The 56118-nt window shown below is 64.2% G+C and carries 50 protein-coding genes and 1 pseudogene (1 of these 51 only partly in view); 26 read left to right on the top strand and 25 right to left on the bottom strand.

The genetic code is table 11. The features are described 5' to 3' along the window. Positions 1–3: 3 nt before the first annotated feature. On the bottom strand, positions 4–444 hold the full coding sequence (locus FMM79_RS14805) for a hypothetical protein (RefSeq protein WP_162528521.1): 441 nt from the start codon (positions 442–444) through the stop codon (positions 4–6). Between the two features lie 55 nt (positions 445–499). Here FMM79_RS14805 and FMM79_RS14810 point away from each other — a divergent pair, with 55 nt between their 5' ends. Then, complete coding sequence (locus tag FMM79_RS14810) at positions 500–601, top strand: PEP-CTERM sorting domain-containing protein (protein WP_148628235.1); 102 nt, start codon at positions 500–502, stop codon at positions 599–601. Positions 602–953: 352 nt separating this feature from the next. On the opposite strand, the gene acnA is transcribed toward FMM79_RS14810, so the two are convergent. Beyond that, a complete protein-coding gene (gene acnA / locus FMM79_RS14815) occupies positions 954–3629 on the bottom strand; it encodes an aconitate hydratase AcnA (protein ID WP_148628236.1) in 2676 nt (891 codons plus the stop codon). A gap of 155 nt (positions 3630–3784) precedes the next feature. Beyond that, positions 3785–4738, bottom strand: coding sequence for a DMT family transporter (locus FMM79_RS14820; RefSeq protein WP_148628237.1), 954 nt, complete (start codon positions 4736–4738; stop codon positions 3785–3787). 172 nt (positions 4739–4910) lie between these two features. On the opposite strand from FMM79_RS14820, the gene FMM79_RS14825 reads away from it, so the two are divergent. Beyond that, on the top strand, positions 4911–6374 hold the full coding sequence (locus FMM79_RS14825; protein WP_148628238.1) for a L,D-transpeptidase family protein: 1464 nt from the start codon (positions 4911–4913) through the stop codon (positions 6372–6374). Positions 6375–6463: 89 nt separating this feature from the next. Next, positions 6464–7120 carry a DUF2726 domain-containing protein gene (locus FMM79_RS14830; protein WP_148628239.1) on the top strand — a complete coding sequence of 219 codons (657 nt, stop codon included), beginning with the start codon at positions 6464–6466 and terminating at the stop codon, positions 7118–7120. A gap of 18 nt (positions 7121–7138) precedes the next feature. On the opposite strand, the gene recQ is transcribed toward FMM79_RS14830, so the two are convergent. Further along, a complete protein-coding gene (gene recQ, locus FMM79_RS14835) occupies positions 7139–9016 on the bottom strand; it encodes a DNA helicase RecQ (protein WP_148628240.1) in 1878 nt (625 codons plus the stop codon). A gap of 194 nt (positions 9017–9210) precedes the next feature. Between recQ and FMM79_RS21490 the strand changes: the two genes are divergently transcribed. Together FMM79_RS21490 and FMM79_RS14840 are read left to right on the top strand one after the other, a co-directional pair. Beyond that, positions 9211–9366: a hypothetical protein gene (locus tag FMM79_RS21490; RefSeq protein WP_162853554.1), complete on the top strand. Its 156-nt coding sequence runs from the start codon at positions 9211–9213 to the stop codon at positions 9364–9366. Positions 9367–9694: 328 nt separating this feature from the next. Beyond that, positions 9695–9973: a hypothetical protein gene (locus FMM79_RS14840; protein WP_148628241.1), complete on the top strand. Its 279-nt coding sequence runs from the start codon at positions 9695–9697 to the stop codon at positions 9971–9973. Positions 9974–10102: 129 nt separating this feature from the next. Here the strand turns inward: FMM79_RS14840 and metH are convergent, their stop codons facing one another. The 5 genes from metH to FMM79_RS14865 all read right to left on the bottom strand — a co-directional run bounded on the left by metH (position 10103) and on the right by FMM79_RS14865 (position 16401). Next, positions 10103–12751: a methionine synthase gene (gene metH, locus FMM79_RS14845; protein ID WP_148628242.1), complete on the bottom strand. Its 2649-nt coding sequence runs from the start codon at positions 12749–12751 to the stop codon at positions 10103–10105. Between the two features lie 20 nt (positions 12752–12771). Next, on the bottom strand, positions 12772–13314 hold the full coding sequence (locus FMM79_RS14850; protein WP_148628243.1) for a GNAT family N-acetyltransferase: 543 nt from the start codon (positions 13312–13314) through the stop codon (positions 12772–12774). Between the two features lie 16 nt (positions 13315–13330). Continuing rightward, positions 13331–14377 carry a homocysteine S-methyltransferase family protein gene (locus FMM79_RS14855; protein ID WP_148628244.1) on the bottom strand — a complete coding sequence of 349 codons (1047 nt, stop codon included), beginning with the start codon at positions 14375–14377 and terminating at the stop codon, positions 13331–13333. After that, on the bottom strand, positions 14377–15306 hold the full coding sequence (gene metF / locus FMM79_RS14860) for a methylenetetrahydrofolate reductase [NAD(P)H] (RefSeq protein ID WP_148628245.1): 930 nt from the start codon (positions 15304–15306) through the stop codon (positions 14377–14379). The genes FMM79_RS14855 and metF overlap by 1 nt, the downstream gene beginning before the upstream one ends. Before the next feature lie 87 nt (positions 15307–15393). Further along, positions 15394–16401, bottom strand: a complete 1008-nt coding sequence (locus FMM79_RS14865; protein ID WP_148628246.1) for a metalloregulator ArsR/SmtB family transcription factor — start codon at positions 16399–16401, stop codon at positions 15394–15396. Between the two features lie 167 nt (positions 16402–16568). On the opposite strand from FMM79_RS14865, the gene FMM79_RS21495 reads away from it, so the two are divergent. The 5 genes from FMM79_RS21495 to FMM79_RS14885 all read left to right on the top strand — a co-directional run bounded on the left by FMM79_RS21495 (position 16569) and on the right by FMM79_RS14885 (position 21303). Continuing rightward, on the top strand, positions 16569–16730 hold the full coding sequence (locus FMM79_RS21495) for a hypothetical protein (RefSeq protein ID WP_162853555.1): 162 nt from the start codon (positions 16569–16571) through the stop codon (positions 16728–16730). Between the two features lie 222 nt (positions 16731–16952). After that, complete coding sequence (locus FMM79_RS14870; protein ID WP_148628247.1) at positions 16953–18578, top strand: NAD+ synthase; 1626 nt, start codon at positions 16953–16955, stop codon at positions 18576–18578. 56 nt (positions 18579–18634) lie between these two features. Then, complete coding sequence (locus tag FMM79_RS14875) at positions 18635–19627, top strand: glutathione S-transferase family protein (protein ID WP_148628248.1); 993 nt, start codon at positions 18635–18637, stop codon at positions 19625–19627. Between the two features lie 72 nt (positions 19628–19699). Next, positions 19700–21028, top strand: coding sequence for a glutamate--tRNA ligase (gltX, locus tag FMM79_RS14880; RefSeq protein ID WP_148628249.1), 1329 nt, complete (start codon positions 19700–19702; stop codon positions 21026–21028). A gap of 71 nt (positions 21029–21099) precedes the next feature. Then, a complete protein-coding gene (locus FMM79_RS14885) occupies positions 21100–21303 on the top strand; it encodes a hypothetical protein (protein WP_148628250.1) in 204 nt (67 codons plus the stop codon). A 62-nt stretch (positions 21304–21365) separates the two neighbouring features. On the opposite strand, the gene FMM79_RS14890 is transcribed toward FMM79_RS14885, so the two are convergent. The 3 genes from FMM79_RS14890 to FMM79_RS14900 form a co-directional block, all read right to left on the bottom strand. Continuing rightward, positions 21366–22148: a 3-hydroxybutyrate dehydrogenase gene (locus tag FMM79_RS14890; protein WP_148628251.1), complete on the bottom strand. Its 783-nt coding sequence runs from the start codon at positions 22146–22148 to the stop codon at positions 21366–21368. An 84-nt stretch (positions 22149–22232) separates the two neighbouring features. Beyond that, complete coding sequence (locus FMM79_RS14895) at positions 22233–23405, bottom strand: patatin-like phospholipase family protein (RefSeq protein ID WP_148628252.1); 1173 nt, start codon at positions 23403–23405, stop codon at positions 22233–22235. Positions 23406–23536: 131 nt separating this feature from the next. Then, the gene (locus FMM79_RS14900; RefSeq protein ID WP_148628253.1) at positions 23537–26287 is read right to left on the bottom strand and encodes a [protein-PII] uridylyltransferase; all 2751 of its coding nucleotides are present in this window, start codon (positions 26285–26287) and stop codon (positions 23537–23539) included. 231 nt (positions 26288–26518) lie between these two features. Here FMM79_RS14900 and lgt point away from each other — a divergent pair, with 231 nt between their 5' ends. Genes lgt through FMM79_RS14915 form a run of 3 tightly spaced genes read left to right on the top strand, consistent with a single transcriptional unit; the run spans position 26519 to position 28984 of the window. Then, on the top strand, positions 26519–27421 hold the full coding sequence (gene lgt, locus FMM79_RS14905; RefSeq protein ID WP_148628254.1) for a prolipoprotein diacylglyceryl transferase: 903 nt from the start codon (positions 26519–26521) through the stop codon (positions 27419–27421). Beyond that, positions 27418–28482, top strand: coding sequence for a class I SAM-dependent methyltransferase (locus FMM79_RS14910; protein ID WP_148628255.1), 1065 nt, complete (start codon positions 27418–27420; stop codon positions 28480–28482). The genes lgt and FMM79_RS14910 overlap by 4 nt, the downstream gene beginning before the upstream one ends. Further along, positions 28466–28984, top strand: a complete 519-nt coding sequence (locus FMM79_RS14915; RefSeq protein ID WP_148628256.1) for a DUF2306 domain-containing protein — start codon at positions 28466–28468, stop codon at positions 28982–28984. Before FMM79_RS14910 ends, FMM79_RS14915 begins: the two co-directional genes overlap by 17 nt. A gap of 15 nt (positions 28985–28999) precedes the next feature. Here FMM79_RS14915 and FMM79_RS14920 read toward each other — a convergent pair whose 3' ends face one another. From FMM79_RS14920 to gyrB, 4 genes are all read right to left on the bottom strand, one after another. After that, positions 29000–30787 carry a bifunctional UDP-sugar hydrolase/5'-nucleotidase gene (locus FMM79_RS14920; RefSeq protein WP_148628257.1) on the bottom strand — a complete coding sequence of 596 codons (1788 nt, stop codon included), beginning with the start codon at positions 30785–30787 and terminating at the stop codon, positions 29000–29002. Between the two features lie 45 nt (positions 30788–30832). Then, on the bottom strand, positions 30833–31234 hold the full coding sequence (locus tag FMM79_RS14925) for a metallopeptidase family protein (RefSeq protein ID WP_148628258.1): 402 nt from the start codon (positions 31232–31234) through the stop codon (positions 30833–30835). A 25-nt stretch (positions 31235–31259) separates the two neighbouring features. Further along, positions 31260–33170, bottom strand: coding sequence for a M1 family metallopeptidase (locus FMM79_RS14930; protein ID WP_148628259.1), 1911 nt, complete (start codon positions 33168–33170; stop codon positions 31260–31262). A 151-nt stretch (positions 33171–33321) separates the two neighbouring features. Then, entirely contained in the window at positions 33322–35835 is a 2514-nt protein-coding gene (gene gyrB, locus FMM79_RS14935) for a DNA topoisomerase (ATP-hydrolyzing) subunit B (protein WP_148628260.1), read from the bottom strand. A 549-nt stretch (positions 35836–36384) separates the two neighbouring features. Between gyrB and guaA the strand changes: the two genes are divergently transcribed. The 4 genes and pseudogenes from guaA to FMM79_RS14950 form a co-directional block, all read left to right on the top strand. Beyond that, entirely contained in the window at positions 36385–37944 is a 1560-nt protein-coding gene (gene guaA / locus FMM79_RS14940) for a glutamine-hydrolyzing GMP synthase (RefSeq protein ID WP_148628261.1), read from the top strand. Positions 37945–38325: 381 nt separating this feature from the next. After that, the gene (locus FMM79_RS14945) at positions 38326–38691 is read left to right on the top strand and encodes an Arm DNA-binding domain-containing protein (RefSeq protein ID WP_371710925.1); all 366 of its coding nucleotides are present in this window, start codon (positions 38326–38328) and stop codon (positions 38689–38691) included. After that, positions 38577–38888, top strand: coding sequence for a hypothetical protein (locus tag FMM79_RS22315; protein ID WP_371710936.1), 312 nt, complete (start codon positions 38577–38579; stop codon positions 38886–38888). Before FMM79_RS14945 ends, FMM79_RS22315 begins: the two co-directional genes overlap by 115 nt. A 63-nt stretch (positions 38889–38951) precedes the next feature. After that, a pseudogene (locus FMM79_RS14950) lies at positions 38952–39435 on the top strand (IS3 family transposase); the annotation flags it as partial. A gap of 593 nt (positions 39436–40028) precedes the next feature. On the opposite strand, the gene FMM79_RS14955 reads toward FMM79_RS14950, so the two are convergent. From FMM79_RS14955 to FMM79_RS14970, 4 genes are all read right to left on the bottom strand, one after another. After that, a complete protein-coding gene (locus FMM79_RS14955; RefSeq protein WP_148628263.1) occupies positions 40029–40460 on the bottom strand; it encodes a hypothetical protein in 432 nt (143 codons plus the stop codon). 206 nt (positions 40461–40666) lie between these two features. After that, the gene (locus FMM79_RS14960; RefSeq protein ID WP_148628264.1) at positions 40667–41074 is read right to left on the bottom strand and encodes a hypothetical protein; all 408 of its coding nucleotides are present in this window, start codon (positions 41072–41074) and stop codon (positions 40667–40669) included. A gap of 107 nt (positions 41075–41181) precedes the next feature. Next, a complete protein-coding gene (gene tldD / locus FMM79_RS14965) occupies positions 41182–42603 on the bottom strand; it encodes a metalloprotease TldD (protein ID WP_148628265.1) in 1422 nt (473 codons plus the stop codon). Between the two features lie 252 nt (positions 42604–42855). Continuing rightward, positions 42856–43053, bottom strand: a complete 198-nt coding sequence (locus tag FMM79_RS14970) for a zinc-finger domain-containing protein (RefSeq protein WP_039388953.1) — start codon at positions 43051–43053, stop codon at positions 42856–42858. Positions 43054–43231: 178 nt separating this feature from the next. Here FMM79_RS14970 and FMM79_RS14975 point away from each other — a divergent pair, with 178 nt between their 5' ends. Further along, positions 43232–44173, top strand: coding sequence for an ABC transporter ATP-binding protein (locus tag FMM79_RS14975; protein ID WP_148628266.1), 942 nt, complete (start codon positions 43232–43234; stop codon positions 44171–44173). A 613-nt stretch (positions 44174–44786) separates the two neighbouring features. Beyond that, positions 44787–46385, top strand: coding sequence for an L-aspartate oxidase (nadB, locus tag FMM79_RS14980; RefSeq protein ID WP_148628267.1), 1599 nt, complete (start codon positions 44787–44789; stop codon positions 46383–46385). A 43-nt stretch (positions 46386–46428) separates the two neighbouring features. Here nadB and FMM79_RS14985 read toward each other — a convergent pair whose 3' ends face one another. Then, positions 46429–46674, bottom strand: coding sequence for a GlsB/YeaQ/YmgE family stress response membrane protein (locus FMM79_RS14985; RefSeq protein WP_148628268.1), 246 nt, complete (start codon positions 46672–46674; stop codon positions 46429–46431). A gap of 842 nt (positions 46675–47516) precedes the next feature. Between FMM79_RS14985 and FMM79_RS14990 the strand changes: the two genes are divergently transcribed. Continuing rightward, positions 47517–49436 (top strand): ribonucleoside-diphosphate reductase subunit alpha, encoded by a 1920-nt coding sequence (locus FMM79_RS14990; protein WP_148628366.1) that lies wholly within the window; start codon positions 47517–47519, stop codon positions 49434–49436. Between the two features lie 99 nt (positions 49437–49535). Here the strand turns inward: FMM79_RS14990 and FMM79_RS14995 are convergent, their stop codons facing one another. After that, entirely contained in the window at positions 49536–49763 is a 228-nt protein-coding gene (locus FMM79_RS14995; RefSeq protein ID WP_148628269.1) for a DUF2171 domain-containing protein, read from the bottom strand. Between the two features lie 261 nt (positions 49764–50024). On the opposite strand from FMM79_RS14995, the gene FMM79_RS15000 reads away from it, so the two are divergent. Together FMM79_RS15000 and FMM79_RS15005 are read left to right on the top strand one after the other, a co-directional pair. After that, complete coding sequence (locus FMM79_RS15000; protein WP_148628270.1) at positions 50025–50213, top strand: hypothetical protein; 189 nt, start codon at positions 50025–50027, stop codon at positions 50211–50213. 260 nt (positions 50214–50473) lie between these two features. Then, positions 50474–50863: a PepSY domain-containing protein gene (locus tag FMM79_RS15005; protein WP_148628271.1), complete on the top strand. Its 390-nt coding sequence runs from the start codon at positions 50474–50476 to the stop codon at positions 50861–50863. A gap of 88 nt (positions 50864–50951) precedes the next feature. Here FMM79_RS15005 and FMM79_RS15010 read toward each other — a convergent pair whose 3' ends face one another. Beyond that, complete coding sequence (locus FMM79_RS15010; protein WP_148628272.1) at positions 50952–51218, bottom strand: DUF2171 domain-containing protein; 267 nt, start codon at positions 51216–51218, stop codon at positions 50952–50954. 405 nt (positions 51219–51623) lie between these two features. On the opposite strand from FMM79_RS15010, the gene FMM79_RS15015 reads away from it, so the two are divergent. Both FMM79_RS15015 and FMM79_RS15020 read left to right on the top strand, forming a co-directional pair. Then, positions 51624–52676, top strand: coding sequence for a ribonucleotide-diphosphate reductase subunit beta (locus FMM79_RS15015; RefSeq protein ID WP_148628273.1), 1053 nt, complete (start codon positions 51624–51626; stop codon positions 52674–52676). Between the two features lie 144 nt (positions 52677–52820). Then, on the top strand, positions 52821–53240 hold the full coding sequence (locus FMM79_RS15020; protein ID WP_148628274.1) for a hypothetical protein: 420 nt from the start codon (positions 52821–52823) through the stop codon (positions 53238–53240). 21 nt (positions 53241–53261) lie between these two features. On the opposite strand, the gene FMM79_RS15025 is transcribed toward FMM79_RS15020, so the two are convergent. Together FMM79_RS15025 and FMM79_RS15030 are read right to left on the bottom strand one after the other, a co-directional pair. Further along, positions 53262–53630, bottom strand: coding sequence for a hypothetical protein (locus FMM79_RS15025; RefSeq protein WP_148628275.1), 369 nt, complete (start codon positions 53628–53630; stop codon positions 53262–53264). 101 nt (positions 53631–53731) lie between these two features. Continuing rightward, positions 53732–55057 carry a NupC/NupG family nucleoside CNT transporter gene (locus FMM79_RS15030; RefSeq protein ID WP_148628276.1) on the bottom strand — a complete coding sequence of 442 codons (1326 nt, stop codon included), beginning with the start codon at positions 55055–55057 and terminating at the stop codon, positions 53732–53734. A gap of 107 nt (positions 55058–55164) precedes the next feature. Between FMM79_RS15030 and FMM79_RS15035 the strand changes: the two genes are divergently transcribed. Then, positions 55165–55851, top strand: coding sequence for a queuosine precursor transporter (locus FMM79_RS15035; RefSeq protein ID WP_148628277.1), 687 nt, complete (start codon positions 55165–55167; stop codon positions 55849–55851). 93 nt (positions 55852–55944) lie between these two features. After that, positions 55945–56118: the 5' end (the start) of an acetylglutamate kinase gene (gene argB / locus FMM79_RS15040; protein WP_148628278.1), read on the top strand. 738 nt of this gene lie beyond the right edge of the window; 174 of the gene's 912 nt are visible here — the first part of the coding sequence; its start codon is at positions 55945–55947; the stop codon falls past the right edge of the window.

Raw genomic sequence — 56118 nt, forward strand, 5'->3', positions numbered from 1 at the left:
GCCCTACATTCCGCCAGCCCCCACGCCGATGCCCGCAGGCGGCAGCGGCGGTACGCCTGTGGTTATCGGCGGTGGTCCTATCGGGGGCTTCGGGGGAGGCTTTTTCGGCGGGTTCTTCGGAGGCGGCGGGTCGAGCGGCGGCAACGTCGTCATCACTTCGACCACGACCGGCGGCTCGACGTCGAGCAGCTCGTCCTCGTCCAGTTCCAGTTCCTCTTCATCGTCCTCCTCATCTTCGTCGAGCTCTTCGGGCGGCGAGGGTTCGACGACGACCACCACCAGTACCTCGACCAGTTCGGGGGGCGACGATGGCTCGACCACCACGAGTACATCGACAAGCTCGGGCGGCAACACGAGCACGAGCTCGAGCACGTCGAGTTCAACGAGCAGTTCGACCAGCACGTCCACATCGACTTCGACAGGCGGTGATACCACTACGACCACCGGGGGATCCACGACGGGCGGCTACACGCCCCCCGCTCCTCCTCCGCCAATTGACGTGCCCGAACCGCCGATGCTGATCCTCTTCGGTGCCGCTGCCGCTGCGCTCTTCGCGCGCAGCCGCCTGGCGCGTCGGGACAAGGACACCGTCCAAGCCTGACGCAGGTTCGCGGGATTTCCAGCCCGCTCAAAAGGTACGGACATCCACAAGCCAGGCAAGGGCAGAGAGTGAACCGAGAGCCATCGCCCTCGGGTTCCCCATAATGTCTACGTCAGCTTGTGAGAGCCGCCTTGGCGAGGCGATTGCTTGTCGCCCCGTCCTGTATCGCGGCGAGATTGGGCGAGTGCCTCATGCCCGGAATTTCCGGGTTACCGAGGGCGCTGGCTCGCGGAAATCATGACCAGCTTCTCCCGTTCCGTCCATGACCGGGCCTCAAACGCGGAAAACCCCGCCCGGCGCCTGCCGGACGGGGTTTTCGAAAGGTCCATGAGGGCCTCGGCTGAGCGCCGGATCAGTCGGCTGCGAGCTTGCGCAGGACGTACTGAAGGATGCCCCCGTTCATGTAGTATTCCAGCTCATTGGCCGTGTCGATGCGGCACAGAGCGGTGAACGTGAAGGTCGAACCGTCCGCACGGGTCACTTCGACTTCGACGTCCTGGCGCGGCTTGAGGTTGGCAACGCCCTTGATGGTGAAGGCATCGTCGCCGGTCAGGCCGAGCGTCTCGCGGGTGTCGCCGTCCTTGAACTGGAGCGGAAGCACACCCATGCCGACCAGGTTCGAGCGGTGGATGCGCTCGAAGCTCTCGACGATGACGGTGCGCACGCCCAGCAGGTTGGTGCCCTTCGCCGCCCAGTCACGCGACGAGCCGGTGCCGTATTCCTTGCCGGCCACGACCACGAGCTGCGTGCCATCGGCCGCGTGCTTCATCGCGGCGTCGTAGACCGCCATGGTTTCACCCTTGTACGACGAGTAGCCGCCTTCGGTGCCCGGGACCATCTCGTTGCGGATGCGGATGTTGGCGAAGGTGCCGCGCATCATCACTTCGTGGTGGCCACGGCGCGAGCCGTAGGAGTTGAAGTCGGCCTTTGCGACCTGGTGCTCCATGAGCCATTCACCGGCCGGGCTGTCTGCCTTGATCGAACCGGCGGGCGAGATGTGGTCGGTGGTGACCGAGTCGCCCAGGATGAGGAGCGGCTTGGCTTCGATGATGTCCGAGACCGGCGCCGGGGTCATTTCCATGCCCTCGAAGTACGGCGGGTTCGCGACGTAGGTCGAAGCCGGCTTCCACGCGTAGGTTTCCGAACCGGTGACGTTGATAGCCTGCCAGTGCTCGTCGCCCTTGTAGACGTCGGCGTAGCGGGCCTGGAACATCTCGCGATCCACGCACGCGTTCATCGTGGTGGTTACTTCCTCGTTGGTCGGCCAGATGTCCTTGAGGAACACGTCCTGGCCGTCCTTGCCGGTGCCGATCGGGGTGGTGGTGAAGTCTTCCACCACGGTGCCCTTCAGGGCGTAGGCGACAACCAGCGGCGGCGAGGCCAGGAAGTTGGCGCGCACGTCCGGCGAGACGCGGCCTTCGAAGTTGCGGTTGCCCGAGATGACGGCCGAAGCGACGAGGTCGTTCTCGTTGATTGCCTTGGACAGGGGCTCGGCGAGCGGGCCCGAGTTGCCGATGCAGGTGGTGCAGCCGTAGCCGACAAGGTTGAAGCCGACGTTGTCGAGGTGCGCCTGGAGGCCCGCCTTCTCGAGGTAGTCAGTGACGACCTGCGAGCCGGGGGCCAGCGAGGTCTTGACCCAGGGCTTGGGCTTCAGGCCCAGCTCGTCGGCCTTCTTGGCAACGAGGCCGGCGGCCACGAGAACCGAGGGGTTCGAGGTGTTGGTGCACGAGGTGATCGCGGCGATCATCACGTCGCCATCGGTCAGCTTGTAGTCCGCGCCATCGACGTCGACCGACTTGCGGTCACGCTTGTAGAGCTCGGCCATGTCCTTGTTGAAGACATCGTCGACTTCGGTGAGGACGACCTTGTCCTGCGGGCGCTTCGGACCGGCGAGCGAGGGCACGACGGTCGAAAGGTCGAGTTCGAGGCTGGAGGAGAAGACCGGCTCGGGGTTCGAGGGATCCATCCAGAAGCCCTGCTCCTTGGCGTAGGCTTCGACCAGTTCGATCTGGCCTTCTTCGCGGCCGGTGAGGCGCAGGTATTCCAGGGTCTTCTCATCGATGCCGAAGAAGCCGCAGGTAGCGCCGTATTCCGGGGCCATGTTGGCAAGCGTCGCACGGTCGGCGAGGCTGAGCGTGGCAAGGCCTTCGCCGTAGTATTCGACGAACTTGCCGACCACGCCGTGCTTGCGCAGCATGTTGGTGCAGGTCAGCACGAGGTCGGTGGCGGTCACGCCTTCCTTCAGCTCGCCCGTGAACTTGAAGCCCACGACTTCGGGGATGAGCATCGAGACGGGCTGGCCGAGCATGGCCGCTTCGGCTTCGATGCCGCCCACGCCCCAGCCAAGGACGCCCAGGCCGTTGACCATGGTGGTGTGGCTGTCGGTGCCGACGCAGGTGTCGGGGTAGGCGACGATTTCGCCGTTCTGGTCGTTCTCGGTCCACACGCTCTGGGCGATGTTCTCGAGGTTGACCTGGTGGCAGATGCCGGTGCCCGGGGGGACGGCGTAGAAGTTGTCGAGCGACTTGGAACCCCACTTGAGGAAGTCGTAGCGCTCCATGTTGCGCTGGTACTCGATCTCCATGTTCTGTTCGAACGCCTGGGGCGTGCCGAACTCGTCGACCATGACCGAGTGATCGATCACGAGGTTGACGGGAACCTGGGGGTTGATCTTGCTGGTGTCGCCACCGAGCGCGGCAATGCCATCACGCATCGCGGCAAGGTCGACAACGCAGGGAACGCCGGTGAAGTCTTGGAGAAGGACGCGGGCTGGACGGTACTGGATTTCCGAGCCGGTGACCGGGTTCTTCTGCCAGTCGGCCACGGCCTGGACGTCGTCGGTCGAGACCGTGAAGCCGCCGTCCTCGAAGCGCAGCATGTTCTCGAGCAGCACCTTCATCGAGAAGGGCAGGCGCGATACGTCGCCGATCTTTTCGGCGGCTTTCTTGAAGGAGTAGTAGGCGACGGTCTTGCCGCCGGCGGTCATGGTGCTCCGGGTACCGAGCGTATCCTGTCCGACCTGGGTCATGTGGGCGTTGTTCCCTTCCTGTGATGTCTGACGCTTGGGTTCAGGCCGTTGAACGCATAGTCCTCGGGCGTGTTGCAACGCGACAGACGGGTTCGTCGGCTCGCCGATGCGCGCTGAAAGGCGCAAGGTCAAGAGGGAGGGCCTCCTGCATAGGTCTAGGGGGTGGGTTGTGAAACTTTGTTTCTCGTACCGACCCAGCATCCGACGAGGATTAGAAATGTTCCGGCAACAGTCGCAAGCGCCACGTTTTCGCCGAAGAACAGCCAGCCCAGCAAGGCGGCCCAGGCAAAGCCGGTGTACTCGACCGGCACCAGCACTTGCGTTTCGGCGCGCGCATAGCCCCAAGAAAGCAATAGGTGCGCGAGCGTGGCGAGCAGGGCCCCCGCCGCGATCAGGCCCCAGACCGGGCCTGTGGGCAGGATGAAAAGCCATGGGGCGGGCAAGGCCACGAGGAGCGTCGAGAACAGGTTCTGGAACAGCGTGATCTCGCCGGGGCCTGCCAGCAGGGCCTGCTTGCGCTGCAGCACGAGGTTGAAGGCATAGAACACGGCCGAACACAACACGGCCGCGATCCCCTTAAGCGTCTCGGGGGAGGTGCCGAGCGCGCCCAATCGTCCGCCGCCGATCACGATCACCCCAGCGATGCCGAGCAGCGAGGCCACGATCGCCTGCGGGCGAATGACCTCCCCCAGGAGCAAGGCTGCCAGGAACAGCGCGATGATCGGCGATATGAACGAGATCGCGATCGCCTCGGCCATGGGAATGCGGACGAGTCCATAGAAGAAGAGTGCCGCCATGCAGGTCGTAACCGCGGCGCGAAAGGCGTGGAGTTGCAGGCGCGCTGGCGCGAGGCGACGCGAGACGGCGGCGATCTTGGGACGAGAGGCGCGCAAGGTTGCCAGCCAGACCGGCAGGGCGAAGAGCGTCCCCAGCGCGTTGCGCAGGAGCAGCGCGGAGTAGACGCCCAGCGCGATCGAGGCGCCCTTCATCGTTGTATCCATTGCGCTGAAGGTCCCGATACCCGCGACCACGGCAAGGACCGGCAGCGCGGACTGCAGGGCCGATGGGGCCGGTGGCGTGGTATCGGAGGCGTAAGCGGGCTGCGTCATGGTCCGAGTGCTGTGGGTTAAGCGCCGGTTATTCGCAAGCAATTCATCGTAGCGACAGGCGCGATGCGGAACGGACGTGCTATACTGGCGTTCACATCGCCGGATCGGTGGCCGTGATGCGCACGGTCGCTATGCGGCCTACACGTATTATTCGGGCGGATTTCGAAGCAAAATGAGCAGCATCCAGCGCAAGGCCTGTGGCCTTCTTTCGAGTCTTTCGGCGCTTTCCCTCCTGGCTCAGCCGGTGCTGGCGCAGAGTCGCGCCGAGAGCGGCCCTGAAGACATCCTGCCCCGCCCGCATTCGCCTGCCGCGCAAGCCTTGCCGGCGGCGACATCAACGCCGAACTCCGCGCCCCCGCGTGCGCCGCAGAAGGCTCCGGCGCCAACCACCGCAACCGTGGTGAGCGAGGGGGCGCGGACGCGCACCACGTCCGAGCCGGTGGTGCAGGAACTCTTCCTCTCCGCACCGGTACTGCCCTGGAATATCTCCGACGCGCAGGACCTTCTCGCCACGATCCGCGGAATCGGGAGCGAGGGGCTGTTTCCCGCCGACTATCAGCCCGACGCGCTCGAGGCCGCGATCGCGGCGGGCGAGGGCGATGCGCTCGACGAACTGGCGAGCAAGCTCATGGGCTGGTTGGTCGAGGACCTGCGCGACGGGCGCACGCCCATGCCCGCGCGCGTGCAGTGGTTTGCGGTCGATCCCGACCGCGACGAGATGCCCACCGGCAAGGTGATGGCCCAGACCCTGGCAGCGCACGATATTCCCGGTCTCGTCGCCGCGCTGGCGCCGACCGTGCCGGACTACGCCGCGCTCAAGGAGGAACTGGCCGCGACGCCCGAAGCGCAGAAGGACCGGCGCCTCCTCATCATGGCCAACATGGATCGCTGGCGCTGGCTCAAGCGCGATCTGGGCGAAGTCTATCTTCTGACCAACGTGCCCGAGTTCCAGCTGCGCCTCACGGTCAAGAACAAGATCATCCGCACCTACAAGACGGTCGTCGGCAAGCCGGGACGCACCGCGACGCCGCAGCTGGCCGAGACGGTCTCGGCGGTCGTGTTCAACCCGACCTGGACCGTGCCGCAGTCAATCGTGAAGGGGGAGGGGCTGGGCCAGAAGGTTCTGAACAACCCGACCTGGGCGCGCAATGCCGGCTACAAGGCCACCAAGGACGCCAACGGCAATGTCTGGGTTGTCCAGCAGCCGGGTCCGAACAATTCGCTCGGCATGATGAAGATCGACATGCCCAACGAGCACGCGATCTACCTCCACGACACGCCGTCCAAGCAGTACTTCAACCACGAGGTGCGCGCCTACAGCCACGGCTGCATCCGCACCGAGCGTGCGGTCGAACTGGGCATGACGATGGCGATCCTGGGCGCGGGCATGTCGGGCAGCGAGGCCGCCGATATCTCGCGTTCGGGCAAGTACACGAAGGTCGAGATGACCCGCACCTTCCCGGTCTATCTCACCTACTTCACCATCGCGCGCGACATTGAGGGCAACCTGGAGACTTTCGACGACATCTACGAGCGCGACACCCCGGTGCTTGAAAGCTTCCAGCAGCCCCGCCAGCTCAAGACCTCGCAGCGCAAGAGCGAAGAGGAAGTCATCAAGCTGGATAACCCGCTGTAATATAAAGTACAGAAACCGGAGGAGGGCGCTTCCCTTGCGCTCTCCTCCGGTTTCCATTTTGCTAAGTAATCTGGCCTAGTCTTTGGATCATGCCAGATGAGATTTCAGCGCTGATCGACAAGCCCCATTTGCTCATTGCTGTTCTCGCGTTTGGTGGCGTGCTGGGAATGGCGGTCGAGCGTTTCGTTGAATCTTCGAAGCGCGCCGAGCGCCGTGCCTACTGGAAGAAGCGCAAGACCAAGGGTTCTCGTCCCTCGGTCCGCCAAAGACCAGCAGCGAAGGAGGCGGGCTCGGCGACGTCGCGCGTCTCTGCGACGGACCAGCTCGATATTGTCATGGATGCCGATTTTTCGGCGCAGCCTCTCCTCAACCGTCCGGAGAGGCGTCTAATGTCTGTGCTCGACACATGTGTTCGCGAGGGTGCCCCGGATTGGAGGGTCATGGCGCAAGTCAGCATGGGTGAGATCGTGCGCAGTGACGACCAGGACGCGTACTTTGCTGTCAATTCGAAGCGCGTGGACCTTTTGATCGTCAATGATGCGTATGAGCCGCTTCACGCCATAGAGTTCCAGGGGACGGGGCATCATCTCGGGCGCGACGCTGCCGCGCGCGATGCTGTGAAACGCGAGGCTCTACGCAAAGCGGGAATCGGCTACGTGGAGGTCGCGAGCGGAGACAGTCCTTCGGATGTGCGAATTGCGGTCGCCAAGCTGCTGCGGCAATCCGGTCGGGTCGACCATGAATGACTATCGCGCCGTCGCGCCTCAGAACTGCTGGAGGACGTGGAGGAATTCCTCGCCGTAGGCGTCAAGTTTGCGGCTGCCCACGCCCGTGATCGAGCCCAGTTCGGACAGGCTGGAGGGGCGCATCGAGGCCATCTCGCGCAACGTGGCGTCGTGGAAGATGACGTAGGGCGGCACGCCCTGGTCCTTGGCGAGATCGCGGCGCAACTCGCGCAGGGCATCGAAGAGCGGATCGCCGACCGGGTTGGGTGTCTGGTCTGCCGCGCGGCCCCGGCGGCCGCGTTCCTTCTTGGGTGGGCGCACGATCATCACCGCGGCCTCGTTCTTGAGGATCTCGCGGGCATCGCCGCCCAGTGCCAGCCCGCCGTGCTCGGTAGGGACAAGGCTGCCCCGGGCCTGAAGCGCGCGGGCCAGGGCCTTGAGGATCGGCTTTTCTTCCTCGCGCAGGATGCCGAAGACCGACAGCTGGTCGTGCCCGCGCTGGAGCACGCGATCGTCGGTAACGCCCGTCAGGACCTTTTCGAGGTGTCCAAGGCCATAGGTCTGCCCGGTGCGGTAGACCGCCGAGAGCAGCTTCTGCGCCAGCGTCGTCGCGTCGATCACATCGACCGGTTCAAGGCAGGTGTCGCAGTTGCCGCACTTGGCGGGCGGGTCCTCGCCAAAGTGGCGGAGGAGAACGGCGCGGCGGCAGTCGGCGGTCTCGATCAGGCCCGCGAGCGATTCGAGGCGCTGGCGCTCGCTCTGTTGGCGGGCCTCGTCGACTTCGGCCAGCCGCATGCGCGCGCGGGCAAAGTCGTCCGCGCCCCAGAACATGACGGCAATCGAAGGATCGCCGTCGCGCCCGGCGCGGCCCGTTTCCTGGTAGTAGCCTTCGATAGACTTGGGGATCCCGGCGTGGGCGACGAAGCGCACGTCGGGCTTGTCGATGCCCATACCAAAGGCGACGGTCGCGACCATCACCATGTCCTCGCTCGCCACGAAGGCGGCCTGGTTCTTCTGGCGCACTTCGGAGGGGAGGCCCGCGTGGTAGGGCAGGACCGGGCGGCCGGTCGATTTCGCGAGCGTCTCGGCAAGCTGCTCCACGCGCGCACGGGTGGGCGCGTAGATGATGCCCGGGCCCGGGTTCTCGTCGATCACGCCCTTCAGCTGGCGCGCCACGCTGTCGCGCGGACGGATCGCGTAGCGGATGTTGGGACGGTCGAACCCGGCGACGATGAGACCATCCTCGCCGATCCCGAGCTGGGTCAGGATGTCGGCGCGGGTGTGGCGGTCGGCCGTCGCGGTCAGCGCCAGGCGGGGGACCTGCGGGAAGGCGTCGAGAAGTGGCTTGAGCAGGCGGTAGTCGGGCCGGAAATCATGCCCCCATTCCGAGACGCAGTGCGCCTCGTCGATGGCGAAAAGTGCGATCTTGGTGCTCGACAGGAGTTCGCGGAAGGCGCTCTGGCTGGCCCGCTCGGGCGCGATATAGAGAAGATCGAGCTGGCCCGCGCGAAAGGCGTCGAGGGTCTCGCGCCAGTCGGCATCGACGCTGGTGAGGGTCGCGGCGCGGATGCCGTTGGCGCGCGCGGAGCGCAGTTGGTCGTGCATCAGTGCAATGAGCGGGGAGACGACCACGCAGGTGCCTTCCAGCAGCACAGCGGGAAGCTGGTAGGTCAGCGACTTGCCTGCGCCGGTCGGCATCACCGCCAGCGTGGACTGGCCCTGCAGCACGCGGTCCACCACCTGATCCTGGACCCCGCGAAAGCCGGAAAAGCCAAAGGTCGCCTGCAGCGCCTCGCGCACGCGGTTTGCAGAAGGGGGCGGGGCGGGCGTGTTGTCGACGGGCGGCGCAAGGTCGCTCTGCCAGTCGTCGTCATCGCCGTAGAAGGTCGTCTCGAAGGGCCAGTCGTCGTCGTTCACGGGGCTGCTTATGGCAGAGCCGACGCCCTCGCGGAACCCGTCGAAGAGACGCTTTCCTCCGCTTTTCGCAGGGCAGGGGCGCGGGGCGAAGGTGGGGGCTTGCGAAGTTGGAACCCGCGCTTGTGACGATTGGCGGGCACTTTTTGGGCCGCAGCGAGTTTATTTCACGACAACTGGTTCATGGAGATCACATCATGTCGTCTTACGTTTACCATTCCAGTCGCCCGCACGAATCGATCCTGCCGCGGGCGCATCGCGATGCGCATCAGCGCTTCCACACTTATGGTCCGATCCAGCCGATGGACGGTAACCGCGGCCTGTTCGGTCGTCTGCTCGACCGCCTGTTCTGACCCCACCTTGCCTCTCCCACGCAAACCATGGTGCGTGGGAGTGGACGATGGCCCGCCGCCGGTGCGCCATCGCGTCGGGACCGCAGTCCCCTCTATCTCATCCCTTCGGACAAGACCTGTCCCGTGCACGGCATGGGCCCCACCAAGTTGCGGGCTTGCGCGTGGTAACTTTTCCTTTCACATCCCAGGCGGGCGAACCCGCATGGCTGTTTTAAGCGCTTCTTGGAGTGCTTGCGCGATAATTGCTCTCACTCGATCAACGGTTACAATCGATTGTATCGGGGTCGCCAACGGAACCGCAAGAACACTACGGGAAAAGGTACAAGTCATGGGAGCGATGCTGCACGACGCACGTGTGCGTTTCGAGGAATGCCACACGGCTTGGTTGAACGAGTGCGAATTTGCCGAACTGGCGCGTACGCTGAAGGCGCTTGCGCACGAACAGGGCGTTGCGACCGATCCGATCATCAACGAACTGGTTCACTTCGGGGCCGATGCCGCCTTTGCGCTGCTTACGGTTGAATCATGTATCGCGGACGAAGCCCGAGCGGCGACCCCTGCCCATACTGCCCAGATGAAGCCTGCCGGTCCGCCGCTGGTCCATTGAGTGCGCCGGTGGGGCGGCCGCCGAACACGGCCTTGCCCCGCCCAACGGCACAGAACCACGCCGACAGGTCTTCCCGGCGCCGTCCACCTCTTCCCCTGGGGGTGGGCGGCGCCTCTTTTCGTGTCCCACTCAATCGAGGTTGGGACGCAGCCAGCGTTCGGCGGTGGCGATGTCGACACCGCGCCGCCCTGCGTAATCCTCCAACTGGTCGCGCCCGATGCGCGCGACACCGAAGTACTGGCTCTCGGGGTGGGCGAAGTAGAAGCCCGAAACCGCCGAGGTCGGCAGCATGGCCTGGCTTTCGGTGAGCGTGATGCCTGCGGTGTCCTGCGCGCGCAGGAGATCGAACAGGATCGGCTTCAGGGAATGGTCGGGGCAGGCCGGGTAGCCCGGAGCCGGACGAATGCCGCGGTACTGCTCGCGGATGAGCGCCTCGTTGGTGAGCTGCTCCTCAGGCGAATAGCCCCAGAGCGTGGTGCGCACGTGCCGATGGAGACGCTCGGCAAAAGCCTCGGCGAAGCGGTCGGCAAGCGCTTTCAGAAGGATATCGGAATAGTCATCGTGCGCGGCCTTGAAGCGGGCGATGTGTTCATCGATGCCATGGATGCCCACGGCAAAACCGCCCAGCCAGTCGCCCGCCGGATCGACGAAGTCGGAGAGGCAGAAGTTGGCGCGGTCGCGCGACTTCTCAACCTGCTGGCGCAGCATGGGAAGCCGCGTGCCGTCGGCAAGCAGGACGTCGTCGCCATCCTGGTGACACTCCCAGAACGAACAGACGCCCTTGGCGGTGAGCCACTTCTCCTCGACGATGGTGTCGAGCATCTTCTGCGCGTCCTCGAACAGATTACGCGCGCTTTCGCCCACGACTTCATCGTCAAGGATGGCCGGGTAGGTACCCGCCAGTTCCCAGGCGCGGAAGAAGGGCGTCCAGTCAAAGGTCTCGCGAAGATCGGCGAGGTCCCATTCCTCGAAGACGTGCAGGCCGGGCTGCATCGGGGCCGGCGCCTTGTCGGCGAAGTCGGGCTTGAAGGCGTTGGCGCGGGCATCCGCGATGGGAAGTACGTCGCGCTTGCCCTTGCCCGCGCGGGCCTCGCGCACCTTCTCGTAGTCAATGGCAACGGATTCGATGTAGCCCTCGGCCTGCGTATCGGAGAGAAGCTGCGAGGCGACGCCAACCGCGCGGCTGGCGTCGAGCACGTGGATGACGGCGCCCGTATAGGCCGGATCGATGCGCAGCGCGGTGTGGACCTTGGAGGTCGTCGCCCCGCCGATGAGGAGCGGGATCTTCATGTCCGCGCGCTGCATTTCCTCGGCCACTGTCACCATCTCGTCGAGCGAAGGAGTGATGAGGCCGGAGAGGCCGATGATGTCGACGTCTTCCTTCTGCGCGGTCTCCAGGATCGTCGACCAGGGGACCATGACGCCAAGGTCAATGACTTCGTAGCCGTTGCACTGCAGCACGACGCCCACGATGTTCTTGCCGATGTCATGGACGTCGCCCTTGACGGTGGCCATGATGATCCGGCCCTTGGCCTTGGAATTGGCGTCCTTTTCGGCTTCGATGAAGGGGATGAGGTGGGCCACGGCCTTCTTCATGACGCGCGCCGACTTCACCACCTGGGGGAGGAACATCTTGCCCGAGCCGAACAGGTCGCCCACGACATTCATGCCGTCCATCAGCGGTCCTTCGATCACCTCGATCGGGCGCCCTCCGCGTGCCAAGATCGCCTGGCGCGCTTCCTCGGTATCATCGACGATGTGCGCGTCGATGCCGCGCACGAGGGCATGTTCGATGCGCTTGACCGGCTCCCAGGTGCGCCATTCCTGCGTGGCCTTTTCCTGCGCCTTGTCCTTGCCCTTGAAGCTCTCGGCCAGTTCGATCAGGCGTTCGGTCGCGGTCTGATCGCCGCCCGCCTTGGGCGTGCGCATCAGAATCACGTCCTCGCAGGCCTCCCGCAAGGCGGGGTCGATCTGGTCGTAGACGTCGAGCTGGCCAGCGTTCACGATCGACATGTCGAGCCCGGCGGGAATCGCGTAGTAAAGGAAGACCGAGTGCATCGCGCGGCGCACCGTTTCGTTGCCGCGGAACGAGAAGGAGAGGTTGGAGAGCCCGCCCGAAAAGTGAACGTGTGGGCAGGCGGCCTTGATCTCGGCGACGGCCTCGATGAAGTCGAGTGCGTAGCGGTCGTGTTCCTCGATGCCGGTGGCAACGGCGAAAACGTTGGGATCGAAGATGATATCTTCGGGCGGAAAACCGATGCCGGTCAGGAGCTTGTAGGCGCGGGTGCAGATTTCGACCTTGCGCGCCTTGGTGTCGGCCTGACCGGTCTCGTCGAAGGCCATGACGACGACCGCGGCGCCGTAGGCCATGCAGGTGCGGGCCTGCTTCAGGAACGGCTCCTCGCCTTCCTTCATCGAGATCGAGTTGACGATGGGCTTGCCCGAAACGCACTTGAGGCCCGCCTCGATCACGTCCCACTTGGACGAATCGATCATGATCGGCACGCGCGCGATGTCCGGCTCGGCCGCGATCAGGTTAAGGAAGGTGGTCATCGCCTCGAGCGCGTCGAGAAGGCCCTCGTCCATGTTGATGTCGATGACCTGCGCGCCGTTCTCGACCTGCTGGCGCGCGACCTCGACCGCAGTGGCATAGTCGCCGGCCATGATAAGCTTCTTGAATTTGGCAGAGCCAGTTACGTTGGTGCGTTCGCCAATGTTGACGAAGCGCGAGCCCGAGGCCGAAGCGGGCGTGGCGGCAGAGGCGGAAGTCTCGGTCATGGTGTCCCCCCGGGATCCGGTCAGGTGGTGGCGAGTGCGGCGAGCGGGCGCGCCAGCACGAAGTCGTCATAGATCACGCCGCCAACATCGAAGCTGCGCGAGCCGATCGTCTCGAAGTTGTTCTTGGCGTAGAAGCTCAAGGCACGCTGGTTGTCGTTCTTGACGCCGAGCAGGAGGCGCTTGTGGCCGTCGGCCTGCGCGGCTTCCAGGACATTGCGCATGAGCGCGCTCGCGATCACCGTGCCCTGGAATTTCGCCAGCACGTAGATGCGCTTCAGCTCTACGTCGCCGTCCTTCGCTTGATCGAGTTCAGGTGTGCAGGTGAGGGCATAGCCCACAGGCGCGTGACCGGGTTCGACTTCAGCGAGCCAGATCCGCCCCCCGCTTTCCAGATAGCGGCGGTAGGTTTCGGCCGAATGCGAGGTGCGGCAGTGGGCCAGCAGACCCTGACCGTGGACGACGCCTGCGAAGGCCTCCAGAAACGTGGCCGAGCCAATGAGCGAGAGAGTTTCGGCATCTTCGGGCGTGGCAACCCGGATGCGCCAGATAGGCATGTTCGTCATGTAAGGTGTCTTTGCGTCAGGCGGCCATGGTGAAGGGTTCGAGCCCGGCAAGGCGGGTGATAGGCGCAAGCTCGGGCACGCGGCGCGGGGGCAGGCCCTCCACCGCCTTTGCGATCTCGGCGATGTGTGCGGGCGTGGATCCGCAGCAGCCGCCCAGCACGTTGACCTGCCCCGCATCGGCCCATTCCTTCACGAAGCCTGCCGTGGTTTCGGGCATCTCGTCGTAGGCGCCCAGTTCGTTGGGCAATCCTGCGTTGGGGTAGATCATGATGAGGCTGTCGGCGATCTCGGAGAGGACCTTGACGTGCGGGCGCAGCTGGGTCGCACCGAACGAGCAGTTGAGCCCGATGGTGAGCGGCTTGGCATGGCGCACCGCGTGCCAGAACGCCTCGACCGTGTGGCCCGAGAGGTTGCGGCCCGACAGGTCGGTCAGCGTCATCGAGAGCATGATCGGAACCTCGCGGCCCAGCTCGGCCTCGAGCTGGCGCACGGCCATGATCCCCGCTTTGGCGTTGAGCGTGTCGAACACGGTCTCGATCAGGATGAAGTCGGCGCCGCCCTCGACAAGCGCCGTGGCCTGCTCCTTGTAGACATCGACAAGCGTGTCCCAGTCGATCTCGCGGTAGCCCGGGTCGTTCACGTCGGGGCTGAGCGAGAGGGTCTTGTTGGTGGGGCCGATGGCGCCCGCAACGAAGCGGGGGCGCCCGTCCTTCGCGGTGAACTCGTCGGCCAGCTTGCGCGCTAGCTGGGCGGAGGCGACGTTGATCTCGCGCACGAGTCCTTGCGCGCCGTAATCGGCCTGGCTGATGCGGTTGGCCGAGAAGGTATTGGTCTCGGCAATGTCCGCGCCGGCCTCGAAGTAGGCGCGGTGGATGGCCTCGGGCACCTCGGGCTTGGTGAGGGCAAGGATGTCGTTGTTGCCCTTCTGGTCATGGCCCAGAGCCAGATCGCCCGCGTAGTCGGCTTCGGAAAGCTTCCAGTTCTGGATCTCGGTGCCAAAGGCCCCGTCGGTAATGAGGATGCGGCGGCGGGCCTGCTCCTCGAAGGCTTCACGGGGCGTCATTAGACGGTCTCCTTGGGGCGCAGGCCGAGCAGCTGGCAGATCGCGTAGGTCTGGTCGGCCTTGTTGAGCGTATAGAAATGGAAGTTGCGCACACCCCCGTCGTAGAGACGCTTGCACAGGTCGGCCGCGGCGACCGCGGCGACCAGCGCTCGCGGACCCGGACGCGAGTCGAGGTCGGAAAAGAGCGCTTCGAGCGAGGTGGGGATCTCGGTATTAGCGGACATGCGCCGGATCGCGGCGAAGTTGGTGACGGGCATGATGCCAGGTACGATCGGCGCGGTGATGCCGGCTGCCAATGCCTTGTCAAGAAAGCGGAAATAGGCGTCGGCTGAGAAGAAGAACTGTGTGATTGCGCGGGTGGAGCCCGCGTCGATCTTGCGCTTGAGGTTGTCGAGATCGCTCTGCGCGCTCGACGCCTCGGGGTGCATTTCGGGATAGGCGGCGACCGAGATCTCGAAGTCATGGCGCTTTCTCAGTCCTTCCACAAGCGCTGCGGCGCTGGCGTAGCCTTCGGGGTGGGCGCGGAAGATGCCGTTGTCCTGGGGCTGCGGATCACCGCGCAGCGCCACGATATGGCGCACGCCTGCATCCCAGTATTCATCGGCGATTTCGTCGATCTCGGCCTTGCTGGCCGCAACGCAAGTGAGGTGTGCTGCCGGCACCAGGTCCGTTTCACGTCGGATGCGCGCGACCGTCGCGTGTGTGCGCTCGCGCGTCGAGCCGCCCGCGCCGTAGGTGACCGAGACGAACTTCGGCGCTAGCGGGGCCAGTTCGGTGATAGCGTCCCACAGCTGGGCCTCCATCTTCTCGGTCTTGGGCGGGAAGAATTCATAGGAGACCGCAATGTCTCCGGCCATTTCGCCAAACAGCGGCGTATCCCCGCAGGGGGCGGACGTGGCAGCTTCGGCGCGTCGGGTCGTAACAGTCATCGCTTCGCAATCTTTCGCTTGGGCCGCTTGGGGCTATGGCGCCTCTTTAAGGGCACAGTCGTGGCAAAGGGCAGGTGAACCGGCGTCTCAGGCAGAGGCCGGGGCAGGGGCAGGCGTGGAAGCAGGGCAAGGCAGGCGCTCGGCGGTCCAGATCTTCACCGTCAGGGTGTCACCCGGAAGGGCTATGGGCGGGGCGGGCGCGAAACCGGCGTCGGCCATGAGCGAGGCCATCTGTGCATCGGAGAAACCGAGTCGGGCGTGGGCATGCCGCTCACGAAGTTCCTCGCGCTCGTGCGCGGCCAGATCGACGATGGCGATGCGACCTCCTGCACGCGTAACGCGCGCGGCTTCGTCGAGGACGGGGCCGGGCGAGGGCGCGAAGTGGAGCACCTGGTGGAACAGCACGGTGTCGAAGCTGCCCGAATCGAAGGGCAGGTCGACGAAATCGCCGCGCACCAGATCGACCTTGTCGGCGGGGAGCGCCTGAAGCCGGGCGCGCGCGATCTGGAGCATCTCCGGGTTGCGGTCGAGCGCGGTGACGTGGCTTGCGCTGTCGGCCAGAAGTTCGGCCATGCGGCCGGTGCCGGTGCCGATGTCTAGCAGAGCGCCCAGTTTTCCGGTCCGTTTTCCCGGCGCGCAGCCAAGCGCTGTGATAAGCGCCTCCTCGACCGGCTCGTCGGCGCCGTGAAGCTGTCGCAGCGTATCCCATTCGGGCGCGTGCCGCGCGAAGTAGGCCTGCGCGTTGGCCTCGCGTGCCTCGCGGATGGAGGCGAGCTGGCGCCGGTCATCGCGGCAGCGATGCGCAAATTCCGGGTCGTCGCGCTCGGCAATGGTGAGCAGGCGTGCGGCGGCCGCGCCCATCTCGGGCTCGGAGGTTTCGCTCACGGCCGTGCGCAGGAACACCCAGCTGCCTTCCTTGCGGCGTTCGGACAGCCCTGCGTCGCACAGGATCCGTACATGACGCGAAACGCGCGGCTGGCTCTGGCCCAGCACTTGCGCAAGTTCGCCCACGGAGAGCTCCATGTGCGCGAGCAAACGCATGATGCGAAGGCGCGTCGGCTCCGAAAGGGCCCTCAGAAGTGGGTCGATTTGCATGTGAGTGGACATAAAGATATCTTTATATCCGTGCAACCCCAAGGTTTGAGGCGGCTTCCGCCCCCCATACTTCCTATTTGCGTTGCACCATCGTCTCGTTTAAAGAGGCGTCCGCAGGCTTGCCTGCAAGCGTTGGCCCGTGGGCCAAACAATGCAAGGGGATTCGCATGAAGAAGATTGCTTTCGCCGCGTTCGCGTCGGCTGCCGCTCTGGCTCTCGCTGCTTGTGGCGAGACTCCGGCTCCGGAAGCTACCGAGTCGGTTGAAACCGTGCCCGGTGACATGATGGCGACGGACGCTCCGACCGAGGTTCCGACCGAGGCGATGTAATCCGTTAGGAGGGTTGGCCGGCGCCTCGTGTTCCGGCAGCCCTCCACGGCTTTCCACCCGGTTTCGGCCGGGACATCGGAAAGACCCACTTAAGCCAAGTGGACAAAGACCCTCCCCTCTCGGGGAGGGTTTTTCGTTTTTGGCCCATGTTTTTGCAAACGATGCGCGCCGAACTTCGAAGATATTTGCGCGATCCGCTGCAATGCGGCATCACCTGCTCCCATGCTCGATGCTTTCCGGATCGCGCTTGGTCAGCTCAACCAATCGGTCGGCGATGTCGGCGCCAATGCGGATTCGATTCTCGCGGCCCGGCGCGAAGCGCGCGGCGCGGATCTCGTCGTTTTTCCCGAACTCCACCTGATCGGCTACCCGCCCGAGGACCTGGTGCTCAAGCCCGCGTTGATCGAAAAGGCGGCCGCCCAACTCGAACGACTGGCCGAGGCGAGCGGGGATGACGGTCCGGCGATGCTGGTGGGATCAGCCTTCGTACGCGATGGCGCGCTGCACAACGGCGTGGCGCTGCTCGACCAGGGGCGGATCGCGGCGGTGCGCTTCAAGCACGAACTCCCCAACTACGGCACTTTCGATGAAATGCGCCTGTTCCAGCCCGGCCCCTTGCCCGAGCCGGTGATCCTGCGCGGCACCATGATCGGGGTGCCGATCTGTGAGGATATCTGGCGCCCGGAAGTGTGCCGTCACCTCGCCGACTTCGGCGCCGAGATGTTCATCTGCATCAATGGCAGCCCCTACGAGCTCAACAAGGAAGCCTTGCGAATCGAAGGCATCGCCCGGCGCCGGGCCAGCGACACCGGCATTCCGCTCGCCTATCTCAACCGCGTAGGCGGGCAGGACGAGCTGGTGTTCGATGGTGGAAGCTTTGTCGTCAATGGTGATGGCCAGCTTGCCGCGCGTGCGCGGGACTGGGAGGAGCAGGTCTTGCAGACCTCGTGGACCCGCACCGCGCGGGGCTGGCGCTGCGACCGGGGCGGCCTGGCGAAAGAAACGCCCCAGCCCGAGACGATTTACTGCGCCATGGTGCTGGCTCTGCGCGACTTCGTGGAACGCAGTTCCTGCGAGGGCGTGGTGGTGGGTCTCGACGGCGCGCGTGATTCGGCGCTGATGGCCGCACTGGCCGTCGATGCGCTGGGGTGCGAGTGCGTGACCCTGGCGTTGGTTCCGCCGCTGGCAGGTGGCGGGCAAGCGCTGGAGGATGCACGTGCCTGTGCGCAGGAACTTGGCGTTACCTGCCGGGAAATCACGCTTGATTCGCGCATCGCTGAGGCATTGGAGGCCCTGGACGTCTGCTTCGCCGGCCCTGAGCCGGAGGCGGGCGAGCGGCTTGCCGCCCGCATGCGCGCGCTAGTGCTTGGCGCCTTTGCCGAGAGCCAGGGGGCGATGCTGCTATCCTCGGCAACGAAGAGCGATTTCAGTCTTGGTCGCGTGCCCTCCTGCGCGAGTTCGACGGGCGGCTACGGCCCGCTCAAGGACGCCTACGCGACGACGGTCGCCAAGCTCGCCGCATGGCGCAACGGTGCGGTCCCGCATATCGGGCTGGGGCCGGAAGGGACGATTTTTCCCGCCTCGATGCTTTCCCGCACGCCGCCGCTTCCCACAGGCGTGGAGGATGCCGAGCGCCTTGATGCGATGCTGTTCGGCCTTGTCGAGCACGACAAGAGCATTGATCAGATGGTCGCCGACGGATTTCCGCGCGCGGCACTGCGTCATATCGAGGAGCGCCTGCATGCGAGCGAAGCCCTGCGCCGCCAGTCGCCGCTGGGCGTAAAACTGTCCCCAAGAAATTTCGGGCGGGATCGGCGCTATCCGATCACTCATGCGTTTCGCAGTTGAGAGGTGAACGACGAGCCGGTCCGCGGCCTCGCGAAACCGGTGAATGGAGATGATTTATGGGAATGCTGGTGGACGGCCAGTGGCACGATGTCTGGTACGATACCGAGGCCAACAAGGGGAAGTTCGAGCGCGAGAAGTCGGCCTTCCGCAACTGGCTGACGGCTGAGGGCAGCCCGGGGCCGTCGGGCGAGGGCGGCTTCGCGGCGGAAGCCGGGCGCTATCACCTCTATGTCAGTCTGGCCTGCCCCTGGGCGCACCGCACGCTAATCATGCGCGCGCTCAAGGGGCTGGAGGCCATGATCCCTGTCTCCATCGTGCATTGGCACATGGCCGAGAACGGCTGGACTTTCGCCGAAGGGCCGGGCGTGGTGCCCGATCCGATCCACCACGCGCAGTACTTGCACCAGGTCTACACCGCGGCGAAGCCGGACTATTCGGGCCGGGTGACCGTACCGGTGCTCTGGGACCGCACGAAAGGCACGATTGTCAGCAACGAATCGGCCGAGATCATTCGCATGTTCAACACAGCGTTCGATGATCTGGGGGCACGTCCGGGGGACTATTATCCCGAGGCGCACCGAGAGGCGATCGATGCCTTCAACGCGCGGATCTATGACACGGTCAACAACGGCGTTTACAAGGCCGGCTTCGCGACCACCCAGGAGGCTTACGAGGAGGCGGTCTATCCCCTTTTCGGGACGCTCGACTGGCTCGAGACGCGTCTCTCGGCGAGCCGCTACCTTGTCGGCAACTCCCTGACAGAGGCCGATATTCGCCTCTTTACTACGCTCGTGCGTTTCGACCCGGTGTACCGTGGCCATTTCAAGTGCAACCTGCACTCGCTCGCCGACTATCCGAACCTCTCCGGGTATCTGCGCGATATCTACCAGGTGCCTGGCGTCGCCGAGACGGTCGATTTCCGGCACATCAAGGGGCACTACTACCAGAGCCACGGCACCATCAATCCGACCGGGATCGTGCCGGCCGGGCCGCTCATGGACCTGGCCGCGCCGCATGGGCGTGAGGGCATGGGGGGACTTGCCGACTAGGTCGACGTTGTCGCGCGCGAAGGAAAAGAGGCCTTTGACCTCGTGCGCGGCGGCGCGTAATCGCGCGGAGCTATGATTACCACGCGCTTTGCTCCTTCGCCCACGGGCCTCCTTCACGTCGGCAACATCCGCACGGCCCTGCACAACTGGCTGCTGGCCAAGCGGTCGGGCGGACGCTTCCTGCTGCGCATTGACGACACCGACGCGGCGCGCTCGCGGGAGGACTATGTGGAGGCGATCCGGGCGGACCTCGCCTGGCTGGGCATCGTACCCGAAGGTGAGGAGCGCCAGTCGCAGCGCTTCGCCCTCTACGAGGCCGAGTTCGAGCGTCTGAAGCGCGAGGGCCGCGTCTACCCGTGCTGGGAGAGCCCGCAGGAACTCGAACTGAAACGCAAGGTCCTGCTCGGCCGCGGGTTGCCCCCGATCTACGACCGCGGCGCGCTTGCCCTCTCCGAAGAGGAGAAGGCCCAGAAAGTGGCCGCGGGAGAAGCCCCGCACTGGCGTTTTGAGCTCGACCGCGACCAGCCGATTGCCTGGGTGGATGGCATTCGTGGCCCCCAGTCCTTCGATGCGGCGATGATGTCGGATCCGGTGATCCGGCGCGCCGATGGTTCCTGGCTCTACATGCTGCCCTCGGTCATCGACGATATCGCAATGGGCGTGACCGACGTTTTGCGCGGCGAGGACCACGTCTCGAACACGGCAGCGCAGGTGCAAATGTTCACGGCGCTGGGCGGCACGGTCCCGCGCTTTGCCCACGAAGCGCTGCTGGTCGGCACCGAGGGCAAGCTCTCCAAGCGGCTGGGCTCGCTTGGCATGGCGCAGCTGCGCGAAGATGGCATCGAACCCGACGCTCTGATTGCCCTTCTGGGGCGCCTGGGAACGTCCGATCCGGTCGATCCGGCGCTGCGTTTGGCGGACCTGGCGGCGAGCTTCGATCTTTCGCGCTTCGGCCGGGCCCCGGCGCGTTTCGACGAGACCGAACTGGGGCGCGTCAATGCCGCTATTGTCCACACCCTGCCCTACGAGGCCGTGGCGGGGCGTCTTCCGGAGGGGATGGATGCGACGGCCTGGGATGCGGTGCGTCCCAATCTGGCTTACGTCCACGAGGCCACGGATTGGTGGCAGGTCGTCACCGGCCCCGTTGCCGCGCCGGATCTGGCCGAGGAGGACCGGGCCTATCTCGGCACGGCCGGCAAGGTGCTGGCGGGGCTCGAGTGGGACGCGGGCGTGTGGAAGGCGCTTACCGGCGCGCTCAAGGAGGCGTCGGGCCGCAAGGGCAAGGCGCTGTTCCTTCCCTTGCGCCTCGCGCTGACGGGCATGGAGCACGGGCCCGACATGGGCGCGATGCTGCCCCTTATCGGTCGCGACGCCGCATTGGAGCGCCTGCGCGCCGTTTGACGTGCGTCAAGGTCCGCGCGGTTGGCCCGTCCTAAGCCCTGCCCATCAGCAGGTCACAAGGGACCTATGCGATGGGCATTGTGATGATGATGGCGGTACATTCGCTGGCGATGACGGCCCTCATGGGGATCGTTCTTGTCGACGGCTACGTGTTTCTCGCCGTAATCGCGCTGGCCTTCGTGGCGGCCCTACCGGTTACCTGGATAGTGCCGCGCATGTTGGGCGGCGCGGTGGTGATCCAGGATGAGGGCAAGGCGCCTTTGCGTCGGCCCTGAGGGGGCTGCGGACGCAGCCAGCGCCTTTCGCGCGGCCGTATCCGCAGTACCTTGTACACCTCTTATTCCATAACCCAGCCATGGCTGGCCAGCAGCGACTGGCCGGTGAGCGCGTTGGTCTGGAATGCGGCGAAGAACAGCGCGACTTCGGCAATGTCCTCGACTGTGGTGAACTCGGTGTCGACTGTCTGGCCGAGCATGACCTTGCTGATCACCTCGTCCTCGGAAATGCCCAGTTCCTTCGACTGCTCGGGGATCTGCTTTTCCACCAGTGGGGTGCGTACGAAGCCCGGGCAGATCACGTTGGTACGCACGCCCTTGGGGCCCGCTTCCTTGGCGATCACGCGGTTGAGGCCCAGCAGGCCGTGCTTGGCGGTGACGTAGGCGCTCTTGAGCTTGCTCGCCTCCTTGGAGTGGACCGAGCCCATGAAGATGATCGAGCCCGAGCCCTGCTTGTACATGTGCGGGATCACCGCCTTGGAGGTCAGGAACGCCCCGTCGAGGTGGATCGCGAGCATCTTCTTCCAGTCGTCGAACTTGAACTGCTCGATCGGGTTCACGATCTGGATGCCCGCGTTGGAGACCAGCACGTCGACCGTGCCCCAGGCATCCACCACGGCCTGGACACCGGCCTCCACCTGCTCCTCGCTGGTCACGTCCATGGCGACCGCCATGGCATCGGTTCCGTAGGATCGCGTGATCTCGTCGGCGGCCTTTTGCGCGGCGGTCTGGTTGAGATCGGCGATGGCCACCTTGCCGCCGTCCTCGGCGTACTTGCGGGCAATGGCGAGGCCGATGCCGCTGGCCGCGCCGGTGACGATGCAAACCTTGTCCTTCAGTTTCATGTGCGTGCTCTCTCCAGTTATCTCATTGGGAACGAGGCTGCCCGTTCGTGTGCGGTGCCTGGTCGGCGATCTCCCTGCGCGTATTCAGCCGCGTTCGCGCTCGCAGGCAAGGTCGAATGTGGCGATCTCGTCGGGCTCGATAGTGCGCTCCAGCCATTCGGGATGTTCGAGCGAGAAGATCGCGTCCGCCTTGCCCGCCTCCCAATGCTCGTCGACCGTCATTCGGGAGAACTCGTAGTCCTTCGAATTGGTCTCATAGCCGCGCGGGCGGTTGATGAGGTGCATGATCGCGACCGGGCCTTCCGGGCGGCAGGAGAGCAGCTTGGCGAGGTCCGGATCGTCCTTCAGGTCCTCGGGCAGCTTGTCGGCAAGGCGGTGCGCCGCAGCGCGCAGGGCCTGGAGCTTGCGCGACATGTCGGTGCCCTGGCGGGTGCGGCTGGAGAAGCGGATGTCCTTCTCGCGCTGGGCGATGTCGGCCATCGTACGCGGGACTTCGCCGCGCGCGGCGAAAAGGTCGATCTGGAAGACTTCCATCGCGCAAGGGGGGCGGTTGTCGAGCACGTATTGCAGCGGCGTGTTCGAGACGAGGCCGCCGTCCCAGTACCATTCGCCATCGATCTCGACCGGCGGAAAGCCCGGGGGAAGGGCGCCGCTTGCCATGATATGCTCGGGCCCGATCGGGCGTTCCAGATTGTCGAAATAGACGAAGTTGCCGTTGAGCACGTTGACCGCGCCGATGCTGAGCCGGGTTTCGCCCCGGTTGATCCGGTCAAAGTCGACGAGTTCGAGCAATGTCGCGCGCAGCGGTGTCGTGTCGTAATAGGAGAGCGTGCCGAACTCGGCGGGCCATTCGGGTAGCGGCATGGGAATGCGCGGGTTGAAGAAGCCTGGGATGCCGAGCGTCGAGGCGAAGAGCGCGGAAGCCTCGTTGAAAGTGCGCCGCGCAAAGCCGATGGGCTCGTCCAACTTGTAAAGCAGTTCTGAGGATGCCCGTTGCCAGAATGCACGCAGCGCCTTCACGCGTTCGCCGACAGGATTGCCCGCGATGAGCGCGGCGTTGATCGCGCCGATGGAAATGCCCGAGATCCAGTCCGGGCGCATGTCCTCGTTCGCGAGCGCCTCGTAGACCCCCGCCTGGTAGGCGCCGAGCGCGCCGCCGCCCTGTAGGACAAGCACGGTGTAGGTCCCCGCCTCGCGTCCGGAACGGCTGGCATGCGGGCCCCACGGGGCGCGGATCGGCGTATCCTGGTAGTTCATGGGGGCTTCCCCTCGCGATCAGGGCATGGTGCGTTGCAACATATGGGCCTTGATCGGCTCAGTTGCAACGGCGCGTGCGGCTGCAGGCGCCTCGCACAGGTTCCGGAGCGGGTGGGAACGCCCGCCTTGCGTCAGGTGCCTTCCGCTTCGGCTACCGCCTCGCTTGCCGCGTCAAGAAGGCGCCGTTCCAGCGCTTTCAGGCGGTTGGCCGAGGTGATCTTCTCGCCCAGAAGGTCGGTCACGTAGAACGTGTCGACCGCGCGCTCGCCATAGGTCGCGATATGCGCCGAGTAGACCATGAGCTTGGCCTCGAAGAGCGCATGGGCAAGCCGATTGAGGAGCGCCGGACGGTCGCGCGCAGTGGCCTCGACCACGGTGAAGCGGTTGGAGGCGCCGTTGTCGAAGATGACCCGTGGGCGTACGTCGAAGGCGTCGGCGCGCGGGCGCACCTCGGGCTTGGCGACGAGTTGGGGCAGGATCTTGATGCGGTTGGCGAGCGCGTTTTCGATCGATTCGCGCAGCCGGTCGAGCTGGGCTTCCTCGCTGAAGGGGCGCCCGAGCGGGTCCTGCACGAGGAAGTTGTCGACCGCGCGGCCCGTGCGCGTGGTGTGGATGCGCGCGTCGATGATGTTGCCGCCAGCCAGGTGGATGCCGCCCGCGATGCGGTAGAACAAGCCCGGGTGGTCCGATGCGATCACGGTTACGAGTGTGGCGGTGCGCGCGGGGTCGTATTCGGTGTGGATCGAGAGCGGATCGTCGTCGGCGGCGAGCAGCTGCGCGAGGTTCTTGGCGATGACGTCCTCGGGCTCGGCGATCCAGTAGGCATCGATCAGCTTGCCGCCAACCTTCTCCACCAACTCCGCGTTTTCCGGGGCGAGGGCGCGCACGGCCTCCTTCTTGGCTTCGACGCGCTGTTCGCGGCCGAACTGCGCATGGCCCAGGCGCAGGCGCTCTTCCGAGGCGTTATAGAGCTCGGCGATGAGCTGGCGCTTCCACGAGTTCCAGGTGCCCGGCCCCACGGCGCGGATGTCGACGATGGTGAGCAGCGTCAGCTGGCGCAGGCGGTCGAGCGATTCCATCTTCTCGACGAAATCGAAGATCGTCTTCGCATCGGAAAGGTCGCGCTTGAACGCGGTGGCCGAGAGCAGCAGGTGCCAGCGCACCAGCCAGGAGACGAGTTCGGTCTCCTCCTCGTCGAAGCCGAAGCGCGGGCACAGCTTGAGCGCAATTTCGGAGCCCAGGATCGAGTGGTCGCCGCCGCGCCCCTTGGCGATATCGTGCAGCAGCACCGAGGCATAGAGCGCCCGGCGCGAACGCACCTTGTGGACGATGTCGTGGGCGAGCGGGTGGTCGTCCTTGAGTTCGCCCCGCTCGATTTTCGCCAGCAGGCCGATGGCGCGGATGGTGTGTTCATCGACCGTATAGTGGTGGTACATGTCGAACTGCATCTGCGCGTTGACGCGGCCGAACTCGGTGATGAAACGCCCGAAGACGCCCGCCTCGTTGAACCAGCGCAGCACCGTCTCGGGATCGTTGCGGCTGGTCAGCAGCTCTAGGAAAAGCGCGTTGGCGCGCGTATCCTCGCGCACGTCCTCCTTGATGAGCGCGGCGTCGTGCTGGATCTGGCGCATCGTTTCGGGATGGACTTCGAGACGCTCCTTGTCGGCGATCACGAAGATCTCGATCATGCGCACCGGGTCCTTGGTGAACCAGTCGTCGGACGGCGCCTTGATGCGCCCGCCAAAGACCTTGTAGCCCTTGACGATGCGTTCCTTGGCCTTGAACCCGGCGAGCAGGCCGCGGGGCTGCTTCTTGGCGAACTGCTCGTCGAGTTGGGCAAGGAACACGCCGGTCAGGCTGCCCACCGTCTTCGCCTGGAGGAAGAACATGTGCATGAAGCGCTCGACCGCGCTCTTGCCCGGGCGGTCGGTGTAATTCATCCGCGCGGCGACCTCGCGCTGGAGGTCGAAGGTCAGGCGGTCCTCGGCGCGATTGGCGATGGTGTGCAGGTGGCAGCGCACCGCCCAGAAGAAGTTTTCGGCGCGGCGGAAGGCGAGATATTCCTTGCGGGTGAACAGCCCCGCATCGACCAGTTCGCCGGGATCGCGCACGTGGTGCAGGTACTTGCCGATCCAGTAGAGCGTGTGAAGGTCGCGCAGGCCTCCCTTGCCCTCCTTGATATTAGGTTCGACCACGTAGCGGCTGTCGCCCATGCGCTTGTGGCGTTCGTCGCGCTCGGCCAGCTTCTCTACCACGAACTGGCGTTCGGTTCCTTGCGCGACATCGCGCCAGAAGCGGGCCTGCGCTTCCTCGTAGACGTCCTGGTCGCCCCAGACGTAGCGCCCTTCGAGCATCGCGGTACGGATGGTGAGATCGGACTTCGACATGCGCACCATGTCATCAAGCGAGCGGCTGGAGTGACCGACCTTCAGTCCCAGATCCCACATGAAGTAGAGCATCGCCTCGATGACCTGCTCGCACCAGGGCGTGTGCTTCATGGGGGTGAGGAAGGCGATGTCGACGTCCGAATGCGGCGCCATTTCGCCGCGCCCGTAGCCGCCCACCGCCATGAAGCACAGGCGTTCACCCTTGGAGCGGTTGACCGCCGGGTAGACGTGCTTGACCACGTGGTCGTGCATGACGCGCAGCAACTGGTCGGTGAGGAAGGCCTGCGCCTCGGCAATCTCATGCCCGGCCGACGGCTTCTCGGTGAGCCGCCTCTCGATCTCCGCCCGCCCCTCGGCAAGCGCGGTGCGCATGGTCTCGACCACGAACTGCCGGGACTTGGACGGACCATAGGCCGCCACCAGCTTGTCGATGGTCTGTACGAGTTCGCGCCGGTCGATCACGGAACGCGGGGAAGGGATACGAATGACACTCATGACGGGAAGCTTCTAAACGTCGCAAACGACAAGAGGAAGTCGGCACAAGGCATCATGTGCGCCGAACTTCTCCCGTGGTGCTGCGATTTTTGCAGGTCTGGTTTCAAATCGCGACTACCATCAATGGGACGGCTATGCCAGAAGGCAGCCAAATGGCCCGTGCTCCTGCGTTTTTCACAAGGGGTGGGGCACCGCGCCACCTGAACGAATCGAATAAAGGGTCCAAGGCACTTGTCTCTGACAACTCTGGCCGCCGCTGTCGCCACGCAGGCGCACGAACCGATTTACTGGGTCAACCTGGGCCTCAAGAATGGCATCGACCTGGGCTTCTTCACCCTGCGCTACTACTCGCTGGCCTATCTCGCCGGTCTGCTTCTGGCCTATTGGCACATCAGCCGCATGATCCGCGAGCCGGGCGCGCCGATGGCGCAGCGCCATGTCGATGACCTGTTCTTCTATTGTACGCTGGGCGTGATTCTGGGCGGGCGGCTTGGCTACGCGACATTTTACACCGGCGGCGACACCGGCATTCCCAGCCTCTGGCTGCACCCGGCCGAGATGGTGAAGCTGTGGCACGGGGGCATGAGCTTCCATGGCGGGCTTATCGGCGTTACGCTGGCCATGGCCTTCGTGGCCTGGCGCAATGCGCTCAGCCTGGTGCGGGTGGCCGACTACGTTTCGGTCTGCGTACCTTTCGGCATGTTCTTCGGGCGGCTGGCAAACTTCGTGAACGGGGAGCTCTGGGGGCGGATTGCCGGGCCCGACGTGCCCTGGGCGATGGTCTTCCCCGATGCGCCAGACCAGTTTGCGCGCCATCCCAGCCAGTTGTACGAGGCCGGCCTGGAAGGCCTCATGTTGATCCTCATCATGCTGCCGCTGTTCTGGAAGAGCCGTGCGCGGTTCCGGCCGGGCCTGCTTGTCGGGGTCTTCGTGACGGGGATTGCCTGTGCGCGCTTCATTGTCGAATTCTACCGGGAACCTGACGCGCAGCTGGCCGAATTTGCCCACCAGACCGGCCTTTCGATGGGCCAGTGGCTGACGATCCCGCTTATCCTGCTGGGGCTTGGCCTGGTCGGGCGCGCGCTGGCACGTCCGGCCTTGGCTACGGCGCCGAACGCCAAGGCGAGCCAATGACCGGGAGGACGGAAGAGGGCAGCGAAAGTCTGGCCTGCATGTTCCAGCGCCTGATCGCAAACTATGGGCCGATCACGCTGCAGCACTACATGGGCGAGGCGAACGCGCGCTACTATGCGGGCAAGGACCCGCTGGGCAGCGCCGGCGACTTCATCACCGCGCCCGAGATCAGTCAGATGTTCGGCGAACTGATCGGCCTGTGGCTGGCCGACATCTGGATCCGCGCGGGGCGCGATCCCGACGTCCATTATGTCGAACTGGGGCCGGGACGCGGGACGCTGGCCAAGGACGCGCTGCGGGCGATGAAACGCTATGGCCTGGAGCCGCGCGTTCACTTCGTGGAGACCTCGACCGCGCTCAAGGACATCCAGCTGGCAGGCGTCCCACAGGCCCGCTTCCATAATGACCTCTCGAGCCTTCCGAACGACGGGCCCCTGCTGGTCGTGGGCAACGAGTTCCTCGACGCACTACCCGTGCGCCAGCTGGTGCGCATGGCCGATGGCTGGCGCGAGCGCTGTGTCGATTTCCAGGACGGGCGCTTCTTGCCGGTGGCGGGTACCAAGCCGATGGACCCGGCGATCCCGCCCGAACTCAAGGCCAGCCCCGAAGGCACCTTGATCGAGACGTGTCCGGGTGCGGCTGCGGCGGTTTACGAACTGGCCGGACGGCTTGCCCAGCAGGGCGGTGCCGCGCTCCTGATCGACTACGGCTACGACGCGCCGCGCACTGGCTCGACGCTCCAGGCCCTGCGGGCCCACACCAAGGTCGATCCCTTCACGATGCCGGGCGAGGCGGATCTTACCTGCCATGTCGATTTCGTGACCCTTGCCAATGTCGCGCTCTCGCATGGCTGCAAGCATCTGGGCACGGTGCCGCAGGGGCGCTTCCTGCGCGATCTGGGGATCGAGGCGCGCGCGGCCGCGCTAGCCAAGGTTGCGCCGCAGCACGAAGCCGCTTTACAAGCGTCCAAGGATCGATTGATCGAGGAGGGCCAGATGGGGGCATTGTTCAAGGTCATGGGGCTAGCCTCGCCGGAGTGGCCCGATGGCGCGAGCTTCTGAGGCGCTGCGCGCGCGTGGCGACTTAGCCTCCACGGCGCCGGACAAGCTCGAGAAGCTGCTGGGCGCGCTGGCGTTGGTCATGCTCGCCTTCGTCACTACGGCGGTCCTTCGCGGCATGAACGAATGGGGGCGGGTTCCCGGCGTCGTCTGGCTGCACCTTGCGACCATCGTTGTCGCGCTGGTCCTGACGCCGGTCCTCCTTTGGCGCACGCGCGGTACGAAAGGGCACCGCGTGCTGGGGTACACCTGGTGCGCGGCGATGCTGGTGACTGCGATCGACAGCTTTTTCATTCGGCTGCAGCAGCCGGGTCAGCTCAGCCCAATCCATGCCCTATCGTTTCTGACCCTGGTGCTTGTGCCGGTGCTGGTCCTCGCGGCCCGGCGCCACGATGTCTACCGCCACCGACGCACGGTGCGCGGGCTCATCATCGGGGCGTTGCTCATTGCAGGCTTCTTCACCTTCCCGTTCCACCGCCTGCTTGGTTACTGGCTCTTCGGGTGAGCCGCCAGCGCGGTCCTATTGAATGACCCGCACGCGCGGTGTCTCGGGGACCTCGCGCACCGGCACGGCGGAAAGCCATGCTTCGAGCGCATCAAGATCGAGCCCGCCGACCGTGGGACTGGTGCCATCGGACAGGCCGAGATAGCCATCCCCGCCCTGATCGAGGAATGAGTTCACCGTCACCCGGTAGCGCGCGTTGAGGTCGAGCGGCTGGCCGTTGAAGGCGAGCTGGGTGATCCGATCTCCGGAAGGCCGCGTGTTGTCGATGGTATAGGTGAGGGTGGAGGAGGGGACCAGAATGCTGGCCGAGGGCTTAGCGCCCACGCCGCTTTCAAGGATTGCCTTGATCTGCGCGCCGGTGAAAGTGCGCGTCATCAGCGTGTTGCCGAAGGGCTGGACGGTGAAGATCTGACCAAAGGTCACCGCGCCATCGGCTCCCGGCTCGATGGGCGCGCGCACCCCGGCGCTGTTCATGAAGGCGATCTGGGCGCCCGCTGCACGGGTGGCGGCCAGCTGCGAATCGGCGATGAGCTGGTCCACTGGGCCGCCCTTGCGGTCTTCCCGGGCATCGGGCCAGTCGCGGGGCGCACCGCCGGAGAGATGGCCGACCGTGCGCTCGGAATAAGCGCTGGCGGCATCGAGATAGCGCCCCACGTACTGCGCGATGTCCGCGCGGGCCGGGTAGACAGGGACCAGATCGGTCTGCCTGACCTCTCCGCGCGAGGTCGCGTAGCCCTCTGACTGAACCGGAAGATTGCGCGCATGGGCGGAGACGACATCGTCGGTCGCCGGGTCGATATCGAGCGACAGGCGCGTAACCATCCGCCCATAGGACCCCGCACTCGTCAAGAGCAGAGGCGGGGCGCCGTCTCGGGGCATCTCGCAGATGTAGGCCTGATGGGTGTGCCCGGAAATCACGACGTCGACTTTGGGGGAGAGCTTGTCTAGGATCGGCTGGATGTCGCCGGTAAAACCGTCGCAGGCGTTTGGATCGGAGGTGTCGGCCTGCGCGCCGCCCTGGTGGATGAGGACGATGACGGCATCGGCGCCTTCGCCCTTCAGCACCGGGACCGCGCGGTTGATCGCCTCGGCCTCATCGCCAAAGGTCAGACCCGCAATGCCGCCGGGCGAAACCAGCGAGGGCGTGCCCTTGAGCGTCAGGCCGACAAAGCCCAGCGTCACCTTGCCTGCGCCTTCGCCAAAGCTTTTCAGGCCGGTGGCGGGGAACAGGGTGGAGCCGTCCTCGGTATAGGTGCTGGCCGAAAGGTAGCGGAAGTTGGCGCCCGCAAACTGTTCCAACTGGCAGGGCTCGCGCTGGGTGTTCTTCGCGCAGCCCCCGTTCTGGACGCGTAGGAGCTCGGCCCGGCCGCGGTCGAATTCGTGGTTGCCCACCGCGTTGAAGTCGAGCCCGATGCGGTTCATCACCCCGATGCTCGGCTCGTCGAGGAAGAGCGAGGAAGCGAGCGGCGAGGCGGAGATGAGATCGCCCGCCGAGACCGTGGCGGAATAGCGGAACTGATGGCGCAGCGCATCGAGGGCGCTCGCCAGATGCGCTGCCCCGCCCGCCGGGATCTTGACCGTGCCGCCCTGGCCGTCAGGCCAGCTGACGGTGGCTTTGGGGGCCGCGATGTTGCCGTGAAAATCATTGAAGGCGAGGATGCCGACCTCGACCGGCGGCTGGGCCTGGGCCTGGGCCTTCGTGAAGGAGACGGATGCCCCCTGCTGCGTGGCGCAGGCGGCCAGCAGCGGGGCGAGAAGGGCGGAGGCGCACAGCGCACGCGTGCGCGTCAAAAGGCGGGTCATGGGGCTTCTATCCAGCGGGTCGATGACGGGAAAGTGACGGAAAAATCAACGTGCGCCCGCTTCGAGCGCGTGCATGTCGTCGTCGGAAAGACCGAAATGGTGACCGACCTCGTGAATGACGACATGGGTGACGAGGTCTTCGAGGTTCACTCCCGTCTCGCACCATTCGGCGAGGAGCGGCTGGCGGTAGATCGTGATGCGCGGGCGAAGCTCCCCGCCGGTCCAGATGCTCTCATCGCCCAGCTGATGGCCGTGGTAGAGGCCGGTCAGATCGAAGGGTTCGGTCAGGCCGACGGCCTGCAGCGTTTCGGCATCGGCGAACTCCTCAATGTGGACGGTGATGCCCTCGAGGTGCTCGGCGAAGGGGGCGGGAATGCGGGTGAAGGCGGCCAGCGCCATCGCCTCGAACTGCGCAGGGCTCGGGGCAGGTCCGATGCGATGGGGCATGGCCGGTGTCTTCTCCTGTTCGGGCTTACTCGCCGAGAATGCGCGCGATGCCCGCGGCGGTCTCGGGGTGGTAGGTGGGACGCGCCGTGGCGAAGATCGCCCGCGCCTTGTCCGGCCCCCAGCCATCCTGCTGCATCAGGCGCTGGTAGATTGGGTAGACCAGCAGCCCGCGCCCGATCCGCCCGACGAATTCGGCCATGGCCGGCAAGGCGGGCTCGTAGCGGTTGACGATGGCAAGCTCGAACCAGGCCGACTGCACGTAGGCGTTGTCCGAATTGGAGAGCGTGAGCCCCTCGTCAAGTTCACGCAGGCGCTCTTGGCTGAGCGCGCGCGGCAGCCCGTTGAGGAAGCGTAGCCACTGCTGCGTGCTCCACCCCTTTGTGTCGATGGCGCTGACCGGGCCGCCCGCTTCAAAGCCAGTCAGCAACTCGTCGACCTGCGCGAGAGTCTCGCTCTTCACGTGGAGCGCGTTGTCGGGAACCCCCGCAGCATAGGCCCAGCGGTCGAGCTGGAGGGTGAGTTCGGTGTCTGGCTTGCCCATCAGCATCGTCTCGCGAAGGTCGGCAAGGAAGCCCGCCGTCGTCTGCGGCTGGAAGGCGTGACGGTCAAAGTAGGAGGTGAGGTAGGCGTCCCAGGTATCCCGGCCGAGCTGGCTTTCCAGCATGCGTAGGAAATTCGAGCCCTTGGTGTAGTCAAGCTCGCCCTTGCCGGGGTTGCCGTGGAGGCGCGAGGGGGCGGCCGTCATGCCCGGCTTCATCGCATCGCCCATCGCGGCGATGTCGCGCATCATCGTATCCCAGTCGAGATCGGCGTACATAGCGGCGCGCTCCTTGCCGTAGAGCGCCTCCATGATGCGGTTCTCGAAGTAGGTGGTGAAGCCTTCGTTGAGCCAGGAGTCCGACCAGGTCGCGTTGGTGACAAGGTTGCCTGACCAGGAGTGCGCTAATTCGTGCGCAACCACATCGGTGTTCGAACGGTCACCCGTCACGATGGTCGGCGTCAGGAACGTCAGCATCGGGTTTTCCATGCCGCCGTAGGGGAAGGCGGGCGGAAGCAGCAGCATGTCGTAGCGACCCCAGCGGTAGGGGCCGTAGAGCGCGCTGGCGGCATCGATCATCTTCTCGACATCGGCGAACTCGTAGGCGGCCTTTTGCAGCATCGGCGCTTCGGTCCACACGCCCGAGCGGGGGCCGAGCGACTTGAACTTCAGATCGCCAACGGCAAAGGCGATGAGGTAGGGGGGCACCGGCTTGTCCATGCGGAAGCGAAAGGCGCGGCGGCCGTCGGGCAGCGCCTCGCCGGTATCGCCCGAGAGCTTCTCGGCGCTCATCACGGCGACCAGGTCGCCCGGCACGCGCAGGGTGGCGTCCCAGGTCTGGCGGATGCCGGGGCTGTCCTGGGTGGGCACCCAGGAACGGTTATGAATCGCCTGGCCCTGGCTGTAGAGGTAGGGCTGGGTCTTGCCGAAAGTCATCTCGGGCGGGAGCCACTGGAGCGCCGACGCTTTGGGCGAGGTGCGGTAGGTGATGCGCACCTGCTTTGCCCCGGCAAGCTGGACGCTCAGCGCCGCGCCGAGTTCGTCGTTGTCGGGCTCACCCAGCGTGTAGGCAAGGGCTGCGCCCTTCCCGTCGGTGACAGAGGCAATTGCCATGTCCTTGACGTCGAGCACGATCTCCTTGGCATCGCGCGCGGCCAGCACGTCGAGCGTGGCCGTTCCAGCCAGGGTCTGGCTGGCGAAATCCACGTCGAGATCGAGCGATACATGGGTCACCCGGGCCACTTCCGGCTGGGCGTGGGTCCACACGTCGCGCGCCTCGGGCGAGGTCAGGATCGGCGCGGGTGCGTTCGCCTGCGCCGCCTCAGCCGGAGCGCCGGGAAGAGGGGCGGTTCCAGCGAAGAGAAGGCCGAGCAGGGAGGGGGCAAGAAGTTTACGCATCGCGGCAACTTATTGTCGCGTGTCGGATTGCGCAAGCGGTACAGCCACCCGTTTTCCGATAGGGGTACCGGCTTAGAGACGGGTCTGTGCCCCCCCCCCCGGTTCCGTCGAGGGCACCATGGCGGTTATCGTGCGCCGAACCCGCCGCCAATCAGATATCGAGATTGGCGACGTTGAGCGCGTTTTCCTGGATGAAGTCGCGGCGCGGTTCGACCACGTCGCCCATCAGGCGCGTGAAAATTTCGTCGGTGACGTCGGCGTCTTCGACCTTGACCTGCAGCAGTGCGCGGTTTTCCGGATCGAGCGTGGTTTCCCAGAGTTGGTCGGCGTTCATTTCGCCAAGGCCCTTGTAACGCTGGATCGAGAGGCCCTTGCGTCCCGCGGCGAGCACCTTTTCGAGAAGCTGGCTGGGCCGCGCGATGGCGTCTGCGTCGGCGGTTGGACGCTGGACGTCGTCCTCGCTCTCGCCATCCTCGGCGGAAACAGCGGTGGCGCGCACCAGGCGCGAAACGGCCGAATAGACCTCGGCGTGTTCGGCGGCGAGCTTGGCCAGCTTGCGCGCCTCGGCGCTGGTGAGGAAGGCCGCTTCGATCTTGTGGTTGTCGGTCACGCCGCGCCACAAGCGGTTGATGTCCAGCGCGCCGCCTTCGGTCGGGGTCACCGACCACTTGGCTTCGCTGTCGGCAAATTCCAGCCATTCGGCGGTCTTGCGGTAGGCATCGGCGCGTTCCTCGGTGGTGAGGTCGGGCGCGAAGGCACCGGCCAGCGCGAGCGCCTCGATGATCGAGGCGTTGTAGCGGCGCGGCACGAAGGCCATGAGGTTGCGCATGCGGATCGCGTGTTCGATCAGGCTTTCCAGGTCCTGGCCCGTGCGCGCACCGCCGACGGTCTCCAGCACGCGGCCATTGAGGCCGGCCTCGACGAGGTAGCGGTCGAGCGCGGCGTTGTCCTTGAGGTAGACCTCGCTGCGGCCCTTGGCGACCTTGTAGAGTGGTGGCTGGGCGATGAAGAGGTGGCCGGCGCGGATTATCTCGGGCATCTGACGGTGGAAGAAGGTCAGGAGCAGGGTGCGGATGTGTGCGCCGTCGACGTCGGCGTCGGTCATGATGACGATCTTGTGGTAGCGCAGCTTTTCGAGATTGAAGTCGTCACGGATGCCCGTGCCCATGGCCTGGATCAGCGTGCCCACTTCCTTGGACGAGATGATGCGGTCGAAGCGCGCGCGCTCGACGTTGAGGATCTTGCCCTTCAAGGGAAGTATCGCCTGCGTCTTGCGGTCGCGGCCCTGCTTGGCCGAACCGCCTGCGGAGTCGCCCTCGACCAGGAACAGTTCGCACAGCGAAGGATCGCGTTCCTGGCAGTCGGCGAGCTTGCCGGGCAGACTGGCGATGTCCATTACGCCCTTGCGGCGGGTGAGTTCGCGCGCGCGCTTGGCCGCTTCACGCGCGGCGGCGGCATCGATGACCTTCTGGATGATGGCCTTGCCGGTCGCCGGGTTTTCTTCCAGCCACTCGCTCATCTTCTCGCTCATCAGGCTTTCGAGCGGCTGCCGCACTTCCGAGGAGACCAGCTTGTCCTTGGTTTGGCTGGAAAACTTTGGGTCGGGCAGTTTGACCGAGACAATCGCGGTGAGGCCCTCGCGCATGTCGTCGCCCGAAAGGGTGACCTTTTCCTTCTTCAGCAGGCCCGTGCGCTCGGCATAGCCGTTCAAGGTGCGCGTCAGCGCGGCGCGGAAGGCGGCGAGGTGGGTGCCGCCGTCGCGCTGGGGGATGTTGTTGGTGAAGGTGAGGACGTTTTCGTAGTACGAATCGTTCCACTGCAACGCCACCTCGATGCCGATACCGTCCTTGTCCGCAGTGATCGCGATGGGCGCTTCCATCAGCGCGCTCTTGGTGCGGTCGAGGTACTGCACGAAGGCGCCGATGCCGCCTTCGTAGTAAAGGTCATGCTCGCCCACTTCCTCACCGCGCAGGTCGCGCAGCAGGATACGCACGCCCGAATTAAGGAAGGCGAGTTCACGGTAGCGGCGTTCGAGCTTGTCGAAATCGAACTCGGTGACGTTCTTGAACGTCTCGTGGCTGGCCTGGAAGGTCACGCGGGTGCCCTTTTTAAAGCCGTTCTCGTCGGGGTTCTGCTCAACCTTGGGGGCATCCCCCTTGACGATGAGGGGGGCGACCGCGTCGCCATGCTCGAAGCGCATCCAGTGCTCCTTGCCGTCGCGCCAGATAGTAAGTTCGAGCCACTCCGAAAGCGCGTTGACCACCGAGACGCCCACGCCGTGCAAGCCGCCCGAGACCTTGTAGGCGTTGTCGTCCGAGGTGTTCTCGAACTTACCGCCCGCGTGAAGCTGCGTCATGATGACCTCGGCCGCCGAGACGCCTTCTTCCTTGTGCATGTCGACCGGGATGCCGCGGCCGTTGTCTTCCACCGATACCGAACCGTCGGCGTTGAGTTCGATCAGGACGAGGTCGCAGTGGCCTGCCAGCGCTTCGTCGATCGCGTTGTCCGAGACCTCGAAGACCATGTGGTGCAGGCCCGAGCCATCGTCGGTGTCGCCGATGTACATGCCCGGACGCTTGCGCACTGCGTCCAGTCCCTTGAGGACCTTGATCGAATCTGCGCCGTAGGCGTTGCTGTTCTTCTGGTTTTCGGGATCGGTAGCCATGCGTCCGGCTATAGCATCGCGGCGGTCAAACCCAAGCAAAACCGCAAGGCAGGTGCCATCCTTATCCACAAGGGCGCGGTGGGGCGCGGATCGCGTGGCGAGGCGCGTGTCGCCGCCTGCAAAAAGGGCGGCCCCTGCGAGGCCGCCCGTTGATGTTTGCATAAGGGGGGGGCGTGCTTCGCGCAGAGGCCGGCGCGGCGTTCAGGCCAGCGTGAGCGCAAAGCCCAGAGCGCAGATACCCAGCGCGGCGGCAAAGCCGATCGATTTTTCGACAAGTGTCATGACATCCTCCTCCAGATTTCCCAAAAACGGCCGGTTTGCCCGGCTCGCCAGCAACACTACGCCACTTGACAGCAATGAACAAGGCGAGGGCGGCATCGCCGTGACGTTCTTTGGTCTAAGATGTGCGGCATACAATCACGGGAGGCGGGACGGGTGGGGAGGGGCTTTCCTTCCGGCGGCAACCGGCGGTTTGCGGCCTGCATTAAAGTTCCTTTCACGCGTTCGGAGTGTCTGGACAGCGCGGACGAGCCCGACTATCGGCCAGCCATGAGCATCCAGACCACTGAATCGGTCCTGATTGTCGATTTCGGCAGCCAGGTGACCCAGCTGATCGCACGCCGCGTCCGCGAAGCGGGCGTCTATTCCGAGATCGCCCCGTTCACCAACGCGGCGGAAGCCTTCGAGCGCATGAAGCCGGTGGGGATCATCCTCTCGGGCTCGCCCGCTTCGGTCCTCGACGAGGACGGCCCGCGCATTCCCGACGTGATCCTCGAGAGCGGTCTGCCGATCCTGGGCATCTGCTATGGCCAGCAGTCGCTCACCCACCAGCTCGGCGGCGAAGTGACGCTGGGCGATTCGGGCGAGTTCGGCCGGGCCTTCATCGAAATCCAGGACGAGTGCGCGCTCTTCGACGGTCTCTGGAAAGTCGGCGAGAAGCACCAGGTCTGGATGAGCCATGGCGACAAGGTGACCCAGCTGGCCGACGGCTTCCGTCCGGTGGCCGCCTCGCCCGGCGCACCCTTCGCGGTGATCGCCAACGATGAGAAGCGCATCTACGCGATGCAGTTCCACCCCGAAGTCGTGCACACGCCCGACGGCGGCAAGCTGCTCAAGAACTTCGTGCGCCACGTCTGCGGCCTCTCGGGCGACTGGACGATGGCCGAATTCCGCAAGGCCAAGATCGACGATATCCGCGAGCAGGTCGGCGATGGCCGCGTGATCTGCGGGCTTTCGGGCGGCGTCGATTCGGCCGTGGCAGCTGTCCTCATCCACGAGGCAATCGGTGATCAGCTGACCTGCGTCTTCGTCGACCATGGCCTCATGCGCATGGGCGAGGCTGAGCAGGTCGTCTCGCTGTTCCGCGGGGCCTACCAGATTCCGCTGGTCCACGTCGATGCCTCGACGCTGTTCCTCAAGGGCCTCGAGGGCGTGACCGACCCCGAGAAGAAGCGCAAGTTCATCGGCAAGACCTTCATCGACGTGTTCGAGGACGAGGCCAAGAAGATCGGCGGCGCCGAGTTCCTTGCCCAGGGCACGCTCTACCCCGACGTCATCGAATCGGTCTCGTTCACGGGCGGCCCCTCGGTCACGATCAAGAGCCACCACAACGTGGGCGGCCTTCCCGAACGCATGGACATGAAGCTGGTCGAGCCGCTGCGCGAACTCTTCAAGGACGAAGTGCGCGAACTTGGCCGTGAGCTCGGCCTGCCCGAGATTTTCGTGGGCCGTCACCCCTTCCCGGGGCCGGGCCTTGCCATCCGCATCCCCGGCGAAGTCAGCCGCGAGAAGGCCGACATTTTGCGCAAGGCGGATGCGATCTACCTCGAGGAAATCCGCAGCGCGGGTCTCTACGATGCGATCTGGCAGGCTTTCGCCGTGCTGCTTCCGGTCAAGACCGTGGGCGTGATGGGCGATGGACGCACCTACGACAACGTCTGTGCGCTGCGCGCGGTGACCTCCACCGACGGCATGACCGCCGACATCTACCCCTTCGACGCCGCGTTCCTGAGCCGGGTCGCCACTCGCATCATTAACGAGGTGAAGGGCATCAACCGCGTGGTCTACGACTACACCTCGAAGCCCCCGGGCACGATTGAGTGGGAGTGATCCCCCCCTCTGAGCGTATCCAGAAATGCGCTAGAGGGCGGCATAATGCACTGAAAAAAAGAATAAATTAGCGCCATGTTTCGGCGTCTGTCGGCGGGTTGGCCTGCCGGATGACGGTATGGTGCAGCTTGTTTCAACCGAAAGTCACATATACCGTCAGTAGCAAGAGAGCTTCTGGCGGTATAATTTTCGGGCTAATATATTGAAAAAAATAGCAAGATCCGATTTTGGAGGTCATTTCTGGCCTGACGGTATAGTTGCGCGCTCTCCAGCTTTTTTGGGTTGATCTGGAGGGTACTGCTGTTGAGCGATGCCGCTATCAAGACACTGAAATCTTAAGATAAATTATATAATATAGTGGGCCGTGGCGGTGCGTAAGTCATGGTCCAGCCATCGCGTGCGGTCGTGTTTCGTTTGGATTATCCGCTGAACGGCCGCCGGGGCACTTTGACGTTGGGGCGCTACGGCGCTTCTGGCCTGTCTCTGGCGGGCGGGCGCGAGAAGCTGATCGATGCCAGACGGGCCATTTTGGAGGGCCGCTCGCTGGCGCAGGAAAAACAGCGAGACAAGCGCCGCCGCCGTCAGGGAAGAGCTTCGGTGGGTTTGGCGAACGCTGGCTCCAGGAAGCCAAGATGGCCGACAGCACGCAGGCCATGCGCCGTTCGATCTTCGTCGAGCGAGACATCCTGCCAGCGTTCCGCAACCGGCTCCTGCCAGAGGATTTACGCGCACTTTGCGCAAAGGTGAAGGAGCGTGGGGCGCTTGTCACGGCGGTCCAAGTCAGAGACATCGTGAAGCTGGTCTTCGCTTTCGCCATTTTGCAGAGCGAGAAGGTCGCCATTCCGGCCTATGAAGTCGGCCCGGCGTGGATCGCTACTTTCGAGTCGAAGGACCGGTCCCTGTCCTCTGCGCAGAAGAGGTGGCCTCCAGAAGCTGCACACTGAGATAATTCGATTTTCTGCGTCGGAGCGGCCAGCAAGGCTGCGAGACGGGAACAGATAATGAGCAGCGGTGTCTATTATCTGCCCCGGCCGGTTTCGTCCGAAGATCTCGCGATCATGCGCCGCATCGATGCGTTGCATCTGGAGTTCCCGTTTGCAGGAAGCCGGCTGATACGCGACTTTCTTCGTCAGGAGAGCGTCACGATCGGCCGCTGCCATGTCGCGAGCCTGATGAAGAAGATGGCCATCGAGGCGGTCCATCGCCGCCCCAGCACCTTCCAAGCCGGCGCCTGGGCACAAGATCCATCCTTTTCTCCTGCGCAAACTGCCGATCGTAAGGCCCAATCAGGTTTGGGCGGCAGATATCAGCTACATTCCCATGGTCCGGCGCTTCGTCTATCTCGTCGCCATCGTCGATCGGTTCAGCCGCAAGGTTCTCAGCAATCGGATCTCGATCACGCTGGAGGCCGACTTCGGCGTGGAAGCGCTTGAGGAAGCTCTTGCACGCCATGGCAAGCCCGAGATCTTCCGTGACGCTCCTGCAAGTCGTCGCTTGAACCAACAGACCGAAGACGATCCACTTATCAAACGTCAAAGGCCGTCCAGATACACCGAGCCACTTCTGCGAGCGGTGCAGGAATCCGCAACCGGACAGATTTTGTTGCGTTCCTTGCGACTAAGCAGCGAGGGCTTGATTTCCGACAGGCGAACACGAGTTTCGCGAAACTTCCGCTTAAGGCGGTATTTAGGCTCTGCCTAGCATTGGATATGCCGATGACCTTTGAAATTTTCGAACCTCTATTGATGTAAAATATGCAAGTAATATTGTTGCTTTTGGATTTGCGATAATTCGGGAGAAGCCTATTTCGCACTCCTGCCGATCGCGACGAAATGCCGCGAGCGAGCGATAAAACGAAAAGCACGAAACGTGTTCGCAGGAGTATCGATTATGGCCATTCTTCACCGCACAGTCGGTGCCGCGGCGGCTCTGGGCACCAGCGCCCTGGTCTTCGCACTGACCCTGGTCTGATCTCGGATCCGACGTCAGAGTCACGCACATACCATTACCAGGCATGGGGCGGTCCTTCGGGGCCGCCCTTTGTCGTTTGGGGGGCGCCCCCCCGGCCGGTCCTGTGTCAGAGGTCAGGGCGCAGATGTCATCTCGCGGCAGTGGAACAGGCCGTCCCCATGAAGGGTTTCGTGGGGGCCGGTGATATCGGTGCGTTGGCTGACCGTGCGGATGTGGAGTTCCCCGCTGGTCCTGTCGAGCCGTGAGACGATGCGGGTGTCGGCGCCTTCTTCATCGGATGTTGTATCGGTCCAGACGATGGCGTCTTTACCAAATTGCAGCTGCGCGCAGCTTGCACGGCACACATTGTCGAATTGGCCCGATGGCGATTGGCCATAGATCGCGCGGCGTTCCTGATCGATACGGAAATAGAGCGTCATGAAGCCGACCGCGCGGGTCTGGTCCCACTCGAAGTCCTGTGTCCCACGGCACTCCAGAAGGTAGGCCTCCCGCCCGGACGAACAGGCGGTCAGGGCCAGGAGGCCCCATGCGATACATCGTTTCATGAAGACGTGTCCCCCTTGCGCGGGACACTAGGCGGTGGGTGTTAGTATTCGGATGTCGGATGCTTGCGCAAAGCTCCGGGAGGGCTGGGGTCACCCGTTAAGTGGATGGTTCGGGTCGGCGGCGTGGAACCGGCATGCCAAAACGGCCACGATCGGTTCGTGGTCGTTTTGGGAAGGGACCGCTGAATAGGTAAGGGAGGAGGGGCTTACTTGGCCTTCTTGTAGGGCACGAATTCGCGCAGGCCCACAAAGCCGCTCCACATGTTGGGAGTCATCCGATCACGCAGCTGGATCGTATCCACGTTGCACAGCTGCGAACCGAAGATGCGCGTCACCAGAATATCGTTGTCATCGAGCAGGTCCGCATTGGTCGGGCGGTTGACGTAGAGCGTGCTGCCCACCTTGTAGACGATTGCGGTCTTCTCGATGATCGTGGCGTTGCTGAGGCGCGAGTAAGAGATGCACTTGACCGGTTCGCCTGCCGTGCGCCCTTCGAGCATCTTGGCGAGTTCCTCTTCGCCGGTAAGCTTCGCCTTGGCCATCGCGGCAGGCGCGGAAACAAGGCTGGCGGCTGCGGCGAGGCCAGCGGCGAGTCCGACGAAACGGGCTTTCATGGTCTTGGTCTCCATCACGCATCTCTTGTTGCTGGCCAAGCTTAGCCCCTGGTCCTGAACTGGGGCTGACCGTTCGTCGCGGCCCCGGAACTTTTTATCCGGTTGTCTCAGGCGGTGCCGCCCACCGTCAGGCCCTCGACCACCAGCGTGGGCTGGCCCACGCCCGCAGGCACGCTTTGGCCGCCCTTGCCGCATACGCCAATGCCACGGTCGAGTTCGAGATCATTGCCGATGCCGGTCACGCGGGTCAGCACCGAGGGGCCATCGCCGATGATCGTCGCGCCCTTGATGGGGGCGCCCAACTTGCCGTTCTCGACCATGTAGGCCTCAGTGCACGAAAACACGAACTTGCCCGAGACGATGTCGACCTGACCGCCGCCGAAGTTCTTGGTGTAGATGCCTTTCTTCACGCGGCTCAGGAGCTCGGCCGGATCGTCCTGTCCGGCGCGCATGAAGGTGTTGGTCATGCGCGGCATGGGCGCGTGCGCATAGTTCTCGCGGCGCCCGTTGCCGGTTGGCTCGACGCCCATCAGGCGGGCGTTGAGCCGGTCGTGCATGTAGCCTTTGAGAATGCCGTTCTCGATCAGGACGGTTTCCTGCGTTGGGGTGCCCTCGTCATCGACCGAGAGCGAGCCTCGCCGGTCCGCGATCGAGCCGTCGTCGACGATAGTGACGCCAGGTGCGGCCACGCGCTCGCCGATACGGCCGGCAAAGGCGGAGGTGCCCTTGCGGTTGAAATCGCCTTCAAGGCCGTGGCCAATCGCCTCGTGCAGGATCACGCCCGGCCAGCCCGGCGCCATGATGACTGTCATTTCGCCGGCCGGGGCATCGACGCTTTCCAGGTTGGTGAGTGCCTGGGCCAGCGCGCCATCGATGGCGCGGTTCCAGTTCTCGGGGCGGAACAGGTCGTCGTAGAGCCAGCGCCCGCCCATCCCGAACGAGCCGGTCTCGCGCCGCCCGTTGCTCTCCGCGACGATCGAGACTGAGAGGCGCACCAGCGGGCGTACGTCGGTGGCGATGAAGCCATCGGGGCGCACGATCTCGATTACCGACCAGGAGCCCGACAGGCTGGCGCTGACCTGCGCAACGCGCGGGTCGCGTGCGCGTGCGGTGGCATCGATGGTCTCCAGCAGCTTCACCTTCTCGCCAAAGCTGACGAGGTCGAGCGGCGAGGCGTCGGTGTAGAGGTGGCGATTGCTCTTCACAGGTGGTCCGGCCTTGGGGCCGGTCGCAGGATCGAGCAGTTGCAGTGTTTCGCCCGCGCGCCGGATGGCCTTGGCGGAAATCTCGTTGGCGTGGGCGAAGCCCGTCATCTCGCCCGAGACCCCGCGTAGACCGAACCCGGCATCGCGCGAATAGTCGGCGGTCTTGAGGCGTCCGTCGTCGAAGCCGAAAGCCTCGCTCGCCATGAACTGCATATAGAGTTCGCCATCGTCGCACGAGCGCAGCGTTTCGGCGGCCAGGGCTTGCGCGTCCTCGGGCGTGAGGTGGCGGTAGAGGAGCGAGCGGGGATCGACGATGGAAGACATTTCCATCATATAGGCGCCAAGTCCGGTGGGCGAAAGCCATTGCGTGCGGCCTCGCTGTTCGCACGGGCCACACAACCGGCGGGTCAAGGCCCGCGAGGCTGCGTCTAAGGAACGTACCTTGGCGCCACGCATGCGCGAGCATCAGGCTGAAGCCTGGGTTGCGGCACGCGTAAGGCTTTGCTCACGGGGCTCTACAGAGGGGGGACTTCAGCCCGGACCGGCAAAGGCCGTTCAGGGGCGAGGGAAAAAGGCTCAGGCCGCCTGCTGGTCGGCGGGGCCGCCCTTGAGAACGAAGCGGCGGTCGCAATAGCCGCATTCGACATAGCCCTTCTCGTCGATCTCGAGCCAGACACGCGGATGGCCAAGAGCGGCTCCGGCACGGATGTCGGTGGCTCCATCGCACTTGACGCGGTGGGAATCGGTGAAGACGGTTTCAGGCACGTTGCTCATGGACGATGCCTTTACCAGCGGGCGTGGGCGATTTCCAGCGGCAAACGCGCGCAGGCGTGCGCGCAGGACGCAGCGCGCTTGCATGCGGGGCAATCGGGACGGGACAGGGCCCGGCTGACGCTCCTCTTTGCGTTTTGCGCTCTTTACCTTGGATCAAAGCTGGCCCACATGGGGCGCCATGACTGCCTCTTCTGCCCTTTCGCCCGCCATTTCGATCCGCGACCTCGTCAAGCGCTATGCGCCTGTCGGCAAGGTGGAGGCCAAGCTGGCGCTGAAGGGCGTCAGCTTCGATGTGCCGCAGGGCGAGATTTTCGGCCTGCTCGGCCCCAACGGCGCGGGCAAGTCTACCCTGATCAACATCATGGCCGGGCTTGTGCGCAAAACCTCGGGTTCGGTTGATATCTGGGGGCACGACATCGACCACGATCAGCGCAACGCCAAGCGCGCGATTGGCATCGTGCCGCAGGAGATCGTGTTCGATCCCTTCTTCACGCCGATCGAGGTGCTGGAGAATCAGGCGGGATTCTATGGCATCGCCAAGCACCTGCGCCGTTCGGAGGAACTGCTGCGCGCGGTCCATCTTGCGGACAAGCGCGATGCCTATGCCCGCAGCCTTTCGGGCGGCATGAAGCGGCGTTTGCTGATTGCCAAGGCGCTGGTCCACCAGCCTCCCGTACTCGTCCTCGATGAGCCGACAGCGGGCGTTGACGTCGAACTGCGCCGCCAGCTGTGGGAACTCGTCACCGAGATGAACCGCGAGGGCGTCACGATCGTGTTGACTACGCACTACCTGGAGGAAGCCGAGGAACTGTGCGATCGCATTGCGATCATCAACCACGGCGAACTCATCGCCAACAAGCCGACCAGCGAGCTGATCGGCATGGCGCGCGAGAAGGTTCTGATGCTGACCCTCGATCAGCCGGTGGCGGAACTGCCCGAGCACCCCGGCTTCATCAAGTGCCGCGCGGTGGGCGACACCGGGCTCGAGATTACCTATGACAAGGACCGCGCTAATGCAGGAGAGGTCCTGTCCGCGCTCCAGGCGCAGGGGCTTTCGGTGGTGGACGTCACGACCCGCGAGGCGGATCTTGAGGACGTCTTCGTCAGCCTTACGGCCTGATCTGATGCGGTCCGGCGCCGGACCTGTTGCTGGCGCGCTCCCGGGTTACTTGACGCCGGGCTGGGCGTGATCGGATTCGTCCATCCATTCGCGATGCCAGACATTCTTCTTCTTGCGCCGAATCGCCGCACCGCACTGCGTGCAGGTCGACGTGAAGTTGTGTCCGTCCCATGACGCGTGCCGCCGGTCTGGCTTGTGTCGGTTCAGCCAGCAGAAGCGGATGAGCTTTGTCAGACTTTTGCTGGATTTCGAGGTGCTTGTCGGAGCCATTGTTGGAAGCTTTCAGTGTCCGAGTTTGAAGAAAATACATTCTGACGAAGTTGCGCGGCCTGGTATTCGTGTTGCAAAGGAATTTCGCTTGCAAAGTGTGACGCGCCGCCATGTGCAGGTGTCCATTTTCTGGCGAAGTTCGTTCGTTAACTATTTAAGCTGAACCGGTCGCGGTGTTCTTTTATCGTTAACCCGAAAGCTGGCCGCTGGTGGGCCCGTAATCGGCTGGCCATTCCAACTGTATGCGGCCAAGTATAAATCCCTATGTGTTGCGATGCAACAATAGCCTGTTGTTGTAGCAAGATATCTTGCGATTGGTGCGCGCACTCGGCAATGAGGCACCATGCAGGATAACGTCCCAAGTGCCGCACCGTATGACGTCATCGTCATCGGGTCCGGCGCCGCCGGCCTGACGGCGGCTCTCGCACTTGCCGAAAGGCTCAAGGTTCTCGTGCTCGCCAAGGGCAGCCTGACGGGCGGTTCGACAGCCTGGGCGCAGGGGGGCATCGCCGCGGTCCTCGATCAGGGCGATACATTCGACGAGCATATTCGCGACACGATGGTGGCCGGCGCCGGACTCAACCGGCGTGAGACGGTCGAGTTCGTTATCGAACGCGCGCCCCATGCCATCGCACGGCTGCTGGATCTGGGGGTTCCCTTCAACACCGAGGGTGGGGAATTGCACCTCACCCGCGAAGGTGGGCATTCGCACCGCCGTATCGTTCATGTGAACGACGCCACGGGCTGGGCGGTGCAGGATGCACTTCTGCGCGCGGCACAGGCCAATCCCAACATCACCCTGCTGCCCGGACAGTCCTGCATCGATTTCATCACCGGGCGCCACGAACTGCGCTACTCGGGCTCGGGCCGGGTCTGGGGTGTCTACGCCCTCGATGAGGCGACGGGCCGGGTCGAGGCGCACACCGCGCGTGCGACCATTCTGGCAACGGGCGGGGCAGGGCGCGTCTACCGTTTCAGCACCGCGCCGCGCGGGGCGACGGGCGACGGCATCGCCATGGCCTGGCGCGCGGGCGCACGGGTCTCCAACATGGAGATGATGCAGTTTCACCCTACCTGCCTCTACAACCTCGACGTCAAGAACTTCCTCATCACCGAGGCGGTGCGTGGCGAGGGAGGGCAGCTGCGGCACCCGGTGACCGGCCATCGCTTCATGCCGGACTATGACGAGCGGGCCGAACTGGCGCCGCGCGATGTGGTCGCGCGCGCGATCGACGACCAGATCAAGCGCTACGGCCTCGACTATGTCCATCTCGACATCAGCCACCAGCCCCCCGAATTCGTGCGCGAGCACTTCCCGACCATTCACGAGAAGCTGCTCACGCTTGGCATCGACATGACGAAGGAGCCGATCCCGGTCGTGCCCGCGCAGCACTATACCTGCGGCGGCGTGCTGACCGATCTTGATGGCAAGACCGACCTACCGGGCCTTTATGCGGCGGGGGAGTGCACCGAGAGCGGCCTTCACGGGGCGAACCGCCTGGCCTCCAACTCGCTGCTCGAATGCTTTGTTTTTGGAGATGCGGCGGCCAGTCACATTCTCGACCATTGGGACGCCTTCGACGCGCCGCCCCCGGTACGTGCGTGGGACGCGAGCCGGGTGACCGATTCTGATGAGGAAGTTGTCATCAAGCAGAACTGGACCGAGATCCGCCGCTTCATGTGGAACTACGTGGGCATCGTGCGCACGACCAAGCGGCTGGAGCGGGCCATGCACCGCATCCAGCTTCTCAACACCGAGATCGAGGAATACTACCGCCACTTCCGCGTCTCGACCGACCTGATCGAGCTGCGCAACCTGTTGCAGTCGGCCGAACTGATTGTGCGCTCGGCTCTCAAGCGCAATGAAAGCCGGGGGCTTCACTTCACGCTCGACTTTCCCGAAACGGAAAGCGAGCCGCACGACACCGTGCTCGTGCCCTGAGGGCCAAGGCAGGGCGGCCCGGGGCCGCCCTGTTCGGGCGGGCCTACATCCCGATGCCCAGCGCGCGTCCGATAAATATCAGCGCCATGGCGCCCAGGATCGAGGCGAGGCAGCCAGCGCGGTTGAAGTCGCGGCTCCCGCGCGAGGTGATAAGGCCCGCGGCCAGCGAGCCGCCGATGCCCAAGAGAATCGTCGTGAGCCAGGACATGGGCACCTCGCCAGGGTAGATCCAGCGCGCCAGAGCGCCGATGATGAGACCGCCGATAATGGCGCCGATGATATTGAACATGCGTGCTTCCTTGCGAGGATTGGACAGGCGGGCAGGCGTGCCCGCGCGCAGGAACTAAAGCCCTGATCGCTGCCGGGGTTGCACAGGGGCGCGCAGGCCGCACGCCCCGCTCGGCGCACCGCTGATGCGCCTCGACGAAGGGCGCTGCGAAAATCCGTCTGGCGGCTGCAGGAAGATCAACATATGGTGTCCGGCGCGGCGAGAGCGGGGTACAGTTTGTGCCTTTTGAGTCTTGACGTGGCAGATGCGGGACTCAGTTCGTCGTATTCCCGATTCGCTTCGTCGGCTAATTTTGTGGAAAAATAATAGCCAGGGCGGCTCCAGATTTCGCTTGCGTTTGATGAGGGTTCAGGACTTCCCACGCGTCGCGATGGCTGGGCAATTGTCCAGCGCGGCTTCAGGCCTTGCGGCTTGCGTGTCTCCCCCCTCTTGCGCCGGTGCCAAGAAACGGCACTATGGGTTGTGGCGCTTCGGCGGTCGAACCTCTAAACCTTGATGCCGCGCGGGAATGTACCGCGTCGCCCCCGGAAGCGATTTCGGGGTAGGTTTGGGCGAATCCGCGAGGCACCACAGGGTCGAGAGCAGGGGCAAAGGTCTCCTTTTCGTGCTGAACGTGGTAGTCTGGGATTTCTCCGGCGGCCGCGCTGCGGTGCGCCTTGACCCTGCGCGGAACACTACGCGCTTGCCTGCCTTGCAGGTGGCGCGGCAACCAATGGGGCGAACGAGTGGATTTCAGGAACGGAAGTGACAGTCGCATCGACAGCGCGGACGCTACGGAAGAAGCCGTTGCCAGCCCGTCGGTAAACTCGAACAAGGAGACGGGCGCGAGCCCGGCAATTGGAATGGACAAGGCGGATACGGCCAGCGCGGACCTCGTCGCTGCGGCCGCAGCCACGGCAGCGGCCGCGGCCCAGGCATCTTCGACTTCGACGAAGGAATACGACTCTAAGTCGATCAACCCGCGTCGCTTCACCATCGTCACGGACGACAGCCGCAACGACAAGCTGACCGCGTTCGGCAAGGAAACGCTGGAGGATCGCTACCTCCTGCCCGGCGAGAAGTACCAGGACCTGTTCGCGCGCGTCGCCGATGCCTACGCCGACGATGCCGAGCATGCCCAGCGTCTCTACGACTACATCTCCAAGCTCTGGTTCATGCCTGCCACCCCCGTTCTCTCGAACGGCGGCACCGGCCGCGGCCTGCCCATCTCGTGCTACCTTAACTCGGTGGAAGACAGCCTCGAGGGCATCGTCAACACCTGGAACGAGAATGTCTGGCTCGCCTCGCGCGGCGGCGGCATCGGCACCTATTGGGGTAATGTGCGCGGTATTGGTGAGCCGGTCGGCCTGAACGGCAAGACCAGCGGCATCATCCCCTTCGTGCGCGTGATGGATTCGCTCACTCTCGCGATCTCGCAGGGCTCGCTGCGCCGTGGATCGGCCGCCTGCTACATCGACGTCTCGCACCCCGAGATCGAGGAATTCCTAGAGATTCGCACCACCACGGGTGACTTCAACCGCAAGGCGCTCAACCTGCACCACGGCGTGCTGCTGTCGGACGAGTTCATGGAAGCCGTGCGCGATGGCGCCGAGTTCCACCTGCGCAGCCCCAAGGACGGCGCGGTGCGCTCGACCGTGGACGCGCGTTCGCTGTTCCAGAAACTGGTCGAAGTGCGCCTGCGCACCGGTGAGCCCTACCTCGTCTTTTCCGACACCGTGAACCGCTTGATGCCCAAGCATCACCGCGATCTTGGCCTCAAGGTCTCGACCTCGAACCTGTGCTCGGAAATCACGCTGCCGACGGGCCGCGATCACCTGGGCGAGGACCGCACTGCGGTGTGCTGCCTCTCCTCACTCAATCTGGAAACCTGGGAAGAGTGGAAGGGCGAGAAGCGCTTTGTCGAAGACGTGCTTCGCTTCCTCGATAACGTGCTGCAGGACTTCATCGACCGCGCGCCCGACGAGATGGCGCGCGCCAAGTACTCGGCCGCGCGTGAGCGTTCGGTGGGGATGGGCGTCATGGGCTTCCATTCCTACCTGCAGAAGAAGAACATCGCTTTCGAGAGCGCGATGGCCAAGGCCCTCAACCTTCAGATGTTCCAGTACGTCAACCAGAAGGCCAACGAAGCCTCGATGATGCTGGCGCACGAGCGGGGCCCGTGCCCCGATGCGGCCGACCAAGGCGTGATGGAGCGTTTCAGCTGCAAGATGGCAATTGCGCCCACCGCCTCGATCTCAATCATCTGCGGGGGCACCTCGGCGTGCATCGAGCCGATTCCGGCCAACATCTACACCCACAAGACGCTCTCGGGCTCGTTCGTGGTGGAGAACCCGTACCTCAAAAAGCTGCTGGCCGAAAAGTCGAAGGACTCCAACAACGTGTGGAACTCGATCCTCGAGCACGGCGGTTCGGTCCAGCACCTCGACTTCCTCTCGCCCGAGGAAAAGGCGGTGTTCAAGACCAGCTTCGAGATCGACCAGCGCTGGCTGCTTGAATTCGCGGGCGACCGTACCCCCTATATCGACCAGGCCCAGTCGCTGAACCTGTTCATCCCGGCTGACGTCGACAAGTGGGACCTTCTGATGCTCCACTACCAGGCGTGGGAAAAGGGCATCAAGTCGCTCTATTACCTGCGCTCCAAGTCGGTGCAGCGCGCGGGTTTTGCCGGTTCGGGCGGCGTCGAGGCGGACAACACCGCCGAAGCGCCCAAGTTCGAGATCGGCGAGACGACCGATTACGACGAGTGTCTTGCCTGCCAGTAAGGCCCGGACATTTCATATAAAAAGGCCCCGGACTTTCCACGAAGTCCGGGGCCTTTCTAATGGTGCCGTTCCCTCATCGCGTGAGAGTTGTGGGATGCGTCAGTTGGCGCCAGCGCCCACCGGAATGGCGGTGCCCTGTCTCAAGTAGACGCGATTGTCGTCGATCTTGTCGACACTGCCAATGTCGAGGAAGTGGTGCTGGCCATCCGAACTGTCGGTCCGGGTCAGCTTGATGCGGTCATCCTCGATACCATCGACGGTGCCCACGTGCTGGCCATTGGCATCGGCAACTTCCATGTGTTCGCGGATGCGGAGCTTCTCGAGCATATCTCTCTCCTTTCGCTCAGTTTTGCTGCGTTGTTACCCCTGATAACGCGCCTCCCCCCGGGTCGCGTTCCGGCGTCCATCGCATCATGGGCACGGTTGATGGAGGGCAGGGCGTATGAGTGGCGCACTGTGCCGCAGGGCGTGCGTGGGGAGGCTTTGGGCGTGCGCGGATCGCATGGGAACGGCCCGGGTCTTTTGCGTATTATTCTGATTGAAAAGCCTAATCAGGAGAATACTTACGTGTTTCGCAGGAACGCCATCATGGCCATCTCGCTCGCCGTCGCCGCATCGGTGGGGCTTTCGGCCTGTAACCAGTACGGCCATCCGCGCCCCGGCCACCACCGCCCGCACGACCGTTACGAGAAGCGCCACGACCGGGGGCATCACGGCAAGCGCCTTCACGACCGTCGCCATGACCGGCGTCACGACGACCGGCGCGGGCCCTGGTAAGAGGCAGAAGAATAGGTCCGAGGGCCATCGCCCCCGGGCTCCCAAGACTGTCGACCTCACCTTTTGCGCGCCGCGGTGGCCGAGAGAGGGGAGGTCGCCCGTTATGGGGGCAAGGGGTGATGACCCCTTGAAAAATCCTTCTTCCTGGCAGTGATTACCTGCCGCGTCACCGCGTGTGACAATTTGCGGCTTGAGCGCGCATGCGTCCTGCGCTTTGCAGTGCGGCGATTCGTAACTGTTTACAGGGATACCCTTCTCGCATGCGCAAGTGGCACCGCTGGCTCTCGCTCTTTTTCGGAATCTTCATGCTGTGGATCGCAGTCACCGGCGTCCTCAGCCAAGTTGCCGTGCTGTGGCCGGCAGGCGCCCCCGATCGGGCCACCCAGACGCTCGCCACGCCGCCTGAGGGTTTCGAATGCCCCGAGGGTTGGCGCTGCATGCCGCCGCGCGCGTCGGGTGGTATCCGCTCGATGGTTGGCCTGTTCCATCACCTGCACTCGGGCGAGACCTTCGGCGCCATTGGTACGGTGATCTCGGTGCTGTCGGGCCTGGCGCTGGTGTTCTTTTCGATCTCGGGGATCTGGCTCTACGTCCAGATGTGGCGCTTGCGGACCAAGCGCAAGCTGGCCCCGCGCTGGTTCTGGAAGTAAGCCCGTTGCGGCAATAGCGCACGACGCAAAAAAGGGCCCGGGTCGTGTCGATCCGGGCCCTTTTCGTATCTGACAAGAGTTCCGGGGCTCAGGTCGAACTAGGCATGCCGAAGGTGATGTCGCCGCGGTCGGAAAGCAGCACGCCTTCCTCGCCCACGCCGTCGATCTGGCTGAGCGCGATGAAAGAGTGCCCGCCATCGCCCGCAAGCATGACCTCGTCCCCTTTGACTTCGGACACCCGGCCAAGGCAAGTGCCCTCGGCGTCGATGATCTTCATGTCCTTGTGGATGGTGCCCAGGCTCGTCGTCCAGAACGACCCTTCGGCGGCACGGGGGCGGCTGGCGGTGGTGGTCATGACGTCTCTCCTGTTGGGCCGGGTGAAGGCCGTAATGTTGCTGATGAAAGAACGCGCCAGGAGCCCGTGCAGTTCCCCGGAAAGCCTCGGCTAAGGCGGGGTTGGCAGGTACAAGCCACGTTATTGCTGCGTGTGCGAAATTGGCGCTTGGGCCACAAGGTGTGGGGTGTGACACTGTGGTCAAGCCCCAAATCTATGATTCACAAGCGGTTCAAAGCTGTGTAAAGTTCGAGAAATTTTGGCCGTTGGGCTGCACAAGAAGGGGCAATTTCGTCTATCCGCTTTGGTCCCGGAAGCGAGTCTCCTCGCGCCGGGCCAGATCATGCGGATTGCGGAAGACGGACCATCTCTTTCGCTCTTCGCCAACAACGCACCACGTTAGACATCCAACGGAGTCAGTCGCCCATGCCTCTTCTCGACGCGCGCAAGACCTACAAGCCTTTCGAGTACCCCTGGGCCTACGACTACTGGAAGCGCCAGCAGCAGCTGCATTGGCTGCCCGAGGAAGTGCCGCTGGGCGAGGACTGCCGTGACTGGGCGCAGAAGCTTTCCGAGCATGAGCGCAACCTGCTCACGCAGATCTTCCGCTTCTTCACGCAGGCCGACGTGGAAGTGCAGGACTGCTACCACGAGAAATACGCGCGCGTCTTCAAGCCGACCGAGATCAAGATGATGCTCACCGCCTTCTCCAACATGGAGACGGTGCACATCGCGGCCTATTCGCACCTGCTCGACACCATCGGCATGCCCGAGAGCGAATATGGCGCCTTCCTCGAGTACGCCGAGCTGAAGGACAAGCATGACTACATGCAGAACTTCGGCGTCGACAACGACGAGGACATCGCGCGTACGCTCGCCATGTTCGGCGGCTTCACCGAGGGCGTACAGCTCTTCGCCAGCTTTGCCATGCTGATGAACTTCCCGCGCTTCAACAAGATGAAGGGCATGGGCCAGATCGTCACCTGGTCGATCCGCGACGAGTCGCTGCACTGCGAGGGCATCATCAAGATGTTCCACGCCTTCACCAAGGAGCGTGGCTGCCTGACCAAGGCGGTGCGCGACGACATCGCCGACGTCTGTCAGACCACGGTGCGCCTTGAAGACAACTTCATCGACCTCGCCTTCGAGATGGGCCCGGTTCCGGGCATGACAGCCAAGGACATCAAGAAGTACATCCGCTACATCGCGGACTGGCGCCTCGACCAGCTGGGCCTCAAGCCGATCTACATGATCGATGAGCACCCGCTGCCTTGGCTCACGCCGCTGCTGAACGGCGTGGAGCATGCCAACTTCTTCGAGACCCGCGCAACCGAATACTCGAAGGGCGCGACCCGTGGCGACTGGAACACAGTCTGGGCGAACTTCGATTCACGCCGCAAGGTGAAGCCGGAAGACGAGGCGCAGGCCGACGACGGCAGCGAGCCCGGCCTCTTCGAGGACACCCAAGCCGCCGAGTAAGCGGTATCGGGGCAGGGCGCTGCCGAGCGCGGAATGGGCGCTTTTCGGCACGGCCAATGCGAAATGAACAAGGCCCGGCGGGAAACCTGCCGGGCCTTTTGTGTTAGATAAGTAACACAGTCTTTCCATTGAAGGAGTGACCGCATGCGCCATTTGCCTGTTTACCGCTCTGTCCGGATGGCCTTTCTGGCTATGCCCATCCTGTTGGCAGGGGGCGTCTGCGGAGCACTGCCGCTCGCTGCACAAAGCGGTGTCATCGCGCGCACTGACGCCGAGATCGCGAAGGCCATGCAAAGTCCCTACCTCAAGATGGTGCGCAACATATCGCCGAGCGAGCTCGTGCCTGGTACGCCCATCGTCGAAGGGGACGGGGCCGTTATCGGCACGGTCGAGGGACGCGATGGCGCGACCGTGGTGCTCGTCGATGACCGCTATCGCTACCGCGTGCCTGTCACCGAGATCTACGCCTACTCCAGCGGCGATGTGGACCACTTCGCGAGCCGTGTACCCCGAAAGGACATGGCCCGCGCGAAGCTGGAGGTGGGAGAGCGCCGGGGCAGCTAGTACGGGCCGCGCGGGGCCTGATCAGATCGTCCAGGAATTGGGATCGGGCATCGGTTCGCGCTTCTGCGCCTTGAGCAGGCTCATCACCGTGCGCACGATCACCCAGATCGAGACCGCGGGCAGGATCAGAAAGCCGATCAGCACGATCATCAGCACGAAGCCCAGGATCCCGCCGACAAGGCCGATCCAGAACGTGTTGATGAGATACTGGTAATGCGACAGTTCCCAATCGGCCTTGGGTTCGCCGCGCCAGACGAAAGCAAGGACAACGCCAATGATGGCGGTTACCCCGGTCAGGAACGAGGCGAAGTAGAGAAGGCAGATTACGGTCGGGTTGTTGAGCTCGAAGCTCGAGTTCGAGGCTGCAGGCCTGTTTTCGCTATCGTTCACGGGCTCTCTCCTTACCGAAGTTCTCGTAAGGTGACCTATTGATCCGCGAGCTGCAAGTGCGCTCGCCGACCGGCGTAGCACACTTGCAGAATGGTTGCGCCTCAGACGAGTCCGAGGAACAGGCCGGCGAGCGCCGCGCTCATAAGGTTGGAGAGGCTGCCTGCGGCCAGCGCACGTACGCCAAGACGTGCGATATGGGGGCGCTGGTTGGGAGCCAGGCTCCCTGTCACCGCCATCTGGATCGCGATCGAGGAGAAGTTGGCAAAGCCGCACAGCGCGAAGGTGACGACCGCCACGGTGCGTGACGAGAGACCGGCGTCATTGCCCAGTTCGATGAAGGCGACGAATTCGTTGAGAACGATTTTGGTGCCGAACAGGCTGCCGGCCTGCATGGCCTCGGCCCAGTCGGGGCTCGCCAGGAGGTAGAATACGGGGGCAAAGACATAACCGATGAGACCCTGGAAGGTGATGCCATCGAAGCCGAAAAGCCCGGCGGCCCATCCGATGATGCCGTTGGCCAGCGCGATGAGGGCGACGAAGGCGAGTACCATCGCGCCCACCGCGACGGCGAGCTTCACGCCGGTCTGCGCGCCTTGCGAGGCGGCCATGATGATGTTGGCCGGGCGCTCTTCCTCGTGCTGGACAGGTTCGACCTCATCGATGTGGACGCCGGGCTGGTGGGTCACGTCGTCGCGGTTGAGGGCTGCCGCAGTCATCCCGGCAGGCGGCGTCGCGCCCTCGTGGATGTCGAGCTGCGCGGCCTCGTCGTGCCGTGGGTCGGGCATGATCATCTTGGCCATGAAGATACCGCCCGGCGCCGACATGAACGCAGCGGCCACGAGGTAGTCGATGCGAATGCCCATCGAGGCGTAAGCGGCAAGGATCGTGCCTGCGACGCCGGCAAGCCCCACGCTCATAACGCAGAACAGCTGGGAGGGACTGAGGTTCGCAAGGTAGGGGCGGATCACCAGCGGGCTTTCGCTCTGCCCGACGAAGATGTTCGATGCCGCGCACAGGCTTTCCACCTTGCTGATCCCGGTGACCTTCTCCAGCGCGCCGCCGATCCAGCGGATCGCCAGCGGCATGATGCCCAGATAATAGAGCACCGAGATGAGCGAGGCGAAGAAGATGATCACGGGAAGGGCCGAGATTGCAAAGCTGGCCCCGCCGATTTCGGGATCGGCGAGCGGGCCGAACAGGAAGTTAGTGCCCGCCGCAGCATAGCCCAGCAGGCTCTCCACCCCGGTCGCCGCGCCGCGCAGCATGCGGTTGCCAAAGGGAACATAAAGCACGAGCGCGGCGAAACCGGCCTGAAGCGCGAAGGCGGCTCCCACCACGCGCAAACGGATCGCCCTGCGGTTGGTGGAAAGTAGAAATGCCACGGCCATGATGAGAACAATGCCGAGGAGGCTGTAGGCGACTTGCATTGAGCGGCGTTGCTCCGAAACGAGGAAAGATCGAGTAAACGCCGGAACCTAGAGGGCGATGCCCAATACGGCTAGTGCAATTGTCCAAGGCCGGTTAGAGCATCCCCATGCAGTCCAATGACCCCGCTTCCCTTTCGCTCCCGCGCTCCCTGTTCATCTTCTCGCTGCTTTACGGTGGGCTAGTGGTGCTGGCCGGCGTGCTCGGCACCAAGCTCGCTTCGTTGGGGCAATGGTCGGTGGTGGGCGAACTGGCAGTCGAATCGGGGATCTTCGCGTTCCTGTTCCTCGTCGTTCTGTCGAGCGCAGTGGCCGAACTGCACGGGAGATCCATCGCCAATCGCCTGATTCGCTATGGCTTCATTCCGCTCATCGTCTCGATGGTGCTGATCACGCTGGTCATCAACGTGGTGCCGCCCGCCGCGATGTGGGGGGACCAGGAAGCCTTCGCGCGGTTGCTGGGGCAGGGCGCGCGCATGCAGTTTGCAGGGCTCGTCTCCTACGGCGTGTCGCAGACGCTTAACGTCTACCTTTTCTCGAAGCTGGCCGGCAATTCGCTGGGGCAGGAACGCGGCGCGGTGCTGCTGTTCCGTGCCTGGCTGGCGAGCATGCTTTCGCAGGCGGTCGACACCGTGCTGTTCATCTCGATCTCCTTCTTCGGCCAGGAGCTGCCGCTGCTCGCGATCATGGAAGGGCAGATCATCTCCAAGCTGGTGCTTTCCACCATCATGGTGCCTCCGCTGATCCTTTTCTTCGTGCGCTTCGGGCAGTGGCTCGACCGACCGAAAACGGCCTGAGTAGAGCCGCCTGCACACAAAGTGTTGCGTGTGCTTCTCGAAAAAGGGCACAAAATACCTTCAATTCCGCGTCAGGGAAGCTAAAGCGAGCTCATGCCGAATCCTCATGATCCCGCCATGCTTGCGAAAGCCGAAACCCTCGTCGATGCGCTGCCCTACCTGCAGCGCTACGCTGGCCGTACCTTCGTCGTCAAATACGGCGGGCATGCGATGGGCGATCCCGAGCTTGCGCAGGATTTTGCCGAGGATATCGTTCTGCTCAAGGCT

It is taken from the genome of Novosphingobium sp. BW1 (genome assembly GCF_008107685.1).
GTDB lineage: Bacteria > Pseudomonadota > Alphaproteobacteria > Sphingomonadales > Sphingomonadaceae > Novosphingobium.

Bases quoted from the DNA above. Each gene is read 5' to 3' on its own strand.
- acnA (WP_148628236.1), bottom strand. From the start codon at position 3,629: ATGACCCAGGTCGGACAGGATACGCTCGGTACCCGGAGCACCATGACC.
- FMM79_RS14820 (WP_148628237.1), bottom strand. From the start codon at position 4,738: ATGACGCAGCCCGCTTACGCCTCCGATACCACGCCACCGGCCCCATCG.
- FMM79_RS14825 (WP_148628238.1), top strand. From the start codon at position 4,911: ATGAGCAGCATCCAGCGCAAGGCCTGTGGCCTTCTTTCGAGTCTTTCG.
- FMM79_RS14830 (WP_148628239.1), top strand. From the start codon at position 6,464: ATGCCAGATGAGATTTCAGCGCTGATCGACAAGCCCCATTTGCTCATT.
- FMM79_RS21490 (WP_162853554.1), top strand. From the start codon at position 9,211: ATGTCGTCTTACGTTTACCATTCCAGTCGCCCGCACGAATCGATCCTG.
- FMM79_RS14840 (WP_148628241.1), top strand. From the start codon at position 9,695: ATGGGAGCGATGCTGCACGACGCACGTGTGCGTTTCGAGGAATGCCAC.
- metH (WP_148628242.1), bottom strand. From the start codon at position 12,751: ATGACCGAGACTTCCGCCTCTGCCGCCACGCCCGCTTCGGCCTCGGGC.
- FMM79_RS14850 (WP_148628243.1), bottom strand. From the start codon at position 13,314: ATGACGAACATGCCTATCTGGCGCATCCGGGTTGCCACGCCCGAAGAT.
- FMM79_RS14855 (WP_148628244.1), bottom strand. From the start codon at position 14,377: ATGACGCCCCGTGAAGCCTTCGAGGAGCAGGCCCGCCGCCGCATCCTC.
- metF (WP_148628245.1), bottom strand. From the start codon at position 15,306: ATGACTGTTACGACCCGACGCGCCGAAGCTGCCACGTCCGCCCCCTGC.
- FMM79_RS14865 (WP_148628246.1), bottom strand. From the start codon at position 16,401: ATGCAAATCGACCCACTTCTGAGGGCCCTTTCGGAGCCGACGCGCCTT.
- FMM79_RS21495 (WP_162853555.1), top strand. From the start codon at position 16,569: ATGAAGAAGATTGCTTTCGCCGCGTTCGCGTCGGCTGCCGCTCTGGCT.
- FMM79_RS14870 (WP_148628247.1), top strand. From the start codon at position 16,953: ATGCTCGATGCTTTCCGGATCGCGCTTGGTCAGCTCAACCAATCGGTC.
- FMM79_RS14875 (WP_148628248.1), top strand. From the start codon at position 18,635: ATGGGAATGCTGGTGGACGGCCAGTGGCACGATGTCTGGTACGATACC.
- gltX (WP_148628249.1), top strand. From the start codon at position 19,700: ATGATTACCACGCGCTTTGCTCCTTCGCCCACGGGCCTCCTTCACGTC.
- FMM79_RS14885 (WP_148628250.1), top strand. From the start codon at position 21,100: ATGGGCATTGTGATGATGATGGCGGTACATTCGCTGGCGATGACGGCC.
- FMM79_RS14890 (WP_148628251.1), bottom strand. From the start codon at position 22,148: ATGAAACTGAAGGACAAGGTTTGCATCGTCACCGGCGCGGCCAGCGGC.
- FMM79_RS14895 (WP_148628252.1), bottom strand. From the start codon at position 23,405: ATGAACTACCAGGATACGCCGATCCGCGCCCCGTGGGGCCCGCATGCC.
- FMM79_RS14900 (WP_148628253.1), bottom strand. From the start codon at position 26,287: ATGAGTGTCATTCGTATCCCTTCCCCGCGTTCCGTGATCGACCGGCGC.
- FMM79_RS14910 (WP_148628255.1), top strand. From the start codon at position 27,418: ATGACCGGGAGGACGGAAGAGGGCAGCGAAAGTCTGGCCTGCATGTTC.
- FMM79_RS14915 (WP_148628256.1), top strand. From the start codon at position 28,466: ATGGCGCGAGCTTCTGAGGCGCTGCGCGCGCGTGGCGACTTAGCCTCC.
- FMM79_RS14920 (WP_148628257.1), bottom strand. From the start codon at position 30,787: ATGACCCGCCTTTTGACGCGCACGCGTGCGCTGTGCGCCTCCGCCCTT.
- FMM79_RS14925 (WP_148628258.1), bottom strand. From the start codon at position 31,234: ATGCCCCATCGCATCGGACCTGCCCCGAGCCCTGCGCAGTTCGAGGCG.
- FMM79_RS14930 (WP_148628259.1), bottom strand. From the start codon at position 33,170: ATGCGTAAACTTCTTGCCCCCTCCCTGCTCGGCCTTCTCTTCGCTGGA.
- gyrB (WP_148628260.1), bottom strand. From the start codon at position 35,835: ATGGCTACCGATCCCGAAAACCAGAAGAACAGCAACGCCTACGGCGCA.
- guaA (WP_148628261.1), top strand. From the start codon at position 36,385: ATGAGCATCCAGACCACTGAATCGGTCCTGATTGTCGATTTCGGCAGC.
- FMM79_RS14945 (WP_371710925.1), top strand. From the start codon at position 38,326: ATGGTCCAGCCATCGCGTGCGGTCGTGTTTCGTTTGGATTATCCGCTG.
- FMM79_RS22315 (WP_371710936.1), top strand. From the start codon at position 38,577: ATGGCCGACAGCACGCAGGCCATGCGCCGTTCGATCTTCGTCGAGCGA.
- FMM79_RS14955 (WP_148628263.1), bottom strand. From the start codon at position 40,460: ATGAAACGATGTATCGCATGGGGCCTCCTGGCCCTGACCGCCTGTTCG.
- FMM79_RS14960 (WP_148628264.1), bottom strand. From the start codon at position 41,074: ATGAAAGCCCGTTTCGTCGGACTCGCCGCTGGCCTCGCCGCAGCCGCC.
- tldD (WP_148628265.1), bottom strand. From the start codon at position 42,603: ATGTCTTCCATCGTCGATCCCCGCTCGCTCCTCTACCGCCACCTCACG.
- FMM79_RS14970 (WP_039388953.1), bottom strand. From the start codon at position 43,053: ATGAGCAACGTGCCTGAAACCGTCTTCACCGATTCCCACCGCGTCAAG.
- FMM79_RS14975 (WP_148628266.1), top strand. From the start codon at position 43,232: ATGACTGCCTCTTCTGCCCTTTCGCCCGCCATTTCGATCCGCGACCTC.
- nadB (WP_148628267.1), top strand. From the start codon at position 44,787: ATGCAGGATAACGTCCCAAGTGCCGCACCGTATGACGTCATCGTCATC.
- FMM79_RS14985 (WP_148628268.1), bottom strand. From the start codon at position 46,674: ATGTTCAATATCATCGGCGCCATTATCGGCGGTCTCATCATCGGCGCT.
- FMM79_RS14990 (WP_148628366.1), top strand. From the start codon at position 47,517: ATGGACAAGGCGGATACGGCCAGCGCGGACCTCGTCGCTGCGGCCGCA.
- FMM79_RS14995 (WP_148628269.1), bottom strand. From the start codon at position 49,763: ATGCTCGAGAAGCTCCGCATCCGCGAACACATGGAAGTTGCCGATGCC.
- FMM79_RS15000 (WP_148628270.1), top strand. From the start codon at position 50,025: ATGGCCATCTCGCTCGCCGTCGCCGCATCGGTGGGGCTTTCGGCCTGT.
- FMM79_RS15005 (WP_148628271.1), top strand. From the start codon at position 50,474: ATGCGCAAGTGGCACCGCTGGCTCTCGCTCTTTTTCGGAATCTTCATG.
- FMM79_RS15010 (WP_148628272.1), bottom strand. From the start codon at position 51,218: ATGACCACCACCGCCAGCCGCCCCCGTGCCGCCGAAGGGTCGTTCTGG.
- FMM79_RS15015 (WP_148628273.1), top strand. From the start codon at position 51,624: ATGCCTCTTCTCGACGCGCGCAAGACCTACAAGCCTTTCGAGTACCCC.
- FMM79_RS15020 (WP_148628274.1), top strand. From the start codon at position 52,821: ATGCGCCATTTGCCTGTTTACCGCTCTGTCCGGATGGCCTTTCTGGCT.
- FMM79_RS15030 (WP_148628276.1), bottom strand. From the start codon at position 55,057: ATGCAAGTCGCCTACAGCCTCCTCGGCATTGTTCTCATCATGGCCGTG.
- FMM79_RS15035 (WP_148628277.1), top strand. From the start codon at position 55,165: ATGCAGTCCAATGACCCCGCTTCCCTTTCGCTCCCGCGCTCCCTGTTC.